The sequence below is a fragment of the Faecalibacillus sp. genome (assembly GCF_047023275.1).
GTDB lineage: Bacteria > Bacillota_I > Bacilli_A > Erysipelotrichales > Coprobacillaceae > Faecalibacillus.
Genome location: NZ_JBKYAR010000011.1, coordinates 1 through 57671, shown reverse-complemented (window position 1 = coordinate 57671; position 57671 = coordinate 1). Strand labels below are relative to the sequence as shown.

The 57671-nt window shown below is 28.7% G+C and carries 53 protein-coding genes, 1 other RNA gene, 1 riboswitch and 1 other annotated feature (1 of these 56 running past the window's edge); of the genes, 44 read left to right on the top strand and 10 right to left on the bottom strand.

All coding sequences use genetic code 11. The features are described from left to right. Positions 1–1203, bottom strand: the 5' portion of a protein-coding gene (gene mnmE, locus ACLVEP_RS05290) for a tRNA uridine-5-carboxymethylaminomethyl(34) synthesis GTPase MnmE (protein ID WP_412583329.1). The gene continues 132 nt to the left of window position 1, outside the view; only the first 1203 of its 1335 coding nucleotides appear in the window; it begins with the start codon at positions 1201–1203; the stop codon falls past the left edge of the window. Positions 1204–1364: 161 nt separating this feature from the next. Between mnmE and ACLVEP_RS05285 the strand changes: the two genes are divergently transcribed. Beyond that, complete coding sequence (locus tag ACLVEP_RS05285; protein ID WP_412583327.1) at positions 1365–2981, top strand: VanW family protein; 1617 nt, start codon at positions 1365–1367, stop codon at positions 2979–2981. A 23-nt stretch (positions 2982–3004) separates the two neighbouring features. Here the strand turns inward: ACLVEP_RS05285 and ACLVEP_RS05280 are convergent, their stop codons facing one another. From ACLVEP_RS05280 to rpmH, 7 genes are all read right to left on the bottom strand, one after another. Continuing rightward, the gene (locus tag ACLVEP_RS05280; RefSeq protein ID WP_106987424.1) at positions 3005–4609 is read right to left on the bottom strand and encodes an FAD-dependent oxidoreductase; all 1605 of its coding nucleotides are present in this window, start codon (positions 4607–4609) and stop codon (positions 3005–3007) included. A 3-nt stretch (positions 4610–4612) separates the two neighbouring features. Beyond that, entirely contained in the window at positions 4613–5176 is a 564-nt protein-coding gene (gene ahpC, locus ACLVEP_RS05275; protein ID WP_106987425.1) for an alkyl hydroperoxide reductase subunit C, read from the bottom strand. 647 nt (positions 5177–5823) lie between these two features. Continuing rightward, complete coding sequence (locus ACLVEP_RS05270) at positions 5824–6768, bottom strand: AEC family transporter (RefSeq protein ID WP_412583325.1); 945 nt, start codon at positions 6766–6768, stop codon at positions 5824–5826. 35 nt (positions 6769–6803) lie between these two features. Continuing rightward, on the bottom strand, positions 6804–7403 hold the full coding sequence (locus ACLVEP_RS05265) for a protein jag (protein ID WP_412583323.1): 600 nt from the start codon (positions 7401–7403) through the stop codon (positions 6804–6806). Between the two features lie 10 nt (positions 7404–7413). Further along, the gene (locus ACLVEP_RS05260; protein ID WP_412583322.1) at positions 7414–8328 is read right to left on the bottom strand and encodes a YidC/Oxa1 family membrane protein insertase; all 915 of its coding nucleotides are present in this window, start codon (positions 8326–8328) and stop codon (positions 7414–7416) included. Beyond that, complete coding sequence (gene rnpA / locus ACLVEP_RS05255) at positions 8325–8666, bottom strand: ribonuclease P protein component (protein WP_412583320.1); 342 nt, start codon at positions 8664–8666, stop codon at positions 8325–8327. The genes ACLVEP_RS05260 and rnpA overlap by 4 nt, the downstream gene beginning before the upstream one ends. A gap of 41 nt (positions 8667–8707) precedes the next feature. Continuing rightward, the gene (rpmH, locus tag ACLVEP_RS05250) at positions 8708–8842 is read right to left on the bottom strand and encodes a 50S ribosomal protein L34 (RefSeq protein ID WP_022002045.1); all 135 of its coding nucleotides are present in this window, start codon (positions 8840–8842) and stop codon (positions 8708–8710) included. Positions 8843–9080: 238 nt separating this feature from the next. Here rpmH and ACLVEP_RS05245 point away from each other — a divergent pair, with 238 nt between their 5' ends. The 27 genes from ACLVEP_RS05245 (at position 9081) to ACLVEP_RS05115 (ending at position 40982) form a co-directional block, all read left to right on the top strand. Then, the gene (locus ACLVEP_RS05245; protein WP_412582851.1) at positions 9081–10463 is read left to right on the top strand and encodes an ISNCY family transposase; all 1383 of its coding nucleotides are present in this window, start codon (positions 9081–9083) and stop codon (positions 10461–10463) included. Between the two features lie 747 nt (positions 10464–11210). Beyond that, positions 11211–12542: a chromosomal replication initiator protein DnaA gene (dnaA, locus tag ACLVEP_RS05240; RefSeq protein WP_317999422.1), complete on the top strand. Its 1332-nt coding sequence runs from the start codon at positions 11211–11213 to the stop codon at positions 12540–12542. A 143-nt stretch (positions 12543–12685) separates the two neighbouring features. After that, on the top strand, positions 12686–13795 hold the full coding sequence (gene dnaN / locus ACLVEP_RS05235; protein WP_317999423.1) for a DNA polymerase III subunit beta: 1110 nt from the start codon (positions 12686–12688) through the stop codon (positions 13793–13795). A gap of 199 nt (positions 13796–13994) precedes the next feature. Beyond that, positions 13995–14210 (top strand): S4 domain-containing protein YaaA, encoded by a 216-nt coding sequence (yaaA, locus tag ACLVEP_RS05230; protein ID WP_317999424.1) that lies wholly within the window; start codon positions 13995–13997, stop codon positions 14208–14210. Then, positions 14197–15285: a DNA replication/repair protein RecF gene (gene recF, locus ACLVEP_RS05225; protein ID WP_412583318.1), complete on the top strand. Its 1089-nt coding sequence runs from the start codon at positions 14197–14199 to the stop codon at positions 15283–15285. Before yaaA ends, recF begins: the two co-directional genes overlap by 14 nt. Next, a complete protein-coding gene (gene gyrB / locus ACLVEP_RS05220; protein ID WP_412583316.1) occupies positions 15285–17213 on the top strand; it encodes a DNA topoisomerase (ATP-hydrolyzing) subunit B in 1929 nt (642 codons plus the stop codon). Before recF ends, gyrB begins: the two co-directional genes overlap by 1 nt. Before the next feature lie 12 nt (positions 17214–17225). Next, entirely contained in the window at positions 17226–19694 is a 2469-nt protein-coding gene (gene gyrA, locus ACLVEP_RS05215) for a DNA gyrase subunit A (RefSeq protein WP_412583315.1), read from the top strand. Further along, on the top strand, positions 19675–20076 hold the full coding sequence (locus tag ACLVEP_RS05210) for a DUF4186 domain-containing protein (RefSeq protein ID WP_412583313.1): 402 nt from the start codon (positions 19675–19677) through the stop codon (positions 20074–20076). The genes gyrA and ACLVEP_RS05210 overlap by 20 nt, the downstream gene beginning before the upstream one ends. Before the next feature lie 48 nt (positions 20077–20124). Next, positions 20125–21411 (top strand): serine--tRNA ligase, encoded by a 1287-nt coding sequence (serS, locus tag ACLVEP_RS05205; RefSeq protein ID WP_412583312.1) that lies wholly within the window; start codon positions 20125–20127, stop codon positions 21409–21411. 40 nt (positions 21412–21451) lie between these two features. Next, positions 21452–21958, top strand: a complete 507-nt coding sequence (locus ACLVEP_RS05200; RefSeq protein WP_412583310.1) for a GNAT family N-acetyltransferase — start codon at positions 21452–21454, stop codon at positions 21956–21958. Positions 21959–21983: 25 nt separating this feature from the next. After that, an RNA gene (ffs, locus tag ACLVEP_RS05195) (signal recognition particle sRNA small type) lies at positions 21984–22072 on the top strand. Positions 22073–22088: 16 nt separating this feature from the next. Then, positions 22089–22541, top strand: coding sequence for a nucleoside deaminase (locus tag ACLVEP_RS05190; protein ID WP_412583308.1), 453 nt, complete (start codon positions 22089–22091; stop codon positions 22539–22541). 49 nt (positions 22542–22590) lie between these two features. Next, the gene (dnaX, locus tag ACLVEP_RS05185; protein ID WP_412583306.1) at positions 22591–24375 is read left to right on the top strand and encodes a DNA polymerase III subunit gamma/tau; all 1785 of its coding nucleotides are present in this window, start codon (positions 22591–22593) and stop codon (positions 24373–24375) included. Positions 24376–24384: 9 nt separating this feature from the next. Next, the gene (gene recR, locus ACLVEP_RS05180) at positions 24385–24975 is read left to right on the top strand and encodes a recombination mediator RecR (RefSeq protein WP_022002033.1); all 591 of its coding nucleotides are present in this window, start codon (positions 24385–24387) and stop codon (positions 24973–24975) included. 74 nt (positions 24976–25049) lie between these two features. Continuing rightward, positions 25050–25670 carry a dTMP kinase gene (gene tmk / locus ACLVEP_RS05175; protein WP_318000522.1) on the top strand — a complete coding sequence of 207 codons (621 nt, stop codon included), beginning with the start codon at positions 25050–25052 and terminating at the stop codon, positions 25668–25670. Next, positions 25667–26611, top strand: a complete 945-nt coding sequence (locus ACLVEP_RS05170) for a hypothetical protein (RefSeq protein ID WP_412583303.1) — start codon at positions 25667–25669, stop codon at positions 26609–26611. The genes tmk and ACLVEP_RS05170 overlap by 4 nt, the downstream gene beginning before the upstream one ends. A 12-nt stretch (positions 26612–26623) precedes the next feature. Then, entirely contained in the window at positions 26624–27466 is an 843-nt protein-coding gene (locus ACLVEP_RS05165) for a regulatory iron-sulfur-containing complex subunit RicT (RefSeq protein ID WP_318000524.1), read from the top strand. Then, positions 27444–28181, top strand: a complete 738-nt coding sequence (locus ACLVEP_RS05160) for a tRNA1(Val) (adenine(37)-N6)-methyltransferase (protein WP_412583301.1) — start codon at positions 27444–27446, stop codon at positions 28179–28181. Before ACLVEP_RS05165 ends, ACLVEP_RS05160 begins: the two co-directional genes overlap by 23 nt. Then, positions 28174–29022 carry a 16S rRNA (cytidine(1402)-2'-O)-methyltransferase gene (gene rsmI, locus ACLVEP_RS05155; protein WP_318000526.1) on the top strand — a complete coding sequence of 283 codons (849 nt, stop codon included), beginning with the start codon at positions 28174–28176 and terminating at the stop codon, positions 29020–29022. Before ACLVEP_RS05160 ends, rsmI begins: the two co-directional genes overlap by 8 nt. Before the next feature lie 88 nt (positions 29023–29110). Then, the gene (locus tag ACLVEP_RS05150; RefSeq protein WP_412583299.1) at positions 29111–30448 is read left to right on the top strand and encodes a polysaccharide deacetylase family protein; all 1338 of its coding nucleotides are present in this window, start codon (positions 29111–29113) and stop codon (positions 30446–30448) included. Positions 30449–30551: 103 nt separating this feature from the next. Beyond that, positions 30552–30748, top strand: a binding site (T-box leader). Positions 30749–30786: 38 nt separating this feature from the next. After that, positions 30787–32748, top strand: coding sequence for a methionine--tRNA ligase (gene metG / locus ACLVEP_RS05145; protein ID WP_412583297.1), 1962 nt, complete (start codon positions 30787–30789; stop codon positions 32746–32748). An 86-nt stretch (positions 32749–32834) separates the two neighbouring features. Continuing rightward, positions 32835–33016: riboswitch (cobalamin riboswitch) on the top strand. A 94-nt stretch (positions 33017–33110) separates the two neighbouring features. Further along, on the top strand, positions 33111–34202 hold the full coding sequence (locus tag ACLVEP_RS05140; RefSeq protein ID WP_412583295.1) for a hypothetical protein: 1092 nt from the start codon (positions 33111–33113) through the stop codon (positions 34200–34202). Beyond that, entirely contained in the window at positions 34186–34965 is a 780-nt protein-coding gene (locus tag ACLVEP_RS05135) for a DUF4430 domain-containing protein (RefSeq protein ID WP_412583293.1), read from the top strand. The genes ACLVEP_RS05140 and ACLVEP_RS05135 overlap by 17 nt, the downstream gene beginning before the upstream one ends. 8 nt (positions 34966–34973) lie before the next feature. Beyond that, positions 34974–35510, top strand: coding sequence for an ECF transporter S component (locus ACLVEP_RS05130; protein ID WP_317991396.1), 537 nt, complete (start codon positions 34974–34976; stop codon positions 35508–35510). Positions 35511–35575: 65 nt separating this feature from the next. Then, on the top strand, positions 35576–36217 hold the full coding sequence (locus ACLVEP_RS05125) for a YggS family pyridoxal phosphate-dependent enzyme (RefSeq protein ID WP_412583291.1): 642 nt from the start codon (positions 35576–35578) through the stop codon (positions 36215–36217). Between the two features lie 105 nt (positions 36218–36322). Continuing rightward, the gene (locus tag ACLVEP_RS05120) at positions 36323–36760 is read left to right on the top strand and encodes a MarR family winged helix-turn-helix transcriptional regulator (protein WP_412583289.1); all 438 of its coding nucleotides are present in this window, start codon (positions 36323–36325) and stop codon (positions 36758–36760) included. Then, entirely contained in the window at positions 36753–40982 is a 4230-nt protein-coding gene (locus tag ACLVEP_RS05115; RefSeq protein ID WP_412583288.1) for an acyl-CoA dehydratase activase-related protein, read from the top strand. Before ACLVEP_RS05120 ends, ACLVEP_RS05115 begins: the two co-directional genes overlap by 8 nt. Positions 40983–41020: 38 nt before the next feature. Here ACLVEP_RS05115 and ACLVEP_RS05110 read toward each other — a convergent pair whose 3' ends face one another. Continuing rightward, a complete protein-coding gene (locus ACLVEP_RS05110) occupies positions 41021–41422 on the bottom strand; it encodes a hypothetical protein (RefSeq protein ID WP_318000091.1) in 402 nt (133 codons plus the stop codon). Between the two features lie 201 nt (positions 41423–41623). Between ACLVEP_RS05110 and ACLVEP_RS05105 the strand changes: the two genes are divergently transcribed. The 8 genes from ACLVEP_RS05105 (at position 41624) to ACLVEP_RS05070 (ending at position 49289) form a co-directional block, all read left to right on the top strand. Further along, positions 41624–42598 (top strand): IS1595 family transposase, encoded by a 975-nt coding sequence (locus ACLVEP_RS05105; protein WP_257360652.1) that lies wholly within the window; start codon positions 41624–41626, stop codon positions 42596–42598. Between the two features lie 251 nt (positions 42599–42849). After that, positions 42850–43878, top strand: coding sequence for a transglutaminase domain-containing protein (locus ACLVEP_RS05100; RefSeq protein WP_412583286.1), 1029 nt, complete (start codon positions 42850–42852; stop codon positions 43876–43878). Between the two features lie 4 nt (positions 43879–43882). After that, a complete protein-coding gene (gene rnmV, locus ACLVEP_RS05095; RefSeq protein WP_412583284.1) occupies positions 43883–44419 on the top strand; it encodes a ribonuclease M5 in 537 nt (178 codons plus the stop codon). Next, positions 44400–45218 (top strand): 16S rRNA (adenine(1518)-N(6)/adenine(1519)-N(6))-dimethyltransferase RsmA, encoded by an 819-nt coding sequence (rsmA, locus tag ACLVEP_RS05090; protein WP_412583283.1) that lies wholly within the window; start codon positions 44400–44402, stop codon positions 45216–45218. The genes rnmV and rsmA overlap by 20 nt, the downstream gene beginning before the upstream one ends. A gap of 10 nt (positions 45219–45228) precedes the next feature. Further along, positions 45229–45966: a sporulation peptidase YabG gene (locus ACLVEP_RS05085; protein WP_318000087.1), complete on the top strand. Its 738-nt coding sequence runs from the start codon at positions 45229–45231 to the stop codon at positions 45964–45966. Between the two features lie 6 nt (positions 45967–45972). Continuing rightward, complete coding sequence (gene ispE / locus ACLVEP_RS05080; RefSeq protein WP_318000086.1) at positions 45973–46830, top strand: 4-(cytidine 5'-diphospho)-2-C-methyl-D-erythritol kinase; 858 nt, start codon at positions 45973–45975, stop codon at positions 46828–46830. Between the two features lie 108 nt (positions 46831–46938). Further along, positions 46939–48318, top strand: a complete 1380-nt coding sequence (glmU, locus tag ACLVEP_RS05075) for a bifunctional UDP-N-acetylglucosamine diphosphorylase/glucosamine-1-phosphate N-acetyltransferase GlmU (RefSeq protein WP_318000085.1) — start codon at positions 46939–46941, stop codon at positions 48316–48318. A 14-nt stretch (positions 48319–48332) separates the two neighbouring features. After that, entirely contained in the window at positions 48333–49289 is a 957-nt protein-coding gene (locus tag ACLVEP_RS05070) for a ribose-phosphate diphosphokinase (RefSeq protein ID WP_117347719.1), read from the top strand. 124 nt (positions 49290–49413) lie between these two features. Here the strand turns inward: ACLVEP_RS05070 and ACLVEP_RS05065 are convergent, their stop codons facing one another. Next, entirely contained in the window at positions 49414–50337 is a 924-nt protein-coding gene (locus ACLVEP_RS05065) for an Rpn family recombination-promoting nuclease/putative transposase (protein WP_412582814.1), read from the bottom strand. Between the two features lie 385 nt (positions 50338–50722). On the opposite strand from ACLVEP_RS05065, the gene ACLVEP_RS05060 reads away from it, so the two are divergent. The 8 genes from ACLVEP_RS05060 to ACLVEP_RS05025 all read left to right on the top strand — a co-directional run bounded on the left by ACLVEP_RS05060 (position 50723) and on the right by ACLVEP_RS05025 (position 57570). Continuing rightward, complete coding sequence (locus ACLVEP_RS05060; RefSeq protein WP_412583280.1) at positions 50723–52288, top strand: NEAT domain-containing protein; 1566 nt, start codon at positions 50723–50725, stop codon at positions 52286–52288. 28 nt (positions 52289–52316) lie between these two features. Beyond that, positions 52317–53189: a heme-binding Shp domain-containing protein gene (locus ACLVEP_RS05055; RefSeq protein WP_412583278.1), complete on the top strand. Its 873-nt coding sequence runs from the start codon at positions 52317–52319 to the stop codon at positions 53187–53189. Continuing rightward, positions 53167–54057, top strand: a complete 891-nt coding sequence (gene isdE, locus ACLVEP_RS05050) for a heme ABC transporter substrate-binding protein IsdE (RefSeq protein WP_412583276.1) — start codon at positions 53167–53169, stop codon at positions 54055–54057. Before ACLVEP_RS05055 ends, isdE begins: the two co-directional genes overlap by 23 nt. Continuing rightward, positions 54044–55021: a FecCD family ABC transporter permease gene (locus tag ACLVEP_RS05045; protein ID WP_412583274.1), complete on the top strand. Its 978-nt coding sequence runs from the start codon at positions 54044–54046 to the stop codon at positions 55019–55021. Before isdE ends, ACLVEP_RS05045 begins: the two co-directional genes overlap by 14 nt. Beyond that, positions 55011–55769, top strand: coding sequence for an ABC transporter ATP-binding protein (locus ACLVEP_RS05040; RefSeq protein ID WP_412583272.1), 759 nt, complete (start codon positions 55011–55013; stop codon positions 55767–55769). Before ACLVEP_RS05045 ends, ACLVEP_RS05040 begins: the two co-directional genes overlap by 11 nt. A 113-nt stretch (positions 55770–55882) precedes the next feature. After that, positions 55883–56329: an S-ribosylhomocysteine lyase gene (locus ACLVEP_RS05035; protein WP_412583270.1), complete on the top strand. Its 447-nt coding sequence runs from the start codon at positions 55883–55885 to the stop codon at positions 56327–56329. 62 nt (positions 56330–56391) lie between these two features. Next, positions 56392–56928, top strand: coding sequence for a TetR/AcrR family transcriptional regulator C-terminal domain-containing protein (locus tag ACLVEP_RS05030; protein WP_117865628.1), 537 nt, complete (start codon positions 56392–56394; stop codon positions 56926–56928). Between the two features lie 84 nt (positions 56929–57012). After that, positions 57013–57570, top strand: coding sequence for a DUF308 domain-containing protein (locus ACLVEP_RS05025; RefSeq protein WP_412583268.1), 558 nt, complete (start codon positions 57013–57015; stop codon positions 57568–57570). Positions 57571–57671: the final 101 nt, after the last annotated feature.

The following is a 57671-nucleotide window of genomic DNA, read 5'->3' as shown; positions in this document are numbered from 1 at the left end:
CTTCATCGCATCAATTGCTGTTTGTAAAGAAACAGCTGCTTTTTCTAATAATTGTGTTTGTCTTGCATTTGTAAGATAGTATTCTTCTTGATTACTGATCAATCCTAAATTAAATTTCTTTTTGATTTCTTTAGTAAGAGCTAAAATATCTTGTTCCTTAGCAGATATTTCAACACCTTCTAAATCAACTTTCTTACCTAAATCTGTCTTATTAATAATAATAATACGATTTGTATCTTCAGTAAGTTCTAACAATTTTTGATCTTCTTGATCAAGTTCTTTACTTCCATCAATGACTAATAAAACAAGATCTGCTTTTTTAATCATTTCTTTAGATTTTTCAACCCCAAGACTTTCTACAATATTATCGGTTTCTCTAATTCCAGCAGTATCAATCATATTCAATAAAATACCATCTACTGTAACAGAACCCTCAACTACATCTCTCGTTGTTCCAGCAATATTTGTAACAATTGCTTTTTCTTCTTTTAACATCGCATTCAATAAGCTTGATTTACCAACATTTGGTTTACCAATGATCGCTGTTTGAATTCCATCTTTTAATAATTTAATATTTTTAGAATCTTCTATGATCTTATTCATTTTTTCAATTAAAGAAGTAGACATTGGTAAAAGCTTATCCGCTGTAAGTTCTTCAACATCTTCATATTCAGGATAATCAATATTCACTTCAATTTGAGTAATAATTTGAATTAAATCTTCTTTTAAATCTTTAATAAAATGACTAATACTTCCTTGAATACCCTTTAAAGCAAGAGAAGAAGCATAACTATTTTTAGCCGTAATAATATCACTAATAGCTTCAGCTTGTGATAAATCAATACGTCCATTTAAAAAAGCACGTTTACTAAATTCACCACGTTCTGCTAATCTTGCTCCATGATGTAAACAAATATCAACAACTCTATTTGTAATATAAACACCACCATGACAATTGATTTCTACCATTTCTTCTCCAGTAAAAGTTCTTTTACCACGATAGATATTCACTAATACTTCATCTACTTTTCCACCATTATCTTTTATATAACCATATGTAATGGTATGACTCTCTTTATTTATAATCTTTCCTGTAAAAAACTGTTGAACAAATGCAATAACATCTTTTCCTGATAAACGGATAATTGAAATTGCTGCTTCTAGTCTTGATGTTGCTACTGCAACAATAATATCATCATTCATTTTCATACCACCTTTCTTTTTGATACTATCTTATTTTGTTGATTTTATCAATAAATAACTCCCTCATTATAACAAATATTTTTTATTTTTGATATATGATTTTTTTCGATTGATTTCTATATTTTAATCATATATTATTATGTACAAATAGGGGTGAAAAAATGAAAAAGCTGAATAAAAAAGTTCCTATAATCGGAGGTGCTGTTATAGGAGTGATATTGGTTATTTATATCATTTTATGTTTTCTAGCATCAGGTAATGGATTTATCAAGAATATGACAATTAATGGCATAAAGGTCAATAATATGTCTAAGGATGAAATTGTCACTCAGCTTGAAAAACAGTATCAAAAGGATGAAAAAAATCTATTATTGAATTTATCATTGAATGATCAAAAGTATCAAATAGATATGAAAGATAATGTTAAAGTCAATATTGAAAAACAAGTCAATAATATTCAAAAGAAATATAATAATTTCTTTACAAAAGGATATCATTACTTACTACAACATAATGAAAACATTTCTATAGATATTAAAAATCAAAAACAACTTAATAAAGATATCAAAAAATCAGGTATTTTAGATTATTCAACTTTAGTACCTACTACTTATAAAGTTGAAAAAACAAAAGTTATCTTTACTAAAGGTAAAAGTGGTGAAGCAGTTAAACAAAAAGATGTTTATAACACAATTCAAACTGCTTTAAATGAATATGATTTTAATAAAACTTTAAAGATTAAACCTTCATCTGTTTCAGAAGATGAAAGTGTTATGAAAACAATTTATAAGACTTTATCTAAGAAAGGTAAAAATGCGACTTTAGATAAAAATAATGATTATAAAATTGTAGCTGAACAATATGGTGCTAAATATGATTTAGATGATTCAATTAGTGCTTTTAATAAAGCTAAAGAAGGAAAAGAATTTGAAGTTAAAGCAAAAGCTATTGTTCCAAGTATTACTAAAGAAGATTTAGAAAGGAATTTATTTAAAGATGTTTTAGGTGAATATACAACAACTGTAAATGGTTCATCTGTAAGAAAAAACAATGTTAGACTTGCTGGTGAAAAATGTAATGTGATCTTACTTCCAGGTGAAGAGTTTTCTTACAATCAAACAGTTGGAAAAAGAACAAAAGAAAATGGTTTTGGTGAAGCAGGAGCTTATTTAAATGGCGAAACTGTTCAAGAAGTTGGAGGTGGCGTTTGTCAAACTTCTTCAACATTATATAATGCTGTTGTTTTAGCTAATTTAGAAGTAACTGAAAGAACAAATCATACGTATATTTCAAGTTATGTACCAATTGGAAGAGATGCCACTGTTTCTTGGGGTGGTCCTGATTTTAAATTTAAAAATAATAGAGATTATCCAATTAAAATAGAAGCAAGTTATGCTGGTGGTAAGTTAACATGTAAAATTATTGGAACTGATGTTGATGGAAGTTATGTGAAGTTTACAAGTGAAAGAACAGGGGATGTCGCATATAACACAAAATATGAAAATGATGATACTATTCCTGAAGGTCAACAAGTTACAAAGCAAGCTGGATCTAATGGTGGTAAAGCCGTTTCTTATCGTTTAGTTTATGATAAAGATGGTAAATTACTTTCAAAGAAAAAAGAAGCCAATAGTTATTATAAAGGTCACGAAGCAATTATTGCAGTAGGAACAATGAAGGTTGAACAAGTTCCAGAAACAACCCCTGAAACGACTCCAAATACTGAACCAACTCAACCTGAAACAACGATTGAACCCTCAGAAACGACAGCACAATAAAAAAACGAGCATTGCTCGTTTTTTTATACATTTTCAATGATTTCTAAAATTTGTTCGATATTCTTTTTTCCAAAAACGACTTTTTGATCATTAATAACCATGCATGGTACTGACATGATTTGATATTGATCTTTAAGTTGTTTAAAGTGTTGAATATCATAGACCTCCGTTGTTATTTGTTTATTTAACGAAGCTATTCTTTGAGCTGAAGTAACGAGTTCTGGACACATCGTACAAGATAAAGAAACTATAATTTTTATATTAATCTCTTTATTTATTTTATCTATTCTTTCTAAATAAGTTTGTTCTATCTTTTGTCCTGGTCCTGCAACATTATAAATTCCTAGAATGAAAGAGGTGAATTCATGTCCACCAGGTACACCATGGAAAGTTAAGCCACTCCATGTACCATCTTCTAAACAAATATTGACAGAAGGAATCTCTTGATTTGTTTTTTCTATAGCTATTTTTATTTTATCGGTTTGTAATGCTAATGCTTCCATATATCCTTTTAATTCATTGGATAACGTACTTTCATTGAGTAATAATTTAAGAATAATTGGATTTTCCATACGTGAAAAAACAGCTTGTAATTGTGAAAGCATGTGTTCATCAAGTAATGAATCGTTATTAACAGTTACCTGTTCTTCCTTTTTTACTTGAGGAATTTTTGGTATTATTCCCGTTTTTTGATGCATTTTTTCAACATATTTTTCTAATGATGTGGCTGCTTTTGCACCATCACTTACCGCTGTAACGACTTGACGCAATTCTTTAATACAAACATCACCAGCTCCATAGATACCTTCTTTATTTGTTTTTTGATTTTGATCAGTAACGATATAACCAGATTCATTGAGTTCTACAATATCTTTTACAAGAGATGTATTCGGTTGATAACCCGCAAAGACAAAAACACCAAAAGTATCATTTTCATTTGCATGATATTCAATCACTTCATTTGTTTTTTTATTATGATACTTTAAAGATTCTAAATACGTATGACCACTGACTTCAAGTACTTCAACATTTGTATAAACAGTTATCTTTTCATGATTTTTTGCTAACGAAGCAATAGAAGAAGCACAACTAAAGTCATCTTCTCTTATTAAAATAGTGACATGTTTTGCATATCTGGTAAGAAAAACACTTTCTTCTGCAGCAGCATAGCCACCACCTACAACAAATATTTCTTTTCCTTCAAAAAATGAACCATCACACGTTGCACAGTAGGCAATACCATGCCCTTTAAATTCTTCTTCACCAATAAAACCTGCTTTTCTTGGGTGAGCACCTGTCGCTATAACAATACCAAAACACTTAAATGTTCCTCTTGTCGTTTTTACTTGTTTAAAATCCCCATCATCTTCAATCTTTTGAACCTCAGCTAACACAAAATCAGCTCCAAAATCTTGAGCTTGTTGTCTCATCGATTCTGTCAATTCTTTTCCACTTGTTTTTAAAATACCAGGATAATTAACAACATCAGATGTAATAGTAATTTGTCCACCAAATGTTTCTTTTTCAATAACAAGAACACGATTATTTGCTCTTGCTAAATAAAGAGCTGCAGTTAAACCTGCAGGCCCTCCACCTATAACAATGGCATCATAAATTGTTTGTTCCATAAACTATAATTGTCCTACAAGATCTAAACTTGGTTTTAATGTTTCTTTACCTGGTTCCCATTTTGCTGGACATACTTCATCTCCATGAGTATAAACAAATTGGCAAGCTTGCACTTTTCTCAATAATTCGTCTGCATTACGACCAACATTACCAGCATTGACTTCATAAGCCACAATTTTACCTTCAGGATTAACAACAAATGTACCTCTTTCAGATAAACCGTCTTCTTCAATTAATACTTCAAAATCTTTTGATAAGGCATGAGTAGGATCTGCTAACATAGGGTATTCAATTTTAGAAATACGTTTTGAACTATCATGCCATGCTTTATGAACAAAATGAGTATCAGTAGATACTGAATAGATTTCACAATCTACTTTTTTAAATTCTTCATATTTGTTTGATAAATCTTCTAATTCAGTAGGGCAAACAAACGTAAAATCTGCTGGATAAAAGAAAAATACACTCCATTTTCCTAAAATATCTTCTTTTTTAACTGTTTTAAATTCATCATTTTGAAATGCTTTAACTTCAAAATCATTTACTTCTTTATTAATTAATGACATATAATCTCCTCCTTGGTTAGCTCTTGCTAACTTGTGTGTTTATCATAACGCTAAAAATTAGAATTGTCAATATAAATAGTAATAATTATTGTTATTATTTATTAATACATATATATTATGTCCATTTATTGCAAAAATAAAAGAGACTGTAACGAAATAATTTTTTAAGAAGTTAATTTCGTTTCGTTTGGCTTCTTTTTCTTTGTTTTTCGTATAAAAAAAACATCTTCAGCTATTTTAGCGAGATGTAACCTGATTTTTATATACTTTTTATTTATTTGTAAGTACATACTTTTTAGTTAAGAAGACCTTTTGATTGTGTTGATTTTTCTTTCTTCAATCTATATTTATGATATTTTCTCAAATTATAACCCAAATATACAACGAGAAATTCCATTTTTGTATTTTTCAATCCTCTTCTTGTGAAGTCTGTTCGTACGCTCAAAGGAATCACTACATCACTTCCTTTATCCTTATCATCACTGACAACAACTTGTGGTTCATTACACTTGGCGGTAAATACCTGTGGTTGGTTTATCTAGTGCCATGCCCGGCACACTACAAAAAAAGACAATGTACATCAGTATAATACTGGCAACATTGTCTTTTTTGCTGGACTATATCAATATTTTATTTCGTTACAGCCTCTAAAGAAGTCCCATTCCTTTTAAAATATAAAGCCACATTGTTATAGAAAATCCACTAAAGATGGTTGTTAACATGACTACTGTACTGGTAAGTATTCCTGCATGTCCCATACTTTTTGCCATAACAAAACATGAAACAGTAGTTGCTGAACCAAGCATAACAAGGATGGCTATGAGCTGTTCTCTTTGGAACCCTAAATAGATGGCTAAGGGTAGAAATATTGCGCAGAAACCAAATAACTTAATGAATGAAGCACATAATGCAGGTTTTAAATCACCAAGGGCTTCTTTATAATTAAATGTTGCTCCCATCGCCATTAAACCTAATGGAGTAGCTACATTTCCAATCGAAGTCACGGTCTTATCTAACATCGTTGGCATTGGTAAATGAAGTAAAGACCATAGGATACCAACTACAATCCCAATAAGTATTGGGTTTGTCAAAATACCTTTGATTGTCTTAAGCCAAACTTCTTTACTTATTCCTTTTCTTTCAGGTGAAAAGAAAGAAAGGACAACGACAGCCATAATGTTATATAAAGGTACACTTCCAATAATCATTAAAGGCGCCATTATTGCTTTTCCATATACATTTTGAATTAATGCAATTCCTAGTAATGCCGCTGAACTACGATAGCTTGCTTGAATAAATTCTCCCTGATTCTTTTTATTTTTTAATAAAAAAGAAAGTATTGTTACTATTAAAATACTGAAAATGGTAATAAAAAAACAAAATAAGACGAACTTCGTATCCCAAATTTCCTTAAAATCTAATGTCGCTAAGTCTTTAAATAGTAATACTGGTAATGGTATTAAAAAGACAAATTTATTCATTTTTGATGCAAAAACATCATCAATTATTCCTATTTTTTTAAATAACATCCCTAATATAATCATCGCAAAAACAGGAACCGTCGCATTTAAACTAAAAATTAAATTTTCCATTATTTCCTCCCTAAAGAAAAAACCGCATAAGCGGCTTAATCTACATATGAGATTGTCATATATCTATTTTTTCCTTCACCTTTAGATTCAGTTTTTAAATGATCCATCTTTGCAATCTCTTGATGCATCACTTTTCTTTCATCTGCAGGCATTGGATCTAATTTTAAATCAGCTTTTGTTTTTAAAACTGTTTTACCAAAACGTCTTGCCATACTTGCAACTTTTTTATAACGTTCTTCTTTATAACCATTGATATCAACGCTTACTTCTAAACGTTTTTTAAATGTTGTACTGACAGCATTTTTAACAATTAAGTTAATTGCTCTTAAAATAACTCCAGCTTTACCAATCAAAATAGAATTATTACTTGTATTAATATTACAATAAATTCTTCCATCTTGAACATATGAAACTGTTTCAACTTCAAATTCCATATCAGTTAAGATTTTTCTAACAAAGTTTTCAATATATTCTTGAACCATTTCTACTGTCCAACAAACAATTTCAGCTTTTTTACTAAATAAACCTTTTGTTTCTAAAGTCACTTCATAATTTAATTGATCAACTGTTACACCTAAATCAAGACAGGCATTATTTACAGCATCTTCAACTGTTTTTGCAGTATAAGTTTTCATATCAATACCTCTATTTATTTTTATTTTGTCTCTTAGTTAAATAATTTGTATTTGCTTGATCAACTTCTTTTTGTGCTTTTTCAACATGGTAAATATAAATATACCAAGTTCTAACAATTGTAATAATGTTTGTTGTCATCCAATAAAGTGACATTGCTGCTGGCATGATAGCCGCAAAGTAAATGATAAATAATGTCATGAAGTTATTCATCATATTCATTGATTGCATTTGTGATGTTTCTCTATATTTTGGATTTCTTTTTGACATGATTGTATTGATTTTCATCGCAAAATATTGAGTTAAAGCAACAATTGCAAGTAATACAATATAAGCTATTTCAAATTTAAATACGTGATCGATAGGTTTAGCACCTAAGTTAATACCAAACATATTTGTTTGATATAAAATTTCAATACGTTGAACCGCTTGCCACATTGCAAACATAATAGGTAATGTTAAGAATGTTGTAAACGAAGCCAACATACTAATATCATTTTTCTTATATAAAGCTTGAATTTCAGCAGACATTCTCATTTGAGATGTTTGATCTTTTCTTCCTTTATATTTATTTTGAATTCTTTCTAATTCTGGTTGAATCAATTGCACCTTTTGTTGAGAAACAGTTGATTTAATCATAATTGGTAAAATAATGATATTAATTAAAATAGTAATTAAGATAACACCTAAAGCGATATTATTTAATAAAACATCTCCTAAATAAATAATACTTTTAGAAATAGGGATAACTAATAAGAAATCAAAAATCCCTGATTTCATAGTCCAAGGTGTATTTAAGTTAATTGCTCTTTTCGCAATTAATTTACCGCTTGAATCTAAGTTTGCTGTACATCCAGTTAAGGCCACAACAAATAAAACTAAACAAATAATTTTAAAATATTTTTTAGTTTTGTTATCTAAGATCATCTGCTGATCTCCTTTCTCTTCACTTTTTTATACAAGTACTCTAATTCTTTTTTATTTTCTATATATGTATGATTTAAGAAATTTTTTCTTACAATTACAATATAGTCAACTTCTTCATCAAAATGAAAACATTCTTGAATCATCATACGTAACTGTCTTTTAATTTTATTTCTAGTAACAGCGTTTCCTAATTTTTTGCTTACTGAAATACCAACACGTCCATGCCCAATTTGATTTTCATCTTTATAAATAATAAAACAAGAATTCGCAAAACTCTTTTTTCTAGCAATAATTTTGCTAAAATCTTCATTTCTTTTTACTCTAAATTCTTTTTTCATAAAATTTTAGAAAAAAATCCACCGAAAAAGTGGATTTTACATTAAGCAGTTAATACTTTTCTTCCTCTTTTACGGCGACGTGCGATTACTTTTCTTCCTCCAACAGTTGCCATTCTAGCTCTAAAACCATGAGTTTTTGCTCTTTTTCTTTTATTTGGTTGATATGTTCTTTTCATATTTTACACCTCCAAAATTTTTATCTTTTTATACAAATAACATATGCTCCTATATCTTATAGGAATTATCGTGACAAGTCAATTCTAAATTCTAGATTTCTACTCTTAATCTGATTCGAAAATGATAATGTCTTAATATATCCAATTTGATAATGTCCCACTAGTGGGACATTATCAAATCCATGTTAAACTATAACCTCAATGATTGGAGGTTATTATGAGAAAGGTTGAATTAAGAATGAATGAAGAATACAAATATAAAATCATTAAGAAACTTGTTGAAACTGATGGCAATAAAAAACGTGCCGCTTCTAAATTGAATTGTACTGTTAGAACGGTTAACAGACTCATCATTAAATATAAATCCGAGGGTAAAAGTGCTTTTATTCATGGTAATCGTGGCAGAGTCCCTTCTACTACTATTCCTCTTGATATAAAAAACAAAATTATCTCTTTTTATATCAATGAATATTCCAACGCCAATTTCTCTCATTTCTGTGAAATTGTCCATAGAGAATTCAATATTAAAATCAGTGATACTACTTTAAATAAGTGGCTTAGAGAAGAAGATATTATTTCTCCTAAAGCTAGAAGACGTACTAAGAAGCTATTAAAACAACAGTTAAAATCCAAAATGAAGAATTCCAAATCTAAAAAGATTAAAAACGATATCAAGAACTCTATCGCTTTGATTGATGAAAAAGATGCTCATCCTAGACGCCCTAGATCCAAATATGTTGGTGAAATGATTCAGATGGATGCCTCTTCTTTTCATTGGATTGATAAAGAGCTTTGGCATCTTCATGTCGCTATCGATGATGCTGATGGTAAAATCGTTGGTGCCTACTTTGATTATCAGGAAACCCTTAAAGGATACTACAATGTTCTCTATCAAATATTAACGAATCATGGCATTCCTGCTTTATTTTATACTGACAGGCGTACTGTATTTGAATATAAAAGAAAAGACAGAGCATTCGATGATGAAGATACCTTCACTCAGTTTTCCTATGCCTGTCATAATCTTGGAATTGATATAAAAACTACGAGCGTACCCCAAGCCAAAGGGAGAGTTGAAAGACTCAATCAAACATTACAGTCTCGTTTGCCTATCGAACTCAAATACGCTCGTATCACCAATATAGAGGATGCCAATAAATTCTTAAACTCCTACATAAAAAAATTCAATGATCAATTCGCTCTACAACTCAATACTACCAAATCAGTATATGAGAAGCAACCTGATATTGAAGAAATCAATCATATGCTTGCAGTATTGTCACCTAGAAAGATTGATGCTGCTCATTGTATTCGTTTTAAAAACAAATATTATTTACCAACGTCCAATGAAGGAGCTAAACGATATTTCAATAATAAAACTGATTGTATGGTTATTGAAGCTTTTGACGGCTCTCTCTATGTAAACATACTTGATACTTTATATCTTATGGAAGAAGTTCCTGAATATGAAAGATTCTCAAAAGAATTCGATGATGAACCTGACACAAAAGAAAAGAAAGTTAAAAGAAAATATATTCCTCCAATGACTCACCCTTGGAAAAGAGAGTCATACAACAATTATGTTCAAAAACAAAAGCACCGTTCTGGTGCTAATGTTTAACTTTTTTTGAGACATTTTCATTTTTGCTTGACATTCTAAATTCTAGATTTCTACTCTTAAATTCATGTTTTTTAATGATGACACTTTTCTTTAAAAATCATTTTTTATCGCAATACGCACATTTTTTTTGTGAATTTCTTTACTATTTTTTAATTCACTTATGAATGTGAATATCTTTTTTAAGATTATTTAAAAAAAAACAATTTTCTACAAAAAACTTCTTTTTTTATAACTATTAGGGTTTGTTCACATTATAAAGTGAACTTTTAAAAAGATTATGTGTATAAATTCTTTATTCACATGAAATGTGATCTTTTTTTAATAAAAACTACATATAACAAGGTTATTTTTAGTCAAAATAGCCTATTTTTCTTGAAATTCACATTGTGAACATTCATTTTTTGTTAATTTACACCTTTCGACAAGTTTTGCACATGCTTGTTCACGTGGTGAATCGAGTTATTCATATATGTGAATTATTAAAAAATACGTAGATAACAGCGTATTTTTTATTGTGAACACCTATGTGCACATTGTTTTTTATTCAATACAATGTGCACCAAGTTCACATTTAACACTATTCATAAAAAAATATTAAGTTGTGAATAATGTGAATAAGTACTCTAAATATTGGTTTTTGCACACTTTTTTTGTGAATAAAATTGTGAAGTCATTGTGCAGAGATCTTTTTTGCTTTAAAAGAGTTCACATCTTTTATATAATTGAGTCGAAAGGGAGTTGAAAATTGTGCAAGATTTAAACAAAATATGGTCATCTTGTGTAGAAACTTTAGAAAAAAATAAAATAGTTGATGACAAAATCATCTTAGACACACTATTTAAACCTGCAACTCTAGAAGAAATTGAAGATAATCAAGTCATTATTACCACTGATTTAAAATGGAATATTGATACTATTTTAGAAAAGAAAACAGAGATAGAATCTATTTTATCTAATTCTTTTTCTAAGCCAGTCACAATTAAAGTATTAGAAATAGGAGAATATAAAAAATCTAAACAAAAAAATATTCCAAAAATTGATAGTCATCTTCATCCTGATATGACTTTTGATAATTTTATTGTAGGAAATTCCAATCGTATGGCGCAAAATGCGGCTTTACTTGTTTCTACAAATCCTGGTAAAAACTTTAATCCTTTGTTTTTATATAGTCATCCAGGACTTGGTAAGACACATTTATTAAATGCTATTGGAAATTATGCTAAAAAGAAAAATCCTGATTTATTAGTAAGATATATTACTTCTAAGGATTTTGTTGATGAAATTATTAATTCTATAAAAACGAATACAACTGATGATATTTATAGTTATTATAGAAATATTGATATTTTATTAATTGATGATATTCAATTTTTATTTGGAAAAGAAAAAAGTAGTGAAATGTTCTTCCATATATTTAATGAAATCATTAATAGTAATCATCAAATTGTTATTACCAGTGATAAAATGCCTGATGAACTTCAAGGAATTGAAGAACGTTTAATTAGTCGTTTTAAATCAGGTTTATCTTTTGGAATAGATCCACCTGAATTTGAAACAGCCAAAGCCATCTTAGAGAAAAAAATAGAAAATCTAGGAAATTCGTCATTAATTATTACTGATGAAGTTTTAGATTTTATGGTCATGAACTATTGTAATGATATTCGTTCTCTAGAAGGGCAATTAAAAAGATTGTTTTTCTGTAGTATTATGGAACAAACAGATTACATAGACATGAATTTTGCATCTGAAGTCTTTAAAGATCAAAAAACTATAAAAAAAGCACAAGAACCACTAACAAAAGAATTCATCTTAAAAACAACTGCTGAATTCTATTATTTAACCATTAGTCAAATTATTTCAAAAAATAGAACAAGAAACTTAGTAACACCTCGTGAAATATGTATGTATTTAATGAGAGAACTTCTTGATATTACTTTTAGTGAAATTGGTGTGACTTTCTCTAACAGAGATCACTCTACAGTTATGAAAGCTTGTAAAAGAGTAGAAACAAAAATCAAGAAAGATCCTGATTATAAATTAGCTGTAGATAAGATCAAACAAAAGTTAGGCACATTATAGTGAATTAAAGAAACATGATATGCACAACAATGTTCATATAAAAAACATTGATAAAATCAAGATATTTTCGATTTATGCACATTGTTCACATGCTAATAGTAATAATAACATATTTTTAAATATATAAATAAAGGGAGGCAAATATGCATTTTAGAATTAAAAGATTAAAATTATTAAATGCTCTTGCTAAAGCAACAAGAGCCGTATCTGTTCGTAGTCCATTACCTGTTTTAACAGGGATTAAATTTGATTTACAAGCTCATCAACTTGTTTTAACAGGAAGTGATAGTGATATTACTATTCAAACAATTGTTGATGAAGATGATGATTTAGAAATCCTTAAAGAAGGATCTGTTGTTTTAAATAGTCGTTATATTTTAGATATTGTAAGAAAGATTAATAGTGATGATATTGAAATTGAAATTATTGATGGTTTACTTACACGTATTAAAGGGAGTCAAATTGAATTTAATTTAAATGGTACTGATGCTATTGAATATCCACGTATTGATTTAAGTAAAACAGGAACTCATTTTATGATGAATGCTCTTGCTTTAAAAAATATCATTAGTGAAACAAAGTTTGCTGCTAGTGATAAAGAAACAAGACCTATTTTAACTGGTATCAATTTCAAAGCACATGATCATGTATTAGAAGTTGTTGCTACTGATAGTTATCGTTTAGCTAAAAAAATTATTTCTATTGATGAAGATGTGACTTTTAATATTACTATTCCTAAATTAAGTTTAGATGAAATTAGTAAGATTATTGAAAAAGATGAACTTATTGAATTATATGTATCTGAACGTAAAGTATTATTTGTTTTTGATAAAAATGTAATTCAAACTCGTTTGATTGATGGATCTTATCCTGATACAGCTAGATTGATTCCATTAGAATTTGATTATGAATTAGATATTAATCGTGCAGATTTATTAAATGCGATTGATCGTGTTTCATTATTATTAAATGAACAAAATAATATTGTGAAATTAGATATGTCTAGTGATCAAGTATTATTATCTTCTTATCAACAAGAAATTGGTTCTGTAGAAGAAAATTTATCATCTTCTTTCTATAAAGGAGAACCACTTACTATTTCATTTAGTTGTAAATATGCAAGTGATGCGATTAAATCATTTAGTGGAGATAAAATAAAAATCTTATTTACTGGAGAAATGAAACCATTTATTGTTAAAGATTTTGATTCTGATGAATTATTACAACTTGTTTTACCAGTAAGAACATATTAAGAAGCGAAAGCTTCTTTTTTTTGTAAATTTTCCTCTTAATTGTTTATTTGGGGAGTAATTTTTATTTTAAGAGCTTTTTTATCAAAAAAGTATTTTTATATTCGTAAATAAAAATATTGAATATAGCGCAATATTTTGAATTTTTATGATTTTTATGATATACTAACTTAGTACAATTATAGAGAAAAGAAGGTTAAGTATGAAAGAAATACCAATTAAAGATGAATATATTAAATTAGATCAATTTTTAAAATTTGTTAATCTTGTATCTAGTGGGATTGAAGCAAAAATGATTATTAAAGATGGTCAAGTAAAGGTCAATGGTGAAGTGGAACTTAGAAGAGGTAAAAAACTTCATGATGGAGACCAAGTTGAATTTGAAGGAAGCTTTTATTGTATAAATGCTCATCAATAATTTAGAACTTACTGATTTTAGAAATTATAATCATTTTTTTATTGAGTTTGATCAAGGAATTAACATTTTAATTGGTGGTAATGCTCAAGGAAAAACAAATATTATAGAAGCTATTTATTTATTATCGGTGTGTAAATCTTTTAGGACACATATTAATGATCAAATGATTCAATTTGATCATGAGTTTGCGAAAGTAAAAGGAAATGTTTTTTCTAATGAAAGAATGCATCAATTAGAGCTTATTTTATCTAAAGAAGCTAAAAAAGCTAAAGTAGATGGCAAAGATATTCTGAAGATTTCAGATTATGTAGGTTATTTAAATGCGGTTGTCTTTGTACCAGATGATTTATCGTTGGTTAAAGGTTCACCAAGTATTAGAAGAAAATTCTTAGATTTAGAGTTATCTAAAATTTCACCAATTTATGTTTTTTATCTTACTAAATATAATCGATTATTAAAGGAAAGAAATCAGTATCTTAAATTATTGAATCAAAGAAAAGGAAAATATGATGAATATCTAGAAACTTTAGATGAACAATTAGCTGAAGTTCAAATTAAGATTGTTGAAAAAAGAAATAATTTTATTGAACGTTTATCTTTAAAGGTGAAAGATATTTATTTAAATATTGCTAATTGTAATGAAATTGTTGAATTACAATATGAATGTTTTATTAAAAAAGTAAATAAAGAAGATATTTTAAAACTTTATCAAAAGGGATTTGAAAGAGATTTAAGATATTTAAGTACGTATTATGGAATTCATAAGGAAGATATGAAAATCTTTATTGATAATAAGAGTGCACATCAGTTTGCTTCTCAAGGTCAACAAAGAACTATCGTTTTAAGTATGAAAATAGCTTTAATAGAATTAATAAAAGAAGAAATTGGAGAATATCCTATTCTTTTATTAGATGATGTTTTATCAGAATTAGATGATCAAAGAAAAACAAAGCTTTTAGATATTTTAAATAATCGTATTCAAACCTTTATTACGACAACATCAATAGATGGAATAGAACATCATGTTATTCAAGAAGCAAAAAAAATTAATATTAATCATAGGGAGGAAAAATGATGGCAGAAGAAAATAAAGTACAACATAGCTATGATGAATCAGATATCCAAGTATTAGAAGGATTAGAAGCTGTTAGAAAAAGACCAGGTATGTATATTGGTACAACATCATCTAGAGGTTTACATCATTTAGTTTGGGAAATTGTTGATAACTCAATTGATGAAGCTTTAGCAGGATATGCAAGTCATATCAAAGTAATTTTGAAAGATGATGATGTTGTTGAAGTAATTGATGATGGTCGTGGAATGCCAACTGGAAAACACGCTAAAACTGGTAAATCAACAGTTGAAACAATTTTTACTGTTTTACATGCTGGTGGTAAATTTGGTGGTGGAGGCTACAAAGTTTCCGGTGGATTGCATGGTGTAGGGGCTTCTGTTGTAAATGCCTTATCTTCATGGTTAGAAGTTAATGTTTATCGTGATGGCAAAGAATATTATCAAAGATTTGAAAATGGTGGGACACCAGTTGCTCCATTAAAAGAATTAGGACCTACTGATAAACAAGGAACAAAGGTTACTTTTAAAGCAGATGCTGAAATTTTTAAAGAAACAACAACTTATGATTATGAAGTTTTAAGACAAAGAATTAGAGAACTTGCATTCTTAAATAAAGGATTAAGAATTAGTTTAACAGATTTAAGAGATGGACAAAACCGTGAACATGATTATATGTATGAAGGTGGTATTAAAGAATATGTTGCTTATATCAACAAAAATAAAACACCAATTCATGATGAAATCATTTATGTAGAAGATATGCAAAATGATATTAAGATTGAAGTTTCAATGCAATATAATGATGGTTATCAAGAAAATATTTATTCTTTCTGTAACAACATCAATACACATGAAGGAGGAACTCATGAAGAAGGTTTCCGTTTAGCTCTTACACGTGTTATTAATAATTATGCAAGAAAAGGAAATTTCTTAAAAGATAAAGATGATGCTTTATCTGGAGAAGACTGCCGAGAAGGATTAACTGCTATTATTTCTGTTAAACATCCTGATCCTCAATATGAAGGACAAACAAAAACAAAATTAGGAAATGCGGAAGTAAGAAGAATTGCTTCAAGTATCATTTCTAAATCATTAGATCAATTCTTATTAGAAAATCCTGATACTGCAAAAATTATTGTTGAAAAAGCGATTGTTGCTTCTCATGCACGTTTAGCTGCGAAAAAAGCACGTGAAATGACAAGAAGAAAAACAGGGATGGAAGTCACATCATTGCCTGGGAAATTAGCTGACTGTTCCTCGAGAGATGCCAGTGAATGCGAAATCTTCATTGTCGAAGGGGATTCTGCCGGTGGTAGTGCTAAGATGGGTAGAGATCGTCGTATTCAAGCTATCCTACCACTTCGTGGTAAAATTTTAAATGTTGAAAAAGCACGTTTAGATCGTGTTTTATCTAGTGATACAATTCGTAGTATGATTACTGCTTTTGGTACAGGAATTGGTGAAGATTTTGATATTAATAAATTACGTTATCATAAAATTGTTATTATGACCGACGCCGATGTCGATGGAGGTCATATCCGTATTTTAATGTTAACTTTCTTATATCGTTATTTAAAACCTTTAATTGAAGGTGGCTTTGTTTATGCAGCGCAACCACCACTTTATTTATTAAAACACGGAAAAGAAGAACATTATTTATATAGTGATGAAGAATTAGATGATTTAAGAACTAAATTAGGTGAAGGTGCAAAATATTCTATCCAAAGATATAAAGGGTTAGGAGAAATGAATGCTGATCAATTATGGGAAACAACAATGGATCCTGAACATCGTATTTTAAATCGTATTGAATTAGATGAAGCAATGGAAGCTGATATGATTTTTGATGTATTAATGGGTGAAAAAGTTGAACCTCGTAGAGAATTTATTCAAGAAAACGCAAAATATGTAACTGATTTAGATATTTAGAAGGAGTAGAAAATGGATAATCAAGAAAAAGGAATTAGAAAAATTCAATTAACATCAGAAATGAAAACTTCTTTCATGAATTATGCCATGTCAGTTATCGTAGCACGTGCATTACCTGATGTAAGAGATGGAATGAAACCAGTTCAAAGACGTATTGTTTATGGTATGAATGAACTTGGTTGTTATAGTGATAAAGCATATAAGAAATCTGCGCGTATTGTAGGGGAAGTTATGGGGAAATATCACCCTCATGGAGACTCTTCGATTTATGAAGCATTAGTGAGAATGGCACAAGATTTCTCATATCGTTATATGCTTGTTGATGGTCATGGTAACTTTGGTTCAATTGATGGAGACGGCGCTGCCGCTATGCGTTATACTGAAGCGAGAATGTCTAAAATTTCAATGGAATTAATGAGAGATATCAATAAGGATACAATAGATTTTATTCCAAACTATGATGGTGAAGAAAGAGAACCATCGGTATTACCTTGTCGTATTCCTAACTTATTAGTCAATGGGACAACAGGGATTGCTGTTGGGATGGCTACTAATATGCCACCTCACAATATTGGTGAAGTTATTGATGCCGTTATTGCGGTAAGTAAAAATCCAGATATTACTGTTTTAGAATTAATGGAAAATTATATTCAAGGACCTGATTTTCCAACTGGTGGATATATTTTAGGAAAGAGTGCTATTAAAAAAGCCTATGAAACAGGTAATGGTCTTATTGTTATGCGTGCTAAAACAGAAATTGAAGAACATAAGGGTAGACAAAGAATTGTTGCTTATGAAATTCCTTATCAAGTGAATAAAGCAAGATTAGTAGAAAAGATTGCTCATTTAGCACGTGATAAAGTGGTTGAAGGTATTAGTGATGTTCGTGATGAATCAAACCGTGAAGGTATTCGAATTGTCATTGAATTAAAGAGAGATGTTCAAGCAGAAGTTGTTTTAAATCAATTGTATAAGTTAACTTCTTTACAAACAACTTTTGGTGTTAATAATATTGCCTTAGTCAATAATGAACCTAAAACTTTAACACTTAAAGAATTAATTCAATATTATTTAGCACATCAAGAAGAAGTTATTCGTCGTAGAACACAATTTGAATTAAATAAAGCAGAAGCAAGAGCACATATTTTAGAAGGTTTAAAGAAAGCCTTAGATCATATTGATGAAATTATTCAATTAATTCGTACAAGTAGAACAACTGAAATCATTCAACAAAGATTAATGGATGAATTTGGAATGTCTGATAAACAAGCTAAAGCTGTAAGAGAAATGCAATTACAACGTTTAGCTGGTTTGGAAAGAGAAAAGATTGAAGAAGAATTAAATAATTTATTAATTACAATTGCTGATTTAAAAGATATTCTTGCTAATGAAGAACGTATTTTAGAAATCATTAGAAATGAATTATTAGAAATGAAAGAAAAATATGGTGATAAACGTCGTACTGAAATTATTCAAGGAACATTTGATATTGAAGATGAAGATTTAATTCCAGTAGAAGATGTCATTATTTCACTTACTAATAATGGTTATGTAAAACGTATGCCGGTTGATACATATAAATCTCAAAATAGAGGTGGTCGTGGTGTCAAAGGTATGTCAACAACTCAAGATGATGTGATTAGTTCGCTTATTCATATGTCAACACATGATGATTTATTGATCTTTACAAATAAAGGAAAGGTTTATCGTTTGAAAGGATACAATATTCCTGAATTTGGTAGAACTGCTAAGGGATTACCAATTGTTAATATTTTAAATCTTGATAAAGATGAAAATGTTAAATCATTGATTAATATTAATAAGAAAATGATTGAAGAAGATAAACATTGGTATTTATTCTTTGCGACTGAACAAGGTTTAGTAAAACGTGTCGATATTTCAGAATTTGAAAACATTAGACAAACTGGTAAGATTGCTATTAAGTTAAAAGAAGATGATGCTTTAGTTGGTGTTAAATTAACTAAAGGGGATGATGAAATCTTAATTGCTGCTAGTAATGGTAAACTTGTTAGATTCTCTGAAGGCCATGTTAGACCAATGGGAAGAAGTGCAAGTGGTGTAAGAGGTATTAATGTTGATGGTTCTAAAGTTATTGGTATGACAACAAATCGTGAAGGACAACTTATTATGGTTGTTACTGAAAAGGGTTATGGTAAGATGTCACCAATTGATGAATATCGTGTTTCTAATCGTGGTGGTAAAGGTGTTAAGACAATTAATGTTACTGAACGTAATGGACAAATTGTAGCGATTAGAGCAGTAGAAGGTAATGAAGATTTATTAATTATTACAGATGATGGTATTGTGATTCGTTTACCTATGGAACAAGTTAAAACAGCAGGACGTGCGACTCAAGGTGTAAGACTTATTAAAGTACATGATAGCAAGGTTTCTTCTGTAGAAGTTGTTGCTAAAAATGAAGAAGAAGTTGTAGAAGAAGGTGAAGAAGAGTCAGAGTAATCTGACTCTTTTAGAAATGAATGAGGAAGAATTAAAAAGATTATTTAATCGTTTAGATCATTCAAAGTTTAGAAGTTCTTTTCATCTTACAAAAAAGTATAAAGATTATTGTGATGAAAAAGGATTAGATGTCATTGAACAACATGCAAGAGATTTTATTTCTAAAAGAATTGCACCAGCTGTTATTTTAAATGATGGGAAGCAAACACCGATGAAAAATCATCCTGTATTTATTGCTCAACATGCCACGGCTTCATGTTGTCGAGGGTGTTTGTCAAAGTGGTATCATATTAAACCACATACACAGTTAAATGACAGTCAACAAGAGATGATCATTCAAGTGATTATGGCTTGGATTAAAAGAGAATTGCAAAGAAAATAGCCTTGATGTATAATCAAGGCAGTTATAAATAATATAAGGGGAAAGAAAATGATTGATATTAATTTAATTAGAGAAAATCCTACTTTAGTCAAAGAAAATATGAAGAAAAAATTTCAAGAAGAAAAAGTTGGATTAGTAGATGAAGCTTATAAATTAGATAAAGATTATCGTGAAGTTGTCACAAGAGCAAGTGAAATTAGAAGTTTAAGAAATAAATATTCTAAAGAAATTGGTGCTTTAATGAGAGAAGGTAAAAGAGACGAAGCTGAAGAAATTAAAGCAAAAGTAACTTCTATGGCAGATGAATTAAAAGATTTAGAAGTAAAAGAAGAAGAATATGGTAAAGAATTAAAAGAAGTCATGATGAAAATACCAAATATCATTCATGATTCAGTACCTATTGGAAAAGATGATTCAGAAAACGTAGAAATTCAAAAATATGGAGATCCAGTTGTACCTGATTATGAAATTCCATATCATGCTGATATTATTGCTCGTTTTAATGGTTTAGATAAAGAAGCTTCAGGTAGAACAAGTGGAAATGGTTTCTATTATTTAATGGGAGATATCGCTCGTTTATCATCAGCAATGCTTTCATATGCTAGAGATTTCATGATTGATAAAGGATTTACTTATTGTATTCCACCATTCATGATTCGTAGTGATGTTGTTACTGGTGTTATGTCATTTGATGAAATGGATGCCATGATGTATAAAATCGAAGGTGAAGATTTATACTTAATTGGAACTTCTGAACATAGTATGATTGGTAAATTTAAAGATCAAATTGTTAAAGAAGAAGAATTACCAATTACAATGACTTCTTATTCACCATGTTTTAGAAAAGAAGTAGGAGCTCATGGTATTGAAGAACGTGGAATTTATCGTGTTCATCAATTTGAAAAACAAGAAATGGTTGTTTTATGTAAACCTGAAGAAGCCATGGAATGGTATGACAAAATGTGGTCATATACAGTTGAATTATTTAGAAGCTTAGATATTCCAGTAAGAACTCTTGAATGTTGTTCTGGAGATTTAGCTGATTTAAAAGTTAAATCATGTGATGTTGAAGCTTGGTCACCAAGACAACAAAAATATTTCGAAGTTGGTTCTTGTTCAACTTTAGGAGATGCACAAGCAAGACGTTTAGGTATTCGTGCTAAAGGTGAAAATGGAAATTATTATGTTTCTACTTTAAATAATACAGTTTTAGCTTCAACAAGAGCAGTTATTGCTTTTATTGAAAATAACTATAATGAAGATGGATCTATTAATATTCCTGAAGCATTACGTCCTTATATGGGTGGTAAAGATATTATTATTCCTAAAAAATAGTCACTTCGGTGGCTCTTTTTTATAGAAAGGTAAGAGAAGAATGGAATTATTTATAAGTGAGGCAGAAATTGAAGATGCTTCAATGATTATTGATTATTTAAATCAAGTTGGGGGAGAAAGTGATAACTTAACTTATGGTTTAAATGAATGTTATTTAAATGAATTTGAAGAAATGGAAGTTATTCAAGATTTTATTGATCAAGAGAATAGTTTACTTTTATGTGGCTTTGTTGATGATGAACTTGTTTCTTTATTATCTATTCAAGGTGAACAAAAAGAAAGATTAAAACATATTGGTCATTTTGCAATCACTGTTAAAAAGGAATATTGGAATATGGGGATTGCTTCAATGATGATGGAAGAAGCTTTAGAAATGATCAAAGAAACACCTTTAAATATTCTTGATTTAGAAGTAAAAGAAGATAACCTATCAGCTATTAATCTTTATAAAAAGTTTAATTTTCAAGAAATTGGTAGATATCCTCGAATGTTTAATGTCAATCAAAAGTATTATGATGCACTTTTAATGAATTTATATATTGATTAAAAATATAAAATACGTTATAATCATATTTGCCATTACAATAGGCGGCTTCGAACCATGTCAGGACCGGAAGGTAGCAGCATTAAGGAGTACCGTCTATGTGTGATGGTCTTTATTTTTAGAGGAAAAAAAGATGAATGATGATGAATATATGGAAATAGCTTATCAAGAAGCTTTAAAAGCATTAGAAAATGATGATGTACCTATTGGCTGTATTATAGTTAAAGATAACAAAATTATTGCACGTTCATATAATCAAAGAGAATACTTAAATCAAACATATGGACATGCAGAAATGTTAGCTATTGAACAGGCTTGCAAAAAAGTAGGAAGATGGCGTTTAGATGAATGTACACTTTACACAACTTTGGAACCTTGTTTAATGTGTTCAGGTGCTATTATTCAAAGTCATATTAAAAGGGTCGTTTATGGAGCTAGTGATACAAGATGGATGTCTTTGGATAAATTAATTCATTTACCAGATCCTAAACTTAATTATATTCCTATGATTCAATCAGATATTTTAAAAGATAAATGTTCTAAACTTATAAAAGATTATTTTAAAAAGAAACGTCAAAAGATATGATACTCATATCTTTTTTTCGTGTATAATGTAGGAGATAGGAGTTGATATTATGTCATATAAAGCCTTGTATCGTACTTATCGTCCTCAAACATTTGAAGATGTTGCAGGACAAAGTCATGTTACAATTACCTTAAAAAATGCAATTAAAGAAAATAGAATAGCTCATGCATATTTATTTGCTGGACCTCGTGGAACTGGAAAAACTACAATTGCTAAGATATTAGCTAAAGCCATTAACTGTACAGGAGACCAACCACCATGCAATGAATGTCCTAATTGTAAAGCAATTACGCAAGGGGATCATCCAGATGTTATTGAAATAGATGCAGCAAGTAATAATGGGGTCAATGAAGTAAGAGACTTGATTGATAAAGTAAAATATGCCCCTATTAATGCTAAATATAAAGTTTATATTATTGATGAAGTTCATATGATGACACCAGAGGCTTTTAATGCTTTATTAAAAACATTAGAAGAACCACCAGCACATATTGTGTTTATTCTTGCAACGACAGAACCACATAAAATTTTGCCAACGATTATTTCTCGTTGTCAAAGATTTGATTTTAAACGTGTTGATGAAAAAGATATTATCAACCGTCTAGAATATGTACTTAAAGAAGAAAAAGTAGATTATGAAGAAGATGCATTGGAAATTATCTCTAAATTAGCAGATGGTGGAATGAGAGATGCTTTGAGTATTTTAGAACAATGTTTAGCGTATGATAGACATTTAACTGTTGAAAATATTAATAAAGTGTATGGTTTATTATCAAATGATGAAAAAATACGTTTAATTAAATTATTGCTTACAAAAGATATGAAAAATGTTTTAAAAACATTAGATCATATGATGTCTTTGAGTATTGATTTAAAGAGATTAACTCAAGATTTAATAGATGTTTTAAAGGATGTTATTATTTTTAAAAATACTGAAGATCTTTCATTATTATTTGTTTTGCATAAAAATGACATACAAAAAATTGTACCATATATGTTAGTTGAAGAAGCTTTTCAAATGATAGATATTTTTATGGATGCAAGTAGTCATTATGGTCAAGCAGTTGATTCATCTACATATTTTGAATTAGCTTTATTAAAAATATGTAATCAAATTGAAAATGAACATAAAGAAGTTGTTATAGAAGAACCAACAATTATTGAAGATGTTTCACATGAAACATTGGTTGAAGAAAAAACAGAAATTGTTGAAAAACAAAAAGAAGAAGTAAAACCAATCATAGAACATCAAGAAGCAAAAGAAACACATGAAGAAGAAATAAAAGAAGAAGAAAAACAAGCAGAAGTCTCAGAAGAAAAGGAACCACAGCCAGAAAAATTACCATCACAAATAGAAGTAGACTTTAATGATATCTTAAATATATTAGTACAAGCCAAAAGAACTGTTTTAAATGATATACAGGATAAGTGGCCAGTTATTAGAAGATATTGTTATAATTTAAATACTGCTAAATATGCAAATATGTTATGTGATGCTAAGCCTGTAGCTGCAGGAGAAAAGGGCTTTATTTTGACATTAAAATACCAACCAGAAGTAAATAATGTGAATTATACAGAAAACTATTATCCATTAAAGAGTTTCTTAAAAGAAGTATTAGGATCTGATTATGATTTTATTGCGGTAATGGAAGATGAATGGCCTCATATGAGACAAAAATTTATACAACTTAACAAGGAAAAGAAATTACCACAACCACAGCCAATTGTATTGCATCATATTGATGAATATCATGAACCAGTTGTAGAACTTACTGAAGCTCAACAATATGCGATTGATATGTTTGGTGATGATATTGTTGAATTTGAAGAATAGAGGTGTATTATGAATTATCCAAAATCGTTTACTGATTTAGTAGAATGTTTTAAAAGATTACCGGGAATAGGTGGCAAATCTGCTGAAAGATTAGCTTATCATGTTTTATCAATGGATAAAGAATATGTTCAAGAGTTTGCAAATGTTTTAGCTCATTTTCAAGATAATATTCATTATTGTAAAAAATGCGGACATATTTGTGAAGGAGAACTTTGTGAAATATGTAAAGACGAAACAAGAGATCAATCTGTTATTTGTGTTGTAGAAAGTCCAAAGGATGTTTTTGCAATGGAAAAGGTAAGAGAATATCATGGACTATATCATGTTTTACATGGAACGATTTCAATGATAGATGGTAAAACAATCGATGATTTAAATATTAATTCATTATTTGAAAGACTAGATGGTGTTAAGGAAGTTATTATAGCAACAAATCCTACAAGAGAGGGAGAGACAACTGCTTTATTTCTTGCTAAGCTGTTAGCTAAAAAAGGAATTGAAACAAGTAGAATAGCAAATGGATTGCCAATAGGAAGTAACATAGATTATGCTGATGAATTAACATTATTAAAATCATTAGAAGGAAGAAAGAAAATATAAGACCTTGCAAGAGGTCTTTTCTTGTTTAAATATCAAAATCAGTTATAATAATGAAGAAAGAGGAGAGAAGTATTATGACAGGAAAGTTTATAACATTAGAAGGTCCAGAAGGTAGTGGAAAAACAACAGTTTCTAAAGAACTTGTAAAAATATTAAATGAATTAGGATATAAAGTTTTACTTACAAGAGAACCAGGTGGAGTAGATATTGCAGAACAAATAAGAAATGTTATTTTAGATAAGAAGAATACAAAAATGGATGCTCGTACAGAAGCTTTATTATATGCAGCTGCAAGAAGACAACATCTTGTAGAAAAAGTATTACCAGCTTTAAAAGAAGGGTATATTGTATTATGTGATCGTTTCGTAGATAGTTCACTTGCTTATCAAGGAGTTGCAAGAAATTTAGGTATCGATGAAGTTTATAACATGAATTTATTTGCTATAAATGATGTTATGCCAGATAAAACTTTATTTTTTGATATAGATTATAAAAAAGGTTTAGAAAGAATTAAAGTTAATCAAAGAGAAACTAATCGATTAGATTTAGAAAAAAGTGATTTTCATAAAAATGTCTATGAAGGATATCTTACTATTTGTAAACAATATAGTGATCGTATTGTTAAGATTAATGCAGATCAAAAAGTAGAAGATGTTGTTCAAGATGCTTTAAAGGAAATTAAAAAAATATTATGATTAAGGATTATTTAAAAGAACATCAACCTTTATTTTATAGAATTATTGAAAATGAGTTTTATTCAAAAAAAATACCACATGCTTTTTTACTTGTTGGAAATAATACAGATCAACCATTACAATTTTTAACAATGTCACTTATTTGTGATGAACCATTAGCTTGTGAACAATGTATTGATTGTCAAAAAATATTAAATCATCAATATGCTGATATTATTGAAGTTGATGGTGACGATGAAAGTATTAAAAAGAAACATATTGAAAATATTCAAGAAACTTTCAAAAAATCTTCTCTTGAAGGTAAGGCAAAAGTTTATATTTTAAAAAATGTAGAAAAGACAACCAAAGAAGCAATGAACGCATTGCTTAAAATATTAGAGGAGCCTACTGAAGGTATTTATGCTATTTTTACAACTAAAAATATAAATCGTATATTACCTACTATTATATCAAGATGTCAGGTTATAGAATTAAAACCAGATAATAAAGAAGTACTTAAAGAAAAATTGATTTCTAAAGGCTATGAAAAGGAAAAAGCAAGTATTTTATCTTATATTATTAAGGATGAAGAAGAATTAGAAGCAATAGATCAAGATACTTTTGATGATATTGTATTACAGGCAATTAATTTTATTGAGGATTTATTTTTATATAGAGAAAATCTTATCATAAACACACAAATTCATATGCTTAAGGATCATAAAGAAAAGGATAATATTAAATTATTCATTAATTTAATTATTCTTGCTCTTAAAGATATGTTTCACGTGAAACAAAATGAGAAAGTTGTTTTTTGTGATCACGTAGAATTTTTTAATTCACTAAAATATGATAACAATGATATAATAAAGAAAATTGAATTATTATTAGAAACATTATACTTGTTAGATACAAACGCTAATATTCCATTATTAATGGACAGTATGATGTATAGAATATAGAAAGGAATTTATATGGAAGAAATTAAACTTGCAAGTGTAAAATTTAAAAGTGCTGGTAAGATCTATTATTTTTCCACAAATTTAAAATTAAAAAAAGATGACCGTGTAGTTGTAGAAACTGCTAGGGGATTAGAACTTGGAGAAATATCACAAGAGTTAAAAGATATATCAGAATTTAATTTAGATACAGAATTAAAGAAAATTTTGAGAAAAGCTACAAAGAAAGATATCGAAAATTATCAAAGAAATCTTAGAGATGCTAAACAAGCATTAGTAACATGTAAAGAAATCGTTTCAAGATACGATGTTAATATGCAACTTACTAATTGTGAATATACTTTAGATAAAGCAAAAGTAATTTTCATGTATACATCAGATGATCGAGTAGATTTCAGAGAACTATTAAAAGAATTAGCTGTAGTTTTTAAATGTAGAATTGAATTAAGACAAATTGGTCCTAGAGATAAAGCAAAGGTTATTGGTGGAATTGGAACATGTGGATTGCCATTGTGTTGTTCGACACTTTTAGGTGAATTTAATGGTGTTTCTATTAATATGGCTAAAAATCAAATGTTAGCAATTAATATAGAAAAAATTTCTGGAGCTTGTGGCAGATTGATGTGCTGTTTGAAATATGAAGATGAGATTTATTCTTTAGAAAAAGAACGTTTTCCTAAAATTGGATCTCGTGTAAAATATCAAGATAAAGATGTAAAAGTAACAGGATTAAATGTCATTAATGATCTTGTTAAGGTTGAAACAAATAATGGAATTGTATTCGTTGGTTTAGATGAAATTAAATTTGATAAAAATAATCATGCAGGAAAGAAAAATGGAAAACCAAGAAGTCATTAATTATTTATTAGCACATAATGATTTAAAAATTATCCAAAGAAAAGATATGTTTAATTTTTCTTTGGATACTGTTTTATTATCGCAATTTTGTACTATCAATAAAGACGTAAAAACTATTGTTGATTTTGGTACAAATAATGCGGCTATTCCATTATTACTTTCAAAAAGAACATCAAAAAAAATTATAGGTATAGAAATTCAAGAAGAAGCTGTTGACCTTGCTAAAAGAAATGTTGAGATGAATGAGTTGAATGAACAAATAACAATTGTTCATGGAGATATCAAAGATGTTGTTAAAGAATTACCTAAAGCACAGTTGATTGTTTGTAATCCACCTTTTTTTAAAGTAGGGGAAAACAGTAATTTAAATGATAATGAATATCTAACAATTGCTCGTCATGAAATAAAAATAGATTTAGAAGGGATTATTTCTTCAGCAGCATATTTATTAGATAACAAAGGAAGATTTGCAATTGTACATCGTCCAGATCGTATGATAGATATTTTAAATATTATGCAAAAGTATGATATAGAACCTAAAAGAATTCGTTTTGTATATCCTAAAATGAATAGAGATTCTCATGTTTTATTAGTAGAGGGAATGTACAAAGGGAAAAAAGGATTGAAAATTGAACCACCATTATATGCTCATAATGATGATGGAAGTTATAGTAATGAAGTAAAAAGAATGTTTGGAGAGAAGATAGATGAATAGACAAAAAAGTTTTGAAAACGGAAAACCAACATTATATTTAGTAGCAACACCTATTGGAAATTTAGATGAAATGACATATCGTTCTGTTAATATTCTTAAAAGTGTTCACTATATCGCAGCAGAAGATACAAGAAATACAGTTAAACTTCTTAATCATTTTCAAATTTCAACTAAGCTTATTTCACATCATGAACATAATATTAAGCAATCAATTCCTAAACTTATTCAATTATTAGAGGAAGGAAATGATATTGCATTAGTAAGTGATGCAGGTTATCCAGCAATTTCTGATCCGGGTTATGAACTTGTTAAAGAAGCAATAGAACATGAAATTAATGTGGTTCCTATTTCTGGATGTAATGCATGTTTAGATGCTTTGGTTGTTTCTGGTATTGCACCACAGCCATTTATGTTTTATGGTTTTTTAGATCATTTAGATAAAAAGAAGAAAAAGGAATTAACTGAATTAAAGAAATATAAAGAAACTATTGTTTTTTATGAATCACCACATCGCATCAAAAAAACATTAACACTCATGTTAGATATTTTAGGTGATAGAAATATTGCTTTATGTAGAGAAATTACAAAAAAGCATGAAGAGATTATTAGAGGGCATATTTCTGAAGTTATTTCTATTGTAGATGAATTAAAGGGTGAAATGGTTATCGTTGTTGAAGGAAGCCAAGAAGAGGAAGTAGAAATTGTTTTTAATACAACTATCAAAGAAGATGTAGATATGTATATTGAAAAAGGTATGTCTACAAAAGACGCTATTAAAGAAGTTGCTAAACAAAGAAATCTTAATAAAAACAGTGTTTATCAAGAATACCATTCTAAGTAATGGTATTTTTTGTTTCACGTGAAACAAAAGATAAATATATAAAAGGTGCTTTATTTGTGGTATATTATAAGAAGGAGGCAATGGGAATATGTACAGTAAAAAAAACTACAGTCATAGAAGACGTAGAAGAAGATTAAAACCAATACCAGTTATCATTACAGCATTGGTGTTTATATTAATAATAGGTGGAATTTATTTCCTATTATTTGGTGGTAAAAATAAATATGAGGCCTATAATTCATATAATACAGATAATAAACACTATGGGACAGTTGAACATTATGAAAAAGAAAATGATCAATTTTATATATCATTATATTATCCTAAAGTAAAAGAAAAAAATTTAAATAAAATGATTAAAGACTCATATAATACATATTTAAAATCTGAAAAAAAGAAAAAAGATCAAAAAGATATTCTTTATTTGGATTATTCATGTAAAAAAATTTATAAACAATATATAGTTATTGAATTGGATTATAAAAGAGTCAATGAAGATGAAACAAAAACAAAATCAACAAAACAAATAATGACATATGATTGTAAAACAAATCAATTATTAACTTTAAAGGATTGTTTACATGGTAAATATGGAGCGTTATTAGATCAACTAGGAGTAAAAAAATATGATAAAGAATCAACTGCTATTAAAGTAGGTAAGAAAGATTTTACATATTATACAGATAAAAAACTAAAAAACAAAGTTGTTGTTAATTATAAAAAGAATAAAGATTACATAAAACTTGCAAATAAAAATATTCCATCAAATGCACCGTTAGATGTGAAAGCTCCAAAATTAATGAAAGTTGATCCAAAGAAAAAAATGGTTGCTATTACATTAGATGATGGACCACATAAAACATTAACAGAAAGAGCAATGAATGCTTTTGAAAAATATAATGGTCGAGGTACTTTCTTTGAATTAGGACAAAATATGAATCTTTATCCAAATATTGTCAAATCAGTTTATGAAAGAGGTCATGAATTAGCAAGTCATACATATAAACATGCGCAACTTACTAAATTAGATGCAGCAACATTAGATAGTGAAATTAGTAAAACACAAGAAGCTTGCTTTAAAGCTTGTGGTACAGAACCAACATTGATCAGACCACCATACGGAGCTAAAAATGATACTGTTAAATCTGCTTTTCATTCTTATGGTTTAAGTATGATTTTATGGGATGGAGATACTGAAGATTGGCGTTATAGTAAAGCTGCAAATGGTGCACAAATTATATGTGATCATATTATTAGAGATACTAAAGCTAAAACAGGTGATGGTAATATAGTTTTGATACATGATATTCATGAAAATTCTGTAGCAGGATTGGAAATGGCTCTTGATCAATTGAGCAAGGAAGGATATCAATTTGTAACTGTGTCAGATTTATTGAAATATAGAGGACATTCTGATTATAAATAGTATAGTTTAGGCTATACTATTTTTGTTTCACGTGAAACATATTTTCTTTCAATGAAACTCATTGACATTAATTTAAGGGTTTGATAAAGTTAATAAGGATACAATAAATACGAAGAATGGAAGATGTTAAAGCAAGACATTTAGAGAGCTGGTGGGTGGTGAAAACCAGTATGTTAAACTTTAAGAGATGGCCCAGGAGTAGTTATTTCAAATAGTTAGAAATAATCGTTAACTGCGTTAAAGTTTTGAGTGACACAGCAATGTGTAAAAAAGGTGGTACCGCGATTATTCGTCCTTTTATAAGGACGTTTTTTTATTTTTATAAAGGAGATTAGAAGATGAAAGACGAAAAAGATTATTATCTTACAACAGCAATTACTTATACTTCAGGTAAACCTCATATTGGAAATACCTATGAAATTATTTTAGCTGATGCAATTGCTCGTTTTAAAAGACAAGAAGGGTACAATGTTAGATTCCAAACAGGAACAGATGAACATGGACAAAAAATTGAAATTAAAGCTAAAGAAGCAGGAATTGAACCTAAGCAATATGTAGATCAAGTTGCAGGTGTTGTTAAAAATATTTGGGATATGATGGACACATCATATGATAGATTCATGAGAACAACAGATGAATATCATGAAAAACAAGTACAAAAAATCTTTAAAAAATTATATGACAAAGGTGATATTTACTTAGGACATTATGAAGGTAAATATTGTACAGCATGTGAATCATTCTTTACAGAATCACAATTAGTTGATGGTAAATGTCCAGATTGCGGAGGAGATGTTCATGATGCTAAAGAAGAAGCATACTTCTTTAAATTATCTAAATATCAAGATCGTTTAATTAAACATATTGAAGATCATCCAGAATTTATTCAACCAGTTTCAAGAAAAAATGAAATGATGAATAACTTCTTAAAACCAGGATTACAAGATTTATGTGTATCTAGAACGTCATTTAAATGGTCTATTCCAGTTGATTTTGATCCTAAACATGTTGTTTATGTATGGATTGATGCATTAACTAACTATATTACAGGACTTGGATATGATGCAGATGGAAATCATGGTGAACTATATAAAAAATTCTGGCCAGCTGATTTACATTTAATTGGTAAAGATATCGTTAGATTCCATACTATTTATTGGCCAATTATGTTAATGGCATTAGATATTCCATTACCAAAACAAGTATTTGGACATCCTTGGTTATTACAAGGTGAAAGCAAAATGTCTAAATCAAAAGGAAATGTTATTTATGCAGATGATTTAGTAGATATCTTTGGTGTAGATGCAGTCAGATATTTTGTATTACATGAAATTCCATATGATAATGATGGAAGCATTACTTGGGATTTATTAGTAGAAAGAATTAATAGTGATCTTGCTAATGTTTTAGGAAACTTAGTTAATAGAACAATTGCAATGTCTAATAAATACTTTGGTGGTATTGTAGAAAATAAAAATGTATGTGAACCAGTGGATCAAGAATTAAAAGATTTAGCGTTAGCTATGCCAGCTAAGTCTATTGCTAAAATGGATGAATTTAAAGCATCAAATGCATTAGATGAAATCTTTAACTTATTAAGAAGAACAAATAAATACATCGATGAAACAATGCCATGGGTATTAGCTAAAGATGAAACTAAAAAAGATCGTTTAGCTACAGTATTATATAATTTAATTGAAGCAATTAGATTCTCATCTGTTATGTTATATCCATATATGCCTTCAACATCTACAAAAATTTTAGATCAAATCAATACAGATCAACGTGACTTTGAAAGCTTAAAAGAATTTGGTAAATATGCTTCTGGAACTAAAGTTGTAGAAAAACCAGAAATGTTATTTGCAAGATTAGATCCAAAAGAAGTTGCTAAAAAAGTAGAAGTAATTGAAGCAAAACAAAAAGCTTCTATTAAAGCTGTAAAAGAAAAGAAAGAAAAAGAAGCAAAAGAATCAAAATCAGAAATTACAATTGATGATTTCTCTAAAGTAGAATTAAAAGTAGGAGAAGTTATTAAATGTGAAAAACATCCAAATGCTAATAAATTATTAGTAAGCCAAATTGATGTTGGTGAAGAAACACCAAGACAAATTGTTAGTGGAATTGCTGATGTTTATTCACCAGAAGAATTCGTTGGTAAAAAGGTTATTGTTGTAACAAACTTAAAACCAGCTAAATTAAGAGGAGTAGAATCACAAGGTATGGTTCTAGCAGGTGGAGATAAAAAAGTATTAGGTGTTGTTGAAGCAGGAGATTTACCAGTAGGAACAACAATCAGATAAATTAAAATCGCATGAATTCATGCGATTTTTTCGTTTTATCTATATTTTTTTGAAGAACTATAATATAATGAGCGCGTACAAAGTAAAATTGAATAATATTTATAGGTTTTAAATATTTTATATTTAAATGAAAAAGGAATCAGGTGAAAGACCTGAACGGTCCCGCCGCCGTAATGTGGAGAATAAGCATCGATGTCACTGGGAAACTGGGAAGACGCTTAAACAATGAAACAGAGTCGGAATACTTGCCTATATCTAAGGATACACTTTACGGAGTATAAAGTAGTTCTTCTAGACGTTAACTAGGATAACTATGCCTAGTTTTTTGTTTAGGAGTTATTTAATTTGAAAGGGGAAAGAATATGAAAATGAGAAAAATTGTATGCAGTTTTATGATTTCAGTTGTATGTTTCATGACTGCCATTTCTGGTGTATCAGCAACATCATATGATACATCAAAAATTAATGCTGCTTATTCTAAAGTTGTTGAATATTATAAAAATAACAACAATTTAAATAATGCAGATAAAATTCTTGCTGTAGAATCTTTAGGATTAGAAGCTGAAAGCAATCAATTTGATACTTCTTCAGCAGATTTAAGTAGTACATCACTTTCTAAAAAAATTGTTACAGAAGTTTTATTAGGTGTTGATCCTACAGAAGATAAAGAAACATTAGAAAGTCAAATTGATGAAAATGGTAATGTTGAAGGTAGCTGGGGAGCTTCTTCAGATGTTTGGACATTATATGCTTTATATGTAACTTCATCAGAAAAGACAAATTTAATTGCTAATAAATTAAATGATGAATTAGCAGCATCTAGTGTTTGTGGTTATGAATGGGGCGGAACTTATTACGCTGATTATGATACTACAGGATGGGTTATTGAAGGTTTAGCAGTTGTGAATAAAGAAAAATATGCGACTACTATCAATAAAGCAATTGATTATATTAAAAATAATACAACAATGACAACAACAGGATGGGTTACTGCTGATAATGTAGATACTCAATCACAAGTATTAGAAGGAATGTTCGCATATGATACAAATGCTTTATTAAATGATAGTTATACTGTTCATCCAGTAGATTGTCTTTTAAATACACAATTAAGTGATGGATCATTCCCAAGTGGTTATAATGCAGAATATACAACTGCAGAAGTAGCTAAAACATTAGGAACATATAAAAACGGATCAGTTATTATTAAAGCTAAAAAAGCTTATGATAAAATGATGAATCCAGAACAACCTGATAACACAGATCCAACTCAACCAACAGAACCAAAACAAGATGATAATCAATCTAATACATCAACATCTCCAAAAGCAGATGATAAAACAACTTCAGTAAAAACAGGAGATGAATCACATGTAATTATGTTTGTTTCATTATCAATGGTATCTGGTGGATTATTCTTAGTATTAAGAAAAGAATATGAAAGAGCTCATTAATAAAATAAAAAACATGGATAAAACAAAAAGAATTGTAATATTATTTATTACAATTTCTTTTGTTTTTATTGGTGGTTTTTCTATTTATAACGGAGTTACTGGAAACTATAAATCAAATACAGTAACTGTTAGTACAACACCAACAAAGAAATCAAGTAGTACAACAAAAAACAAGAAAGATAAAAATACTAAGGAAAACATAGAAGAAAAAGAAGAAACATCTAAACAAGAACAAAAAACAGATGAAACTACCAAAAATGATACAATAGAAAAAAAGGATGATAATGATAAAAAAGATTCTCAAAGTAAATCATCTTCAGCCGCTTCTAATAAGAGTAGTAGTAGTGTAAATCATTCACAAAGTTCTAAAACACAAACACCATCAAATAGTGGACAAACAAACAATAATCAATCAAATAATTCAACAAATAGTAGTTCGTCCACACAACAACCAAATAACGATAAAATTACAATTAATATTCAAGTAATTGGTATGGGAAATACGATGATGGCAGGAACATTAAATGTAGATAAAAACAGTAATGCTTTAAGTGTATTAAAAGTTATTGCAGCTAAAAATGGTAAAGAAGTTACTGGTAGTGATTATTATGTTTCAGGAATAGGTGGCTTAAAAGAAAAACAACATGGACCAATGTCTGGATGGATGTATAGTGTCAATGGAGTTGCCCCTAATATGGCAGCAATTAAATACAATTTAAAAGATGGCGACAAAGTTGTTTGGTATTATGTTAACTATGAATAGGAGACTATATGCATTCGAGTAAAGTAAAAGAAATTAGTTTAATAGGAATATTGGCAGCTGTTAATATTGCTTCACGTATATACCTGCAAGCATTACCTAATATTAAGCCTGTTACGTCTATCATTATTATTTCAGTTATGTTATTTGGATTAGGTTTTGGTGTTAAATTAAGCATTGTGACTACTGTTGTTTCTAACTTGTTTTTAGGTATGGGAACATGGACATTTTTTCAAATTCTTGCCTGGGTGGTTATTTGTTTAATTACTCAATTTTTAATGGATTTTTTAAAGAAAATACATAAAGAACCTAAGTTGTTTCCAATGGCTATATTTTCTTTTTTAATGGGGTATGTTTTTGGAATTGTTGTATCGTTAGAACAATTAATGCTAGGTGGTCCTTCTTTATATATTGTTTATTATATGGCAGGATTATTGTTTGATACTTTTCATGCAGTAGGAAACTTTTGTTTCTATTTAATATGTGCACCTATTTTAATGAAAGTATTAAAAAAAGAATCAGAAAGAATAAGATTAAAACAAGACTAAGTTCTTGTTTTTCTTTTTGATTGAATTATAATAAAGGAAGAATTTATCATGAAAGGAAGAGTTTTATGATTGTAAATGAAGAAGCAGTTAAAAAGATATTAGAAGAAGTAAAACCAGCAAAGCTTGTTGCTGCTACAAAATATGTAGATGTTAAAGAAATTGAAAAATTAGAAAAATTAGGAGTTACTTGTTTTGGTGAAAACAGAGTACAAGCTTTTTTAGAAAAGTATGAAAATTATCATGGAAATGGTGAGTTTCAATTTATAGGAACACTTCAACCAAATAAAGTAAAATATATTATTGATAAGGTAACATTGATTCATGCTGTTGATCGTTATTCTTTATTGAAAGAAATTGAAAAACAAGCAGCTAAAAGAGATTTAGAAATGCCTGTTTTAATTCAAGTAAATATTGCTAAAGAAGAAAGTAAACATGGTTTCGAAGTAGAAGAGATTGATGAAGTATTTAATAGTTTGAAAGATTATCCTCATGTTAAAGTAAGAGGACTTATGATGATGGCACCACATATTGAAAGTAGTGAAACTGAAAAGTATTTTAAGATGACACAAGAACTCTTACAAAGACTTCAAAAAGAATACCCAATGTATCAATTAGATCAATTATCCATGGGAATGTCTAATGATTATCATGAAGCTTTAAAACATGGATCAACAATGATTCGTATAGGAAGTGCATTATTTAAATAGATATGAAAATATCTATTTTTTTGTTTTCGTAATTAATTTCAAATAGTTTGACATAGTGTGACAAAAGCGTATAATGTTAGCAGCCGAACAAAAAAGGAGACATTTATGGAACATCGAATAGGAATGGAAATACGTGTTTTGTCTAAATATATGGGACGTTATTTAGATGATATTCATGGTATTGATTGTATGTTATCAGGACCGCAGGGCTTAATTCTTGTTTATTTATGTGAAAATGATGAAGAAGTTTATCAAAAAGATATAGAAAAGTATTTTAATATTAGAAGATCAACTGCAACAGGTCTTTTAAATTCTTTAGAAAAGAACGGATATATTACAAAAGAACCTGTTGAAAATGATAAACGTATGAAAAAAATCAAAGCAACTGAACATGCGTATAGTACAGTAGAAAAGATTGATAATCATGTTATTCAACTAGAAAAAATTATGTTAGATGGAATTGATGAAAAAGAAGTGAAACAATTTAGAAATACGATTTCTAAAATGACACTTAATTTAGTAAAGGAGTCAAAAAATGGATAAATTATATTACATGGGAATTGATGTTGGATCAACAACAGTAAAATTATATGTGGAAGATCAAGAACATCAATGTATCTATTCAAAATATCAAAGACACTATTCTGATGTTAAACCAGCAATAGAAAGTCTTATTAAAGAAGTTCAAGAACACTATGGAAACTTACCAGTTAAAGTAGTTATGACAGGTTCAGGTGGGCTCTCTTTATCAAAACACTTAAATGTAGAATTCGTTCAAGAAGTGATTGCTTGTACAAAAACAGTAGAAACATATATTCCTGAATGCGATGTTGCAATTGAATTAGGTGGAGAAGATGCTAAAATCACTTACTTTGAATCAACTCTTGAACAAAGAATGAACGGGACTTGTGCAGGTGGTACAGGAGCATTTATTGATCAAATGGCTTCCTTATTACAAACAGATGCTGCTGGATTAAATGAACTTGCTAAAAACTATGAAACAATTTATCCAATTGCATCTCGTTGTGGTGTATTCGCTAAAACAGATATCCAACCATTAATCAATGAAGGAGCAGCTCGAGAAGATATCGCTATTTCTATTTTCCAAGCCGTTGTCAATCAAACAATTAGTGGTCTTGCTTGTGGTAAACCTATTCGTGGTAAAGTTGCTTTTCTAGGAGGACCTCTTTATTTCTTAGATCAATTACGTGCACGTTTTATTGATTCATTAAACTTAAAAGATGAAGATGTTATCTTCCCTCAAAACTCACAATTATTCGTAGCGATGGGAGCTTGTTTACTTGCTAGAGAAGATAAAGTGAATAAAACAACAATTGATGAACTTGTATATATTTTAGATTCATTAAAAGATGGTATTTCTGATGAAACAGATACTTTGAAACCATTATTTGAAACAGAAGAAGATCGTATTGAATTTAGAAATAGACACTACCGTACAAAAGTAAAGAAAAGAGATTTAAATACATATCAAGGAAAAGCTTTCTTAGGTGTAGATGTTGGTTCGACAACATCTAAAGCTGTATTAGTTGATGAAGATGGTTCTGTATTATATACATTCTATTCATCTAATGAAGGAAATCCAATTGAAGTTGTTCGTAAGATTTTAAAAGAAATCTATGAAATTTTACCTAAAGGAGTAGAACTTGTTCATGCTGGTTCAACTGGATATGGAGAAGCTTTAATTAAATCTGCATTTAAAATGGATGTCAGTGAAGTAGAAACAATTTCTCACTTTACTGCTGCTAAATATTTTAAAGATGATGTATCGTTTATCTTAGATATCGGTGGACAAGATATGAAAGCTATTAAGATTGAAGATGGAATTATCCAAGATATCTTATTAAATGAAGCTTGTTCATCTGGATGTGGTTCATTTATTGAAACATTCGCTAAATCATTAGGATACAATGTTGCTGATTTTGCTAATCTTGCTTTACAATCAACAGCACCAATTGATTTAGGTTCACGTTGTACTGTATTCATGAACTCTAAAGTAAAACAAGCACAAAAAGAAGGAGCTAAGATTGAAGATATTTCTGCAGGTCTTGCTTATTCTGTTATTAAAAATGCTTTATATAAAGTTATTAAATTACGTTCACCTGAAAGTATTGGTAAATCAGTATTAGTACAAGGTGGAACATTCTATAATGAATCTGTTTTAAGAGCTTTTGAACAAGAAACAGGAATCAAAGCAATTCGTCCAGATATCGCTGGATTAATGGGAGCCTTTGGTATTGCATTAATTGCTAGAGAAAGATATCAAGGGCAAGGAACAACATTACTTAATAAGGAACAAGTTGATGCTTTCAGTTATGAAAGTACAATTCGTTATTGTCAAAAATGTACAAATCATTGTATGTTAACAGTTTCTTCATTCAATGATGGTAGTGAACATATTAGTGGAAACAGATGTGAAAGAGGAGCAAACTTACCTCCTAAATCAAAACAATTACCAAACTTGTATGATTATAAATATCGTAGAGTTTTCAATTATCGTTCATTAACTGCTAAAGAAGCAAAACGTGGAACAGTAGGTATTCCTCGTGTCTTAAATATGTATGAAAACTATCCTTTCTGGCATACATTATTTACTGATTTAAAATTTAGAGTGGTTTTATCACCACGTTCAAGTAAAAAAATCTATGAAAAAGGAATTGAATCTATTCCATCAGAAAGTGTATGTTATCCAGCTAAATTATCACATGGACATATTGAAAGCTTAATTGAAAAAGGAATTAAATATATTTTCTATCCTTCAGTTGCATATGAAAGAAAAGAAAATATTACACAAGGAAATCATTACAACTGTCCAGTCGTAACTTCTTATCCAGAAGTTATTAGAAATAACGTAGATAACTTAGAAACAAATGAAATCATCTTTAGAAATCCATTCATGGATTTAAGTAATCGTAAAACAATGTTTACAAACTTAAAAGATGAATTTAAATCATTTGGTATTAGTGATAAAGAATTAAAAGCAGCTATTGAACATGCTTATGAAGAATTACAACAATGTCGTTTAGATATCCAAGGAGAAGGAGAAAAAGTCCTTGCATACTTAAAAGAAAATAATATGACAGGTGTTGTTTTATCGGGTAGACCTTACCATGTCGATCCAGAAATCAACCATGGATTAGCTGATTTAATCACTGGTGAAGGTATGGCTGTCTTAACAGAAGATAGTGTTTGTCATTTAGATAAAGAATTAGAAGAATTACGTGTTGTGGATCAATGGACATATCACTCAAGAATGTATCATGCTGCATCCTTTGTTTCATCTCAACCAAACTTACAATTAATTCAATTAACATCATTTGGTTGTGGATTAGATGCTGTTACTGCCGATCAAGTTGCTGAAATCTTAAATGCTAGAAATAAGATTTATACACTTATTAAAATTGATGAAGGAAGTAACTTAGGAGCAATTCGTATTCGTATCCGTTCATTAAAAGCAACAATTGATAAACAAGAAAATAAAGAAATTGATTTATCTAAAAAATATAAACCAGTCAAAGTACCATTTACTAAAGAAATGAAAGATGATCGTTGGACAATTCTATGTCCACAAATGTCACCAATCCATTTCCAATTTGTTGAAAAAGCAATGCAAGAAAGTGGTTATAACTTAAAAGTCTTACCATCAGTAGACAAAGGTGCTACAGAAGCCGGATTAAAATATGTCAACAATGATGCCTGCTATCCAAGTATCCTTGTTGCTGGACAAATGATGGAAGCTTTAACAAGTGGTGAATACGATGTCAATAAAACAGCCTTGATCATCTCACAAACAGGTGGAGGTTGTCGTGCTACAAACTATATTGGATTTATTCGTAAAGCATTAAAAGATGCTGGTTTAGAACAAGTACCAGTTATCAGTGCTAACTTACAAGGTATTGAATCAAATCCAGGATTTAAAATTACTTATCCACTTGCCAAAAAGGTAATCATTGGAGCAATGTATGGAGACTTATTCATGCGTGTTCTTTATCGTGTAAGACCTTATGAAAAAGAAAAAGGTAGTGCTAATAAACTTTACCAATCATGGGTAGAAAAATGTATGAAGAATATTGAAACTGGTAGCATGAAAGAACTTAAGAAAAATGTTTATCGAATTGTTAAAGACTTTGATGAATTACCATTATTAGATATTAAAAAACCAAGAGTTGGTTTAGTAGGAGAAATTCTTGTTAAATTCCATCCAACTGCTAATAATCAAATTGTTGATATTATTGAAAGAGAAGGTGGAGAAGCTGTTATGCCTGATCTTATTGATTTCTTCCAATATTGTTTCTATTCAACAACATTTGAAAGAAAACATTTTAATGCAACAGCTAAAGCTACTAAGCTATGTGAATTCGCTGTTAAAGCAGTTGATTTCTTAAGAAAAGATATGATCAAAGCTTTAGAAAAATCTAAACGTTTTGATCCACCAGCATCGATTGAACATCTTGCTGATAAAGCCAAAGAAGTTGTTTCAATTGGTAACCAAACAGGAGAAGGTTGGTTCTTAACTGGTGAAATGATTGAACTTATTGAAAGTGGAGCACCAAACATTGTATGTATGCAACCATTTGGATGTTTACCCAACCACGTTACTGGTAAAGGAGCAATTAAAGCCTTAAGAAAGAAATATCCTCAAAGTAACATTGTAGCTGTTGACTATGATCCAGGAGCAAGTGAAGTTAACCAATTAAATCGTATTAAATTAATGCTTTCAACAGCTTTCAAAAACTTAGATAAATAAAAAAATAGTGGTTCATATGAACCACTATTTTACTACCTTTATATTTTGACAAGATTGCAAGTTGATAACATGATATTCGTTTTATTGATTGAATAATGATTTTTAATGGCACAAATAATTAAACTATCACGACTTTCTTTATAAGATAATGTTTCACATTCTGCTAAAGAAAGCATGAAGTTTGTTTTCTTTAAATCAATATTTAAAACTAAACTCATTTGAATAAGATCATCTCTATGAGGTTTAATATCACCATTAAGAATTCCATTTAAAGTATTTTCATCAATTTTTGTTTCATTATATAATTTTACTGTAGGAATACAATAATATCCTAACAAAGCATAAAAATAAGTTAGAAAATCTAAATCTGGAAATTCATGTTTAACCTCATCAATATTTGCACACGTATCAACAAGCATAAATAATCTATCGGCATTCATCATACATCACCTACTTATTATAATTTTACCTTCTTTTAAATCATTGGACAAGTTTAAAAATATTTATTTTACTAATAATATTTCTTAATTAACCATCTGACACATCTTTTGATTTAACTCCGTTATTCTCACTTTAAACCGAGGAGTATAATCTATCACTTCTTTAAAATATTATATACTTTTCTTAAAGAGGTGGATACTATGGCTAAAAATCAAAAACCAAAAAAGGATTCTTTAATTACTTTAACTAGAAAATATGCAAATAATCATGATGAATGTGTAAAATTCTTTTTTAAAATGAAATGGCCTGTTGGCTTTTACTGTGAAAAATGTGGATGTACACATTACTATTCCATTAAAAGAGGTGATGTCTTTCAATGTAAAGAATGTGGTCATCAACATTACTTACTTTCTAATACTATATTTCAAGATAATAAGCTAGATCTTTATAAATTGATTTTAGGAATGTATCTCTTTTTTACGGCAAATAAAGGTTTGTCTGCGATTGAATTAGCTAATGAATTAGAAATAAATTATAAAACAGCGCTATTACTTTGTAGAAAATGTAGGATTCTTATGTCCCAAAGTAACAGTGAAAAAATTCTGGACAGCTTTTTTTATGAAGCAGACGTTGCTTATATAGGCTCAAAAAGTAAAGAAGAACACAAACAAGGAGTTGCTACTGAACAGCAACCCTTTTTAGTAATGTTATCAACAGATAAAGAAAATAAATATCCAAAATTTTTAAAATTAATGCCAGTAGCTGTAGATAGTACAAATAATATTGTTAGATTCATCTCAAAAAAAGCAATACTTTCAAAAGAAAGAATACTAAACACTGATGGAAAAACAACTTTTTTAGGATTAACTGATAAAATAACATTAAAATCAGAAAAAATACTCTATGATGAAGAAAATCATAGATTGTATTGGCTTAATGTATTAATTGGTGATATAAAGAATAATATTACTGGTATATATCATGGAGTAACTAAACGTGACTTACCTTTGTTTTTGAATGAACAAGAATGGCGTTTCAACCATAGATATACTGGAAAGAACTTCATGAACAAAATACAGAAATATGTTTTGAAATCACATCCATGTCCTAAAAAAGCAATTATTACTGTACTCAATTTATCCGAACCATACTATGCACATGTGTCAGATGGTTAATTAAGTAATATTTTATAATATTGGTTTAATAAAATTTGTAGAAAAGAGACGATAAGAAAATAATATAAATTTAAATGATTTGCATAAAATATGATAAAAGAGTATTATATGAATATAAAGGGGATGTTTATGATGTGCTTAGGATTATTAATGATGCTCTTAGCGAGTAGCGTAGTTTATTTTGGTAAGAGTTATTTTGAATATAAATTGAAAGAAGATTAATCTAGCGCTGCTAGATTATTTTTTTTAAAATGAAAAAAGTTATTATTTCATTAGTATTATTTTTACTATGTGGATGTTTTCCACAATCTTACCAAAATATAGAAAATAAATTTAAACAAGATACGTGTTTTAAATATCATTATCAATTATTAAATAAAAATCAAAAACAACTTTATCAAACAATTTATAATATTGCTTATGCAAGAAAACAAAATATTAATATTAAAGAAAAAGATATCGAAGCAGTAAGTGAAATTGTTTATGCTATTTTAAAAGATCATCCAGAATTATTTTATATTAAAGAATGGTCACTTGATAAAAGAGGTCTTTTTTCTTTTGAATATAATATGAAAGAAAAGACAATTCTTAAAAATCAAAAAAAGATAAAGAAAATTGTTAAACAAGTTAAACAAAATACAAAAGATTTAGAACAATATCAAAAAATAAAATATATTTATGATTATATTATTACTCAATGTAAGTATAATGAAAAAGCAAAATATAATCAGGAAATCATTAGTGTTTTACTCAATCATCAATCAGTATGTAGTGGATATGCTAAAACATTACAATATTTACTTAATCAATTAGGATTAAAGACTACTTTTTTAGCAGCTGAAGCAACGATTGATGGAAAAACAAATAAACATGCAATAAATATGATAAAGTATGATCATGATTATTATTATATAGATGCAACATGGGGTGATTTAGTATTAGATGATGGTGAAATTATTAATAATAATTATTTAATGTTTGATAGTCAAACATTAGAAAATATTTATAATTTAGAAGATAGTTATCAAATAACTAAAGATGGAAAACATACTTATTATAAAGAAGAGGGACTTTATTTTGATTCATATCAATTATCTGCTTTGAAAGCTAAAGTTGATCAAAATAAAAACGAATGTTATTTTCAATTTTCAAATCAAGTATATAATGATGCTAAAGAAAGGTTAACACAAAAAGGAGATTCTTATCGTTTAATTGAAGGGGTAGATCAGATTCAATATATTGCTGATGATCAAATGAGAACGATTTATTTAAAATGGTAAACTTATGAAAAGAATTAATGAAATTGTTGTTGTTGAAGGAAAGACAGATAGTCAATTATTAAAAGAATTATATGATGTAGATACTATAGAAACACATGGTCTTGCAATAGATCAAAAAACATTAGATCTTATTAAAGAGGCAAGTAAAACAAGAGGAGTTATTGTTTTAACAGATCCTGATTATCCAGGATTAAAAATTAGAAATCAAGTAGAACAGTATGTAAAAAATTGTAAACATGCTTTTGTCGATAAAAAAGATGCAATTGGTAAAAAGAAATTAGGTATTGCGGAAGCTAATAAAGAAGCTGTTAAAAAAGCAATTGAAAATGTTGTTACATTTTCTAATCAAGAAGAAAGTATTTCTTGGAAAGAATTTTTAGAATTAGATATTATTGGAGATAAAAAGAAAAGATTAAAGGTTTATGATTTATTTCATTTAGGATATGGTAATGCAAAGACTTTATTTAAAAGATTGAATATGGTGGGTATTTCCAAGGAAATAATAGAAAAGGAGTTAAAGAATGAAGGATATAGCGACTAAAAGTACAACACAATATATATTAGATAAATATGATTTATATCCTAAAAAGAAATATGGACAAAACTTTTTAATTGATCCTCGTGTTGTAGAAAAAATCGTTCATTGTTCAAGTGTGAATGAAAAATGTGCAGTGATTGAAGTAGGTCCTGGAATTGGAGCTTTAACACAAGTATTAGCACGTTATGCAGGGTATGTAAGAAGCTATGAAATAGATACACGTTTTAAAGGGGTTTATGAAGAGTTTTTAAATCAAGAAAATATTGAAATTGTTTTTGAAGATTTTTTAAAAGCGAATTTAGAGGATTTAAAGGGTTTAAAAGAAAAATATGAAAAAGTTATTTTAGTAGCTAATTTACCTTATTATATTACAACTCAAATTATTGAAAAGGTTTTAACTGAAAGTAAGGTCATTGATGAAATTGTTGTGATGGTACAAAAAGAAGTTGCTTTAAAATATACAAGTGATTATAAAAGTCCACTAATGTATATGATTGAGGATATGGGTAAGATTGAATATATGTTTACAGTGAGTCAAAATGTTTTTATTCCTGCACCTCATATTGATAGTGCTATTTTAAAGATTACAATTAATAAGGAAGCTAATTTAGATTTATATAAAGTATTAAATGTTTCTTTTAAACAAAGAAGAAAAACAATCTATAATAATTTAAAACAAGAATATCAAAATGCATTAGATATTTTGAATGAAAATCAAATAGATCAAAAATTAAGATGTGAACAACTCACATTAGAAGATTATCAGGCTATCACAAAATCATTATATAAACATATTATATAATGGTGATAAAATGAAAATAGGTGATATTGTAAGTAGAAAAAAATATCATCAAGATATTATTTTTGAAGTGATAGATATACAAGAAAATATTTGTTATTTAAGAGGAATAGAGTATCGTCTTATTGCAGATAGTGAAATAGATGATTTAGAACTTGTTCAAGAAAAAAGAGTGATAGAAGATGTTGTTTTACCACAAGAAAAATGTTTAAAGGGAAGTGTTTTACATTTAGATGGTGATCCATCTTATTTAAAGATGTGTATGAAAAAATATCAAGAGTATGGTATTAGAGCATATGGTTATTATTTTAAAGAAGAAGAGTTTGCTAGTAAAATAACCAATCTATTAAAAAAACATAATCCACATCTTTTAGTCATTACAGGACATGATGCCTTGAAAAAGAATGGACATAAAAGAAATAGTCAAGATTATTTACACAGTTTAGATTTTGTAGAAGCTATTAAAAAGGCTAGAGAGTATCAACCAGATAAAGATGCATTAGTTATCTTTGCAGGAGCTTGTCAATCATACTATGAACTTTTAGTAGCGAGTGGTGCTAACTTTGCATCAAGTCCTTCAAGAAAAAATATTCATGCATTAGATCCTGTTATTATTACAACTCAAATTGCAAGTACAAATATTAAAGAGTATGTCGATTTAGAAAAAGTTATAGAAAAAACCTCTTTTAAACAACTAGGTGTTGGTGGAATTGATACAAGAGGGGTTGCCAGAAATTTGTATCCGAGGTAATGAAAAATGAAAGTAAGAGCATATGCAAAAGTAAATTTAGCGTTAGATGTAGTAAGAAAAAGAGAAGATGGGTATCATGATTTAGAAATGATCATGGCGCCAATTACTTTACATGATCTCATTTATATTAATGTGATACCTGAAGGTATCGAAATAGAATCGAATAGTAAAATCGTTCCTACCGATCAAAGAAATATTATGTATAAAGTTGCAAAGTTAATGCAAGAAAGATATGGATTAAAAAAAGGAGTTAAAATCTTTGTCTATAAACATATTCCAACACAAGCAGGATTGGCAGGTGGAAGTGCTGATGGTGCAGCAGTTATTAAAGCCATGAATAAATTATTTCATTTAAATTTATCTTATGAAGAAATGGCTGCTCTTGGTAAAGAAGTAGGAGCAGATATTCCATTTTGTATTTATGAAAAAACAGCCTTTGTTGAAGGTGTTGGAGAAAAGCTACAATTTATTGATGAACCATTTGAAGCTTATTTATTACTTGTAAAACCTAAAAAGGGTGTTTCAACACAAAAGGCTTTTACATCATTAGATTTATCTAAGGTAAAACACCAAGATTGTAGAAAAATGAAAAAAGGAATAGAAATGAATGATTATCAAGCAGTCATTGATAATTTACAGAATACACTAGAACTTCCTTCTATTAAAATGGTACCACAAATTAAAGAAATCAAAAAAGAAATGATGAAGTTAGGTTTTGATGGAGCTTTAATGTCAGGAAGTGGTTCATGTGTCTTTGGTATTACTAGAAATCAAGAAATTATGAATAAAGGATATGAATTCTTTAGAAAACGTTATTTTTTTGTTAGAAAATCAAAAATTTTAAATAAAGAAGAAAATCTGTGATAAGATTTTCTTTTTTTGAAAAGATGCAGGAATTTGTAATAAATTGTCTTATTCATCTTTAATTATGACTTATATTTTGTTAGAATGTCGTCGTAGAGGGGTGTGACAATGAAAACTTACGCAGTAGTTATGGCTGCCGGTAAAGGTACAAGAATGAAATCCGACAAGCCTAAAGTAGTACATGAAGTTTTATATAAACCTATGGTTTGTCATATCGTTGATGAATTAAAAGGTTTAGGTGTTGATGGTATTTATGTTATTGTTGGACATAAAGCTGAAGAAGTCATGAAACTTGTTGATGGTGTTGAGTTTGTAATGCAAAAAGAACAATTAGGAACTGGACATGCATTGATGCAAGCAAAAGATGTTTTAGGTGATAAAGAAGGAACAACTATTGTTTTAAATGGTGATGCACCATTAATTACTAAAGAAACATTACAAGGGTTAATTCAATATCATAATGAACATCAAATGAAAGGAACAGTCATGACATGTGATTGTGACTTGAATAAAAAATTTGGTCGTATTATTAGAGAAAACGATCAAGTAAAAGGTATTGTTGAGTATAAGGATTGTACAGATGAACAAAGAAATATTTCTGAAATGAATGTTGGAGAATATTGCTTTGATAATGCATCTTTATTTAAAGCATTAGAATCTGTAACAAATAACAATGCTCAAAATGAATACTATATTACAGATGTAATTGAAATTATGAATCATCAAAATTTAAATGTTGGTGGTTATAAAATTGATGACTTATCAGAAGTTGGTGGAATTAATGATAAGTTTGAATTACAAGAAGCAACAAAACAATTACAATATCGTATTAATAAAAAACATTTATTAGATGGTGTAAATATTGTAGATATGACAAATACTTATATTGGTAGAGATGTAGTGATTGGTCATGATACAACAATTGAACCTGGATGTATTATTAAAGGAAAAACAGTGATTGGTAATGGATGTCATATTGGACCTTATTGTGAATTTGATAATGTAGAAATCAAAGATAACGTAGAAATTAAATTCTCTGTTATTGCTGATTCAATTATTGAAAATGGTGTTGATATCGGGCCATATGCAAGACTTAGAAATCATTGTCATATCTTAGAAAATGTCCACATGGGTAACTTTGTGGAAATGAAAAAAGCAACTTTTGGTAAAGGAAGTAAAGCTGCGCACTTAAGCTATATTGGAGATGCGACAGTTGGTGAAAACGTAAATATTGGCTGCGGTACTATTACTAGCAACTATGATGGAAAAAATAAATTCCAAACAGTAATTGAAGACAACGTTTTCGTTGGCTGCAATTCTAATTTAGTTGCACCTGTAACTGTTGGTAAAAATGCATTTATTGCTGCTGGATCAACAATTACAGATGAAGTTCATGAAGATGCTTTTGCAATTGCAAGAAGTAGACAAGTGAACAAAGAAGGTTATAGTAAAGTATTAGAAGAAAAAAGAAATAAAATAGGAAAATAGGGGTAAAAGAAAAAATGAAAAACAAAATTACAGTATTTGCTTTATCATCATCAGTAGAATTAGCACAAGACATTTGTGATAATTTAGGTTGTGAAATGGGAAAATCAAAAGTTCACCATTTCGCTGATGGAGAAATCTTAGTTGAAATTGATGAATCAGTTCGTGGAAAAGATGTTTTCATTGTCCAATCAACATCTAATCCTGTTACTGAAAACTTAATGGAAATCTTAGTTTTAGCAGATGCCTTAAAAAGAGCATCAGCTGGAGAAATTACAGCTATCATGCCATACTTTGGATATGCTAGACAAGATAGAAAAGCAAAACCTAGACAACCAATTACATCTAAATTAGTTGCTGATTTATTAACAACTGCTGGTGTTAATCGTGTTGTAACAATTGATTTACATGCTGCACAAATCCAAGGATTCTTCAACATTCCAGTTGATGATATGCAAGCATTACCATTAATCTGTAATTATTTCAAAAATAAAAATTTAGATGATATCTGTGTTGTTTCACCAGATCATGGTGGAGCTACTCGTGCTCGTAAAATGGCAGTTGCTTTAGATTGTCCAGTAGCTATCATTGATAAAAGAAGACCAAAACCTAACGTTGCTGAAATCATGGGTGTATTAGGTGATGTTGAAGGTAAAAACTGTATCATGATTGATGATATGATTGATACAGGTGGAACTATTGTAGCAGGTATTGATATGTTACTTGAAAAAGGTGCTAAAAATGTATTTGTTGCATGTACACACCCAGTATTCTCAGGACCAGCTGTTGAAAGATTGAAAAACTGTTCAGCTAAAGAAGTAGTTGTAACTGATACAATTATCTTACCTGAAGAAAAGAAATTCGATAAATTAAAAGTTGTTTCAGTAGCTTCATTACTTGCTAAAACAATTGAAAACATCGAAAACAATTTACCTGTAAGTGAAGTTTTCCAAGAATTTGATTTCGAAAAATAATATAAAAAAGTCTTCCTTGATGGAAGGCTTTTTTTGTGCGATTCAACTTTTCTAATAAAAAGAAGCTTAACAACAAAAGTTAAACTTCTAAAAATATATTTTGCATTCTCTTTATTATTACTTATTAATTAATAATCTTTAAAACATCTTCTTCACTTGTTATATCAAAAATAGCAAGTGTTAAAGTATTGAGTTTTTCCATCGAACTATTTTGTATTGCTTGTTCTAATTGATTTGATACATTTCCTAATTTTACTTTTAATTGTGATAATAGTGTCATTTTCTTTTCTCGTTTTTCACCTTCCATAAGTCCTTCTTTTCTACCTTCATTTCTAAATCCTTCTGCCATTCTTTCCATTCCTTCACACATATCTATTTCATCTCCTTCTGGTAAGTCTTTAATTAAATCTAAACTTCTTGTAATAATAGCTGCATAAATCAAGTTATCTCTATTCATCTTTATTTTTCGATGCAATCCTTCAAAGTTTCCTTTATACATCGCCTGTATTGCTTCTATAAAATATCTTGTCTGTTCATCTTTGATTTTACTTGTATTTATTTCTTTGACATCTACAACTTTGATTTTCCAATCATTAACATATTCTTTTAACTCTTCTGGTATTTCAAAGTAATCACTTAATCTTAAGAGAGCATTCCATTTTCTATCTCCTGTATAAAAAACAATCATGACTTGGGGTATAACCTTTTCACCTTTTTTTATCTGTTTTAAATACTCCATCATTTCATAATTGCCACATCTAATCACCATTTCTTGATCAATCGTACTTTGATGTTCGATACCAAAGAGACAATAGATACCATGAATATCCCCTCTAACGATGATATCTCTTCTTCTTTTTTTATCTTCTACTTTCTTTGTATCGTTGATTATTACAGCACTGTCATTTTCATAATGTATTAAATTTTGAGCACTTATCAATTGTCTTCCATTAAACAAAACAGCATTACAAAAAGCAGAAAAATAGATATCATTATTGAAGAAGGTACGACAGGCACTATCTGGTGTTAAGTTATTTACTGTTATCAATTTATATGACCTACTTTCTTTTTTTGAGGTAACGTCATCTAGATTTGTTACAAGATAAGTGTATCATATGTCCTATTATTTTTTGTCTCAAGTTTGTTTCATATTTGTCTCAAAGGTTCTTCTTTTCTATTATTATATACTCTCTTTTAGCTTTATTCATTGGACAGATTGTCCAATAAAAAATATTTCTTAATAACATAGAAGTATTTTTTGGGAAAACTTTTTTGTTTCACGTGTAAAACACTTTAAAATAATGATAAATAAAGAAAATAAGGTGTAAAATGATAATTTTGTTACAGAGATGAAACAAAAATAGACATTGAAAAATAAAGTAATAATGTTAAACTTTCTTTGGTTAGCTAAGACTAACTTATAGGAGGGTAAAATGAAAAAATTATTAAAGATAACACTTGCTTTAATGATGGTTTTAGGGTTACAGCTTACATCATTAAAAGCAGTTAATGCATTCAATATTGATTTATCAAAATCAGGAACATATCAAATTCCTGTTAAAAGTTTAAAAAGTGCTGCACCACTTCCAGCAGTACAAAAAGCCTTTGCTGGTGCATTTGGTGATTCAATAGAAGTAACTGTTGATCAAGATGGAAAAATGCAAGCAGTTGCTACATTACAAAATATGATTATTAATATGGGAGCAGACTATTATGCTAATGTTTTAACAATTGCTAATGGAACAACTCTTTCAACAAAAGTTGAAAAGTTTACACAAGGAATGGGTGGACAAACATTAGAAGTAGAAGTTCCAGAAAAAATTTCTTTTGAATTATCTCAATTAGATGAAAATAATTCAACAGTTTTACCAATTACTGTAGATTTTATGAATGCCTTTTTAGGTGGAGGAAAAGATTATCCAACAAACGTAACATTAACATTAGATTTAGATAATGCAAAAGAATTACAAAAAGAATATGTTTTAGAAGATGGTACATATGATGTTCCTGTTAATGTTTTAAAAGAAAATAGTGATGATCAATCAATGGCAGCACAAGCTGTAGAATCAGCACAAATTACTGTTAAAAACAATGAAGTTGTTGTTACTTTAACATTAAAAGAAATGACAATGTATGGTATGAGTGCTTCTGTTGATAAAATGGAATATCAATTAAAAGATGGAACATATAAAGAAGCAACTGTTATTGAGGAAGAAGATGGACATCCAAAAAAAGTACAATTCAAATTAGATGAAAATAAAGAACTTACAAATGTTAAGTTTTATTATGGTGGAAGCCCAAGAGGTGCTATTGCAAGATTACAATTAAAATTAGATGGTCTAACAAAAGTTGATCCTACACCAGAAACACCAAAAGATGATGAAGATAAAAAAGATGAAGAAAATACTTCTCGTTTTACAAAAGATGGAACATATAGTGTAGATGTTGCTTTATGGAATGCTACAAGTGATAAAGAATCAATGGCAGCTTCTGCTATCAATTCAAAAGCAAAAATCATTGTTAAAGATGGTAAAGCAACAATGTATCTTTCAACAAAAGAAATGTCATTTGGAAGTATCAAAGCAAGTTTACAAGAATTCTATATTGGAAGTGAACAAGAAGATTATAAAAATCATAGTGCTACAATTATTGAAAAAGATGCACAAGGAAATCCAACATTATGGGCCTTTGAATTACCTCATGAAAATGAATATATTAATGTAATGATGAATCCACATGTTGCCATGATGGGAAATATGGATTTAGCAGCAAGATTAAAAATTGATTATACAACATTAACTTATGTTTCAGATAAAACAGAATTAGAAACAAATACTAAAAATGATAATCAACAAGAAAATACAAATAAAGATAATCAAACAAATGAAAACCAATCAGTTAAAACAGGTGATCAAACGTCTATTCAGTTATTCATGACATTATTTATAATTTCTATAACAATGATTGGATTTATTTTAAGAAAGAAACATGAGGCATAAAAATGCCTCATATTTTTATGGAGGAACTATGAAAAAAATATTACAAATAAATATCATTTTGATGATGTTATTCATGTTTATTTCACCAGTCAGTGCTTTAAATGATGGGGCATATCTCGTTAGTCGTTCTACAAGTTATACCAATCCTCTTACGGGTAAAACAGAAGATGGAGGAGAAAATATTGCTTTAGGTGAAAGTATGGTAGGCAATATTGTAGAAAGTAAATTATTGGTTGAACAAACAAATGGAAAATATTATATCACTGTTGGTTTAGGTTTAGCTTCTAATGTCAGTAATGTACGATTTAAAGTGATGACATCAAGTGGGTCAATGAGTTCAGTTTCAGCGACTAAAACAGGAAGTAGTAGTGCAAATGGGGATACTGTTAATCATTATAGATTACAAGTCAGTTTTTTAGAACTTTATATAAGTCCTATTATGTATGTAAATCCAATGGGTAGAGATGTACAGTTTTTTATTAAACCTAATATTTCCTCGGCAATAGCAGGAACAGGAGTTTATAACAGTCAAATGATTCCTCAAAATACAGAAACATCAACAAGTCAAAATACACAATCAAATACATCAAAACCAACAACAAATCAAACAACTCAAGAAGAAACAACTAAGGAAACCCAAACATCAGAAACTACTGAAATACAACAAGCAACAGTAGGAACAATTACAAAAGAATCACTTATGGAAAATGCGACGGGGTTAAGTAATCATTTAATAAATTCCAAAGGAAAAGTCGATAAAAAATTAAAACTAACAGTTAAAAACTTAAAACATACAACTAAGGAAAGTACAACCAAAAAAGATAATACATTACTTATTGTAGGAATATGTATTGCATTTATTTTAGGAGGAATATTCTATGTTAAAAAAATTAAAAAGTAGTTTGGTATTTATCTGTTTAATATCTTTATTAACAGGATATGTCAATCAAAATCAAGAAGTAACAAGTGATCAAGAAATTACAGTTGCAGCTACTTCTATTGCTGTTACAGAAATTTTAGATCAATTAAATATTCCAGCTAAACAAGTTGTAGGAATTCCTCAAAGTGATAGTTATACTGTTCCTAAAAAATACCAAAAGTCAACAAAGATTGGTAATGCAATGACACCAGATATGGAAAAAATATCTACATTAAAACCTGATTTAATTTTAAGTCCTAATTCATTAGAAAGTGATCTTTCAAGTAAATATGAAAAAATCAAAATCAGTTCAAGTTTTTTAAATCTTAAAAACTTATCGGGAATGTATAAAAGTATTGAAGAATTAGGAAAATTATTTAATAAAGAAAAACAAGCTAAAAAACTTGTTGATGAGTATGTTGACTATATGGTTTCTTTTAGAGAAAAATATCAAAATAATGTGAGTCCACGTGTTTTAATCTTAATGGGACTTCCAGGAGGAAGTTATGTTGTAGCAACTGAATCAAGTTATGTTGGAGATTTAGTAAGATTAGCAGGGGGAACAAATATTTATGGTGATGGAGAAGGAAAAGATTTTGTTAATGTCAGTGTAGAAGATATGTTAAAACAAAATCCTGATATTATTTTAAGAACATCTCATGCCATGCCAAAACAAGTTATGGAGTATTTTCAACAAGAGTTTTCTAATAATCAAACTTGGCAACAATTTGATGCTGTTAAGAATAATAAAGTATATGATTTAAATAATGAATATTTTGGAATGAGTGCTAATTTTAATTATCAAAAAGGATTAGAAACATTAGAAGGAATTTTATATGAAAACAATTAAAAAGCATCCTTTACTTTTTATAGTATCTTTAGTCATCTTATTAGGTATTTTATTCTTTGTAGCAATTAATACAGGAACAATCAAAGTCTCATTTATTCAATTATTAAAAGGACTCTTTGTAGAATATAACAAAGATGTTGCAAGTATCTATCAAATACGTTTTCCTCGTGTCATTGTTACTATGCTTGTAGGATGTGCACTTGCTTTAGCAGGTTTATTATTTCAAGTAGTACTAAAGAATCCTTTAGCAGATCCAGGTATTATTGGAATCAGTGCAGGAGCACAATTAGTTAGTTTATTAGTAGGAATCTTTTTACCTGATTTATATACCGTTAAACCATTGTTAACATGTTTAGGAGGATTAATAACATTTATATTGATCTATAGTTTATCTTGGAAATCAGGATTAAAAACAACAAGAATTATTCTTGTTGGTGTTGCTATTCATTATACGATAACAGCAATGATTTCCTTTATCGAAAGTATATCATCATCTATTTCTTCAGCTGCTGGAAGTGTTATTTTATATACATGGAATGATGTTCAATTATTGATCATTTATATTTTACCAATTTTAGTGATTTTATCATTTCTAACAAAAGCCTGTGATTTATTAGGATTAGAAGATCGTACATTATTATCATTAGGAATTAATGTTAATCTTTATCGATTTATCATTTCTTTATTAGCAGTTATTTTATGTAGTGTTTCAGTAGCGATTGCAGGTGTGTTAAGTTTTGTAGGTTTACTTGTTCCTCATCTTGCACGTTTATTTGTAGGTAATAAGCATAGTTATTTATTACCATCCTGTGGTTTATTAGGAGCTATCATTTTATTAATGGCAGATACAATTGGTAGAGTCATTATTGCTCCTTATGAAATTGCTCCAGCTATTTTAATGGCTTTAATTGGAGGACCATTATTTATTGTTTTATTAAAAAGGAGTTCAATGCATGAAAGTTAAAAATCTCTCTTTTAGTTACAATCAAAAATCATTTATTAAAGATTTAAATATAGAATTTAAAGAAAATCAAATAACAACAATTATTGGTTCAAATGGAAGTGGTAAATCAACACTACTGATGTTATTAAGTCGTATCTATAAACCTCAAGAAGGGAATATAGAAATTGATGAACAAAATATTTGGAACTATAAAATAAAAGATTTTGCGAAAAAGGTAGCTGTTGTTCATCAAAAAAATCAAATCTATGGAGATCAAGATGTAAAAACAATTGTGGGTTATGGAAGATTACCTTATCTTCATTATTCACAAAAGTTAACAGCTAAAGATTATGAAATCATTGATTGGGCTTTAGAGGTAACTCATTTAAAAGAATATCAAAATAGAACATTAAAAAGTTTATCTGGAGGACAACAACAACGTGTTTGGATAGCTATGGCTTTAGCACAAAAAACACCTTATCTTTTATTAGATGAACCAACAACCTATTTAGATATTAGATATCAATTAGAATTACTAAGATTACTCAAAGAAATCAATCAAAAATATAAAATAACAATCATTATGGTTTTACATGATATCAATCAAGCTATTCAATATTCAGATCATATCATTGGTATGAAACAAGGTCAGATTATTGTTGAAGGAAAAGCAAAAGATATTATGAATCAAGAAGTTATTAAAAAGATATATGGGATAGATTTACAAACAACAATCATCAATGATCAACCATATGTACTTACAGTCTAAGGGCATGAGCCCTTTTTTTCTTGACAGTCATAAGGGAATGGTATATTCTTATATCATACTAATTCTATATGAAATAAATAAATTGGTACAAAATAAAATTGGGGGAATAAAAAATGGAAAGAATTACAAGTTTTAGTGTTGATCATCGTAAACTTACAAAAGGAGTCTATGTATCAAGAATTGATGGGGATTTGATTACATATGATATTCGTATGACACAACCAAATGTTGAGCCAGCTTTAAAACCAGAAGCAGTACATACGATTGAACATATCGGAGCAACATTACTTAGAAATGGAAAATATAAAGATCAAGTGATTTATTTTGGACCAATGGGCTGTATGACAGGCTTTTATTTAATCGTAAGAGATTTAGATTTAGAGATAATTAATGGAATTGTAAAAGACGTTTACACACAAATTGCTTCATGGAATCAAGAAATTCCAGGAGCGAAGGAAGAAGAATGTGGAAACTATACTTTTATGGATTTAGAAGAAGCTAAAAAAGCAGCAGATTATTTTGTAAACAGTAAATGGGAACATAAATATCATTTACTTTAAGAAGAAATTGTTCATATACAATTTCCTTTTTTTTGCTATAATGGGGTAAATGAGGTAAAGATATGAAGAAAACAAAAGAAATAATTATTGATGCGTTCTGGCAATTATTAGAAGAAAAACCCTTTAATAAAATAACAGTTCAAAACATTGTTGAACGTTGTGCATTAAATAGAAACACTTTTTATTATCATTTTCAAGATATCCCAAATCTTGCTGAATATACAGTAAAATTATGGGCAGATGAAATCATTCAAAACAATTATGAATTTGGTTCACCAATGACGTGTCTTTCTCCTTTGGTAGAAGAATTTATAAAACATAAAAAAGCTTTCCAACATCTTTATTCATCATCTCAAAAAGATGAATTTATTACATATATGAATCATGTCGCTTTACATATTGTTAAAATGTTTATGAAACAATCTTCACATTATGTATCAAGAAGTGAAGATGAAAAGGAAACATTAACACATTTTTATAAATGCTTAATGATTGGTATTTTAATTGATTGGTTAGAATGCCAAGGAGATTATGATTTAAAATTATTTGTAGAAAAAATCTATCATTTAATAGATAGTTCCTCACAGACTTTATTATAAGTCTGTTTTTTTGGTTATTTTACTTATTTTGTCCATTTTATAATCAATAAAAGAGGACTATATTATAAGTAGGAAGTGATACATATGAAAACATTAAATAAAGTAAAAATGAGTATTTGGATCAACGCTTTAAGTGCAATTATTATTGGTATTTTATTCTTGATCAATCCTCAAGAATCATTTCAAATGATTACGATTATTGCAGGAGTAATTATAACAGCAACAGGTATTCTTGATTTTATTTATTATTTTAATGGATGGTTAGATATTTATTTTATGAAGAATACATTATTAAGTGGTTTTCTAAAATGTTTGTTAGGAATCTTTGTGTTAACACATATACCACTTATGACAACTTTCTTCTCTTATATTTTTAGTTTATATATTATTATTAGTGCTTTATATTGTTTTGAAGCGTATACGTTTATTAAATCAGTGATCAGTTATTCTTTAACTTTTGATTATATTGTTGTTACAATTTTAATATTTACAGGTCTTGCGATGTTCTTTTTAGCACCAAGTACAGTGATTTCATCTTCATTTGTCATTGGCATATTATTTTTAATTAATGGAATATCTAATCTCTTTATTGCCTTTAGATTAACAAGAATTATTAAACAATATAGAACTTATATTCAATAAGCAGAGAAATCTGCTTTTTTTAATAATTAAAATATTTTAGCACTCATCTATTGTTATTACAGCGTAGCTTTTGTCTTAGTTCATAGAGTGCCGTAAAGTGC

What these genes read in the sequence shown, in the direction of transcription:
- ACLVEP_RS05260 (WP_412583322.1), bottom strand. Translation starts at nt 8,328, where the DNA reads ATGATCTTAGATAACAAAACTAAAAAATATTTTAAAATTATTTGTTTA.
- ACLVEP_RS05070 (WP_117347719.1), top strand. Translation starts at nt 48,333, where the DNA reads ATGAAAAACAAAATTACAGTATTTGCTTTATCATCATCAGTAGAATTA.
- ACLVEP_RS05110 (WP_318000091.1), bottom strand. Translation starts at nt 41,422, where the DNA reads ATGAATGCCGATAGATTATTTATGCTTGTTGATACGTGTGCAAATATT.
- ACLVEP_RS05140 (WP_412583295.1), top strand. Translation starts at nt 33,111, where the DNA reads ATGAAAATGAGAAAAATTGTATGCAGTTTTATGATTTCAGTTGTATGT.
- ACLVEP_RS05285 (WP_412583327.1), top strand. Translation starts at nt 1,365, where the DNA reads ATGAAAAAGCTGAATAAAAAAGTTCCTATAATCGGAGGTGCTGTTATA.
- tmk (WP_318000522.1), top strand. Translation starts at nt 25,050, where the DNA reads ATGACAGGAAAGTTTATAACATTAGAAGGTCCAGAAGGTAGTGGAAAA.
- ahpC (WP_106987425.1), bottom strand. Translation starts at nt 5,176, where the DNA reads ATGTCATTAATTAATAAAGAAGTAAATGATTTTGAAGTTAAAGCATTT.
- ACLVEP_RS05060 (WP_412583280.1), top strand. Translation starts at nt 50,723, where the DNA reads ATGAAAAAATTATTAAAGATAACACTTGCTTTAATGATGGTTTTAGGG.
- ACLVEP_RS05160 (WP_412583301.1), top strand. Translation starts at nt 27,444, where the DNA reads ATGGAAAACCAAGAAGTCATTAATTATTTATTAGCACATAATGATTTA.
- ACLVEP_RS05135 (WP_412583293.1), top strand. Translation starts at nt 34,186, where the DNA reads ATGAAAGAGCTCATTAATAAAATAAAAAACATGGATAAAACAAAAAGA.
- ACLVEP_RS05120 (WP_412583289.1), top strand. Translation starts at nt 36,323, where the DNA reads ATGGAACATCGAATAGGAATGGAAATACGTGTTTTGTCTAAATATATG.
- recF (WP_412583318.1), top strand. Translation starts at nt 14,197, where the DNA reads ATGCTCATCAATAATTTAGAACTTACTGATTTTAGAAATTATAATCAT.
- ACLVEP_RS05035 (WP_412583270.1), top strand. Translation starts at nt 55,883, where the DNA reads ATGGAAAGAATTACAAGTTTTAGTGTTGATCATCGTAAACTTACAAAA.
- ACLVEP_RS05115 (WP_412583288.1), top strand. Translation starts at nt 36,753, where the DNA reads ATGGATAAATTATATTACATGGGAATTGATGTTGGATCAACAACAGTA.
- ACLVEP_RS05190 (WP_412583308.1), top strand. Translation starts at nt 22,089, where the DNA reads ATGAATGATGATGAATATATGGAAATAGCTTATCAAGAAGCTTTAAAA.
- recR (WP_022002033.1), top strand. Translation starts at nt 24,385, where the DNA reads ATGAATTATCCAAAATCGTTTACTGATTTAGTAGAATGTTTTAAAAGA.
- ACLVEP_RS05130 (WP_317991396.1), top strand. Translation starts at nt 34,974, where the DNA reads ATGCATTCGAGTAAAGTAAAAGAAATTAGTTTAATAGGAATATTGGCA.
- ACLVEP_RS05165 (WP_318000524.1), top strand. Translation starts at nt 26,624, where the DNA reads ATGGAAGAAATTAAACTTGCAAGTGTAAAATTTAAAAGTGCTGGTAAG.
- ACLVEP_RS05200 (WP_412583310.1), top strand. Translation starts at nt 21,452, where the DNA reads ATGGAATTATTTATAAGTGAGGCAGAAATTGAAGATGCTTCAATGATT.
- metG (WP_412583297.1), top strand. Translation starts at nt 30,787, where the DNA reads ATGAAAGACGAAAAAGATTATTATCTTACAACAGCAATTACTTATACT.
- rpmH (WP_022002045.1), bottom strand. Translation starts at nt 8,842, where the DNA reads ATGAAAAGAACATATCAACCAAATAAAAGAAAAAGAGCAAAAACTCAT.
- rnpA (WP_412583320.1), bottom strand. Translation starts at nt 8,666, where the DNA reads ATGAAAAAAGAATTTAGAGTAAAAAGAAATGAAGATTTTAGCAAAATT.
- ACLVEP_RS05100 (WP_412583286.1), top strand. Translation starts at nt 42,850, where the DNA reads ATGAAAAAAGTTATTATTTCATTAGTATTATTTTTACTATGTGGATGT.
- isdE (WP_412583276.1), top strand. Translation starts at nt 53,167, where the DNA reads ATGTTAAAAAAATTAAAAAGTAGTTTGGTATTTATCTGTTTAATATCT.
- rsmA (WP_412583283.1), top strand. Translation starts at nt 44,400, where the DNA reads ATGAAGGATATAGCGACTAAAAGTACAACACAATATATATTAGATAAA.
- dnaX (WP_412583306.1), top strand. Translation starts at nt 22,591, where the DNA reads ATGTCATATAAAGCCTTGTATCGTACTTATCGTCCTCAAACATTTGAA.
- ACLVEP_RS05105 (WP_257360652.1), top strand. Translation starts at nt 41,624, where the DNA reads ATGGCTAAAAATCAAAAACCAAAAAAGGATTCTTTAATTACTTTAACT.
- ACLVEP_RS05265 (WP_412583323.1), bottom strand. Translation starts at nt 7,403, where the DNA reads ATGAAAACTTATACTGCAAAAACAGTTGAAGATGCTGTAAATAATGCC.
- ACLVEP_RS05045 (WP_412583274.1), top strand. Translation starts at nt 54,044, where the DNA reads ATGAAAACAATTAAAAAGCATCCTTTACTTTTTATAGTATCTTTAGTC.
- gyrB (WP_412583316.1), top strand. Translation starts at nt 15,285, where the DNA reads ATGGCAGAAGAAAATAAAGTACAACATAGCTATGATGAATCAGATATC.
- ACLVEP_RS05280 (WP_106987424.1), bottom strand. Translation starts at nt 4,609, where the DNA reads ATGGAACAAACAATTTATGATGCCATTGTTATAGGTGGAGGGCCTGCA.
- rnmV (WP_412583284.1), top strand. Translation starts at nt 43,883, where the DNA reads ATGAAAAGAATTAATGAAATTGTTGTTGTTGAAGGAAAGACAGATAGT.
- ispE (WP_318000086.1), top strand. Translation starts at nt 45,973, where the DNA reads ATGAAAGTAAGAGCATATGCAAAAGTAAATTTAGCGTTAGATGTAGTA.
- ACLVEP_RS05245 (WP_412582851.1), top strand. Translation starts at nt 9,081, where the DNA reads ATGAATGAAGAATACAAATATAAAATCATTAAGAAACTTGTTGAAACT.
- rsmI (WP_318000526.1), top strand. Translation starts at nt 28,174, where the DNA reads ATGAATAGACAAAAAAGTTTTGAAAACGGAAAACCAACATTATATTTA.
- ACLVEP_RS05270 (WP_412583325.1), bottom strand. Translation starts at nt 6,768, where the DNA reads ATGGAAAATTTAATTTTTAGTTTAAATGCGACGGTTCCTGTTTTTGCG.
- yaaA (WP_317999424.1), top strand. Translation starts at nt 13,995, where the DNA reads ATGAAAGAAATACCAATTAAAGATGAATATATTAAATTAGATCAATTT.
- ACLVEP_RS05085 (WP_318000087.1), top strand. Translation starts at nt 45,229, where the DNA reads ATGAAAATAGGTGATATTGTAAGTAGAAAAAAATATCATCAAGATATT.
- serS (WP_412583312.1), top strand. Translation starts at nt 20,125, where the DNA reads ATGATTGATATTAATTTAATTAGAGAAAATCCTACTTTAGTCAAAGAA.
- ACLVEP_RS05030 (WP_117865628.1), top strand. Translation starts at nt 56,392, where the DNA reads ATGAAGAAAACAAAAGAAATAATTATTGATGCGTTCTGGCAATTATTA.
- glmU (WP_318000085.1), top strand. Translation starts at nt 46,939, where the DNA reads ATGAAAACTTACGCAGTAGTTATGGCTGCCGGTAAAGGTACAAGAATG.
- ACLVEP_RS05125 (WP_412583291.1), top strand. Translation starts at nt 35,576, where the DNA reads ATGATTGTAAATGAAGAAGCAGTTAAAAAGATATTAGAAGAAGTAAAA.
- dnaN (WP_317999423.1), top strand. Translation starts at nt 12,686, where the DNA reads ATGCATTTTAGAATTAAAAGATTAAAATTATTAAATGCTCTTGCTAAA.
- ACLVEP_RS05170 (WP_412583303.1), top strand. Translation starts at nt 25,667, where the DNA reads ATGATTAAGGATTATTTAAAAGAACATCAACCTTTATTTTATAGAATT.
- ACLVEP_RS05055 (WP_412583278.1), top strand. Translation starts at nt 52,317, where the DNA reads ATGAAAAAAATATTACAAATAAATATCATTTTGATGATGTTATTCATG.
- ACLVEP_RS05150 (WP_412583299.1), top strand. Translation starts at nt 29,111, where the DNA reads ATGTACAGTAAAAAAAACTACAGTCATAGAAGACGTAGAAGAAGATTA.
- ACLVEP_RS05025 (WP_412583268.1), top strand. Translation starts at nt 57,013, where the DNA reads ATGAAAACATTAAATAAAGTAAAAATGAGTATTTGGATCAACGCTTTA.
- ACLVEP_RS05040 (WP_412583272.1), top strand. Translation starts at nt 55,011, where the DNA reads ATGAAAGTTAAAAATCTCTCTTTTAGTTACAATCAAAAATCATTTATT.
- gyrA (WP_412583315.1), top strand. Translation starts at nt 17,226, where the DNA reads ATGGATAATCAAGAAAAAGGAATTAGAAAAATTCAATTAACATCAGAA.